This is a genomic window from Atopobium sp. BS2, from assembly GCF_000565075.1.
Taxonomy (GTDB): domain Bacteria; phylum Actinomycetota; class Coriobacteriia; order Coriobacteriales; family Atopobiaceae; genus Lancefieldella.
Genome location: NZ_JDFG01000039.1, coordinates 1 through 57,671, shown reverse-complemented (window position 1 = coordinate 57,671; position 57,671 = coordinate 1). Strand labels below are relative to the sequence as shown.

50 protein-coding genes, 3 rRNA genes, 1 other RNA gene and 1 pseudogene (1 of these 55 running past the window's edge) are annotated in these 57,671 nt (G+C 47.5%); 50 read left to right on the top strand and 5 right to left on the bottom strand.

Going from position 1 to position 57,671, the window contains the following annotated elements; genetic code table 11:
* The 3 genes in view from HMPREF1492_RS04925 to HMPREF1492_RS04915 are tightly spaced (at most 52 nt apart) and all read left to right on the top strand, a layout consistent with a single transcriptional unit that may run on beyond the window.
* Window positions 1-1,165, top strand: the 3' portion of a protein-coding gene (locus HMPREF1492_RS04925) for a GAF domain-containing sensor histidine kinase (RefSeq protein WP_035427189.1). Its footprint begins 173 nt before the window's first position; only the last 1,165 of its 1,338 coding nucleotides appear in the window; its start codon lies beyond the left edge, outside the window; it ends in the stop codon at window positions 1,163-1,165.
* Window positions 1,166-1,217: 52 nt separating this feature from the next.
* Window positions 1,218-1,931, top strand: coding sequence for a LytR/AlgR family response regulator transcription factor (locus HMPREF1492_RS04920; RefSeq protein ID WP_035431453.1), 714 nt, complete (start codon window positions 1,218-1,220; stop codon window positions 1,929-1,931).
* 52 nt (window positions 1,932-1,983) lie between these two features.
* Entirely contained in the window at window positions 1,984-2,481 is a 498-nt protein-coding gene (locus HMPREF1492_RS04915) for a metallophosphoesterase family protein (protein ID WP_035436537.1), read from the top strand.
* Here HMPREF1492_RS04915 and HMPREF1492_RS04910 read toward each other — a convergent pair.
* Both HMPREF1492_RS04910 and trxA read right to left on the bottom strand, forming a co-directional pair.
* Window positions 2,441-3,157 carry a phosphatase PAP2 family protein gene (locus HMPREF1492_RS04910; RefSeq protein ID WP_035436534.1) on the bottom strand — a complete coding sequence of 239 codons (717 nt, stop codon included), beginning with the start codon at window positions 3,155-3,157 and terminating at the stop codon, window positions 2,441-2,443. The genes HMPREF1492_RS04915 and HMPREF1492_RS04910 overlap by 41 nt on opposite strands.
* Before the next feature lie 93 nt (window positions 3,158-3,250).
* The gene (gene trxA, locus HMPREF1492_RS04905) at window positions 3,251-3,568 is read right to left on the bottom strand and encodes a thioredoxin (protein WP_012809400.1); all 318 of its coding nucleotides are present in this window, start codon (window positions 3,566-3,568) and stop codon (window positions 3,251-3,253) included.
* Window positions 3,569-3,757: 189 nt separating this feature from the next.
* On the opposite strand from trxA, the gene HMPREF1492_RS04900 reads away from it, so the two are divergent.
* From HMPREF1492_RS04900 to HMPREF1492_RS04865, 9 genes are all read left to right on the top strand, one after another.
* Window positions 3,758-4,249, top strand: coding sequence for a hypothetical protein (locus tag HMPREF1492_RS04900; protein ID WP_232215620.1), 492 nt, complete (start codon window positions 3,758-3,760; stop codon window positions 4,247-4,249).
* Between the two features lie 96 nt (window positions 4,250-4,345).
* Window positions 4,346-6,052 carry a glucose-6-phosphate isomerase gene (gene pgi, locus HMPREF1492_RS04895; protein WP_035436529.1) on the top strand — a complete coding sequence of 569 codons (1,707 nt, stop codon included), beginning with the start codon at window positions 4,346-4,348 and terminating at the stop codon, window positions 6,050-6,052.
* Between the two features lie 458 nt (window positions 6,053-6,510).
* A complete protein-coding gene (locus HMPREF1492_RS04890) occupies window positions 6,511-6,942 on the top strand; it encodes a PTS sugar transporter subunit IIA (RefSeq protein ID WP_035431464.1) in 432 nt (143 codons plus the stop codon).
* A 54-nt stretch (window positions 6,943-6,996) separates the two neighbouring features.
* Window positions 6,997-7,491 carry a PTS sugar transporter subunit IIB gene (locus HMPREF1492_RS04885; RefSeq protein ID WP_035427201.1) on the top strand — a complete coding sequence of 165 codons (495 nt, stop codon included), beginning with the start codon at window positions 6,997-6,999 and terminating at the stop codon, window positions 7,489-7,491.
* A 19-nt stretch (window positions 7,492-7,510) separates the two neighbouring features.
* Window positions 7,511-8,377: a PTS mannose/fructose/sorbose/N-acetylgalactosamine transporter subunit IIC gene (locus HMPREF1492_RS04880; RefSeq protein ID WP_035427203.1), complete on the top strand. Its 867-nt coding sequence runs from the start codon at window positions 7,511-7,513 to the stop codon at window positions 8,375-8,377.
* Window positions 8,378-8,379: 2 nt separating this feature from the next.
* The gene (locus tag HMPREF1492_RS04875) at window positions 8,380-9,198 is read left to right on the top strand and encodes a PTS system mannose/fructose/sorbose family transporter subunit IID (protein WP_035427204.1); all 819 of its coding nucleotides are present in this window, start codon (window positions 8,380-8,382) and stop codon (window positions 9,196-9,198) included.
* A 92-nt stretch (window positions 9,199-9,290) separates the two neighbouring features.
* Window positions 9,291-9,629 carry a hypothetical protein gene (locus tag HMPREF1492_RS04870; RefSeq protein ID WP_035436527.1) on the top strand — a complete coding sequence of 113 codons (339 nt, stop codon included), beginning with the start codon at window positions 9,291-9,293 and terminating at the stop codon, window positions 9,627-9,629.
* Window positions 9,630-9,685: 56 nt separating this feature from the next.
* An RNA gene (gene ffs / locus HMPREF1492_RS07425) (signal recognition particle sRNA small type) lies at window positions 9,686-9,781 on the top strand.
* A 59-nt stretch (window positions 9,782-9,840) separates the two neighbouring features.
* Window positions 9,841-10,527: a VTT domain-containing protein gene (locus HMPREF1492_RS04865; RefSeq protein ID WP_035436525.1), complete on the top strand. Its 687-nt coding sequence runs from the start codon at window positions 9,841-9,843 to the stop codon at window positions 10,525-10,527.
* Window positions 10,528-10,602: 75 nt separating this feature from the next.
* On the opposite strand, the gene HMPREF1492_RS04860 is transcribed toward HMPREF1492_RS04865, so the two are convergent.
* Window positions 10,603-12,333, bottom strand: coding sequence for a hypothetical protein (locus tag HMPREF1492_RS04860; protein ID WP_051479405.1), 1,731 nt, complete (start codon window positions 12,331-12,333; stop codon window positions 10,603-10,605).
* 214 nt (window positions 12,334-12,547) lie between these two features.
* Between HMPREF1492_RS04860 and prfA the strand changes: the two genes are divergently transcribed.
* The 7 genes from prfA (at window position 12,548) to HMPREF1492_RS04825 (ending at window position 18,571) form a co-directional block, all read left to right on the top strand.
* Complete coding sequence (gene prfA / locus HMPREF1492_RS04855) at window positions 12,548-13,615, top strand: peptide chain release factor 1 (protein WP_035436522.1); 1,068 nt, start codon at window positions 12,548-12,550, stop codon at window positions 13,613-13,615.
* Between the two features lie 12 nt (window positions 13,616-13,627).
* Window positions 13,628-14,521, top strand: coding sequence for a peptide chain release factor N(5)-glutamine methyltransferase (prmC, locus tag HMPREF1492_RS04850; RefSeq protein WP_035436519.1), 894 nt, complete (start codon window positions 13,628-13,630; stop codon window positions 14,519-14,521).
* Between the two features lie 125 nt (window positions 14,522-14,646).
* Entirely contained in the window at window positions 14,647-15,294 is a 648-nt protein-coding gene (locus tag HMPREF1492_RS04845; protein WP_035436516.1) for an L-threonylcarbamoyladenylate synthase, read from the top strand.
* 93 nt (window positions 15,295-15,387) lie between these two features.
* A complete protein-coding gene (gene rpiB, locus HMPREF1492_RS04840; RefSeq protein ID WP_035436513.1) occupies window positions 15,388-15,852 on the top strand; it encodes a ribose 5-phosphate isomerase B in 465 nt (154 codons plus the stop codon).
* A 122-nt stretch (window positions 15,853-15,974) separates the two neighbouring features.
* On the top strand, window positions 15,975-16,619 hold the full coding sequence (gene upp, locus HMPREF1492_RS04835) for a uracil phosphoribosyltransferase (RefSeq protein WP_035436510.1): 645 nt from the start codon (window positions 15,975-15,977) through the stop codon (window positions 16,617-16,619).
* Between the two features lie 271 nt (window positions 16,620-16,890).
* Complete coding sequence (locus HMPREF1492_RS04830; RefSeq protein ID WP_051479404.1) at window positions 16,891-17,637, top strand: LuxR family transcriptional regulator; 747 nt, start codon at window positions 16,891-16,893, stop codon at window positions 17,635-17,637.
* A gap of 19 nt (window positions 17,638-17,656) precedes the next feature.
* A complete protein-coding gene (locus HMPREF1492_RS04825; protein WP_035436508.1) occupies window positions 17,657-18,571 on the top strand; it encodes a response regulator in 915 nt (304 codons plus the stop codon).
* Here the strand turns inward: HMPREF1492_RS04825 and hpdA are convergent, their stop codons facing one another.
* A complete protein-coding gene (gene hpdA, locus HMPREF1492_RS04820; protein ID WP_051479403.1) occupies window positions 18,572-19,564 on the bottom strand; it encodes a 4-hydroxyphenylacetate decarboxylase activase in 993 nt (330 codons plus the stop codon).
* Between the two features lie 272 nt (window positions 19,565-19,836).
* Between hpdA and hpdB the strand changes: the two genes are divergently transcribed.
* The 24 genes and pseudogenes from hpdB to HMPREF1492_RS04705 all read left to right on the top strand — a co-directional run bounded on the left by hpdB (window position 19,837) and on the right by HMPREF1492_RS04705 (window position 50,715).
* Window positions 19,837-22,566, top strand: coding sequence for a 4-hydroxyphenylacetate decarboxylase large subunit (hpdB, locus tag HMPREF1492_RS04815; RefSeq protein WP_035436506.1), 2,730 nt, complete (start codon window positions 19,837-19,839; stop codon window positions 22,564-22,566).
* 26 nt (window positions 22,567-22,592) lie between these two features.
* Window positions 22,593-22,868, top strand: coding sequence for a 4-hydroxyphenylacetate decarboxylase small subunit (hpdC, locus tag HMPREF1492_RS04810; RefSeq protein WP_035436504.1), 276 nt, complete (start codon window positions 22,593-22,595; stop codon window positions 22,866-22,868).
* 89 nt (window positions 22,869-22,957) lie between these two features.
* The gene (locus tag HMPREF1492_RS04805; protein ID WP_035436502.1) at window positions 22,958-24,265 is read left to right on the top strand and encodes an MFS transporter; all 1,308 of its coding nucleotides are present in this window, start codon (window positions 22,958-22,960) and stop codon (window positions 24,263-24,265) included.
* A gap of 450 nt (window positions 24,266-24,715) precedes the next feature.
* A complete protein-coding gene (atpB, locus tag HMPREF1492_RS04800) occupies window positions 24,716-25,516 on the top strand; it encodes a F0F1 ATP synthase subunit A (RefSeq protein WP_035436499.1) in 801 nt (266 codons plus the stop codon).
* A 136-nt stretch (window positions 25,517-25,652) separates the two neighbouring features.
* Window positions 25,653-25,847 (top strand): ATP synthase F0 subunit C, encoded by a 195-nt coding sequence (locus HMPREF1492_RS04795; RefSeq protein ID WP_035436496.1) that lies wholly within the window; start codon window positions 25,653-25,655, stop codon window positions 25,845-25,847.
* Window positions 25,848-25,889: 42 nt separating this feature from the next.
* Window positions 25,890-26,501, top strand: coding sequence for a F0F1 ATP synthase subunit B (atpF, locus tag HMPREF1492_RS04790; RefSeq protein ID WP_035427219.1), 612 nt, complete (start codon window positions 25,890-25,892; stop codon window positions 26,499-26,501).
* A complete protein-coding gene (atpH, locus tag HMPREF1492_RS04785; protein ID WP_035427221.1) occupies window positions 26,491-26,964 on the top strand; it encodes an ATP synthase F1 subunit delta in 474 nt (157 codons plus the stop codon). The genes atpF and atpH overlap by 11 nt, the downstream gene beginning before the upstream one ends.
* Window positions 26,964-28,637, top strand: a complete 1,674-nt coding sequence (gene atpA / locus HMPREF1492_RS04780) for a F0F1 ATP synthase subunit alpha (RefSeq protein WP_035436493.1) — start codon at window positions 26,964-26,966, stop codon at window positions 28,635-28,637. The genes atpH and atpA overlap by 1 nt, the downstream gene beginning before the upstream one ends.
* A gap of 6 nt (window positions 28,638-28,643) precedes the next feature.
* On the top strand, window positions 28,644-29,561 hold the full coding sequence (gene atpG / locus HMPREF1492_RS04775) for an ATP synthase F1 subunit gamma (protein WP_035427225.1): 918 nt from the start codon (window positions 28,644-28,646) through the stop codon (window positions 29,559-29,561).
* Window positions 29,561-31,042: a F0F1 ATP synthase subunit beta gene (atpD, locus tag HMPREF1492_RS04770; protein WP_198014347.1), complete on the top strand. Its 1,482-nt coding sequence runs from the start codon at window positions 29,561-29,563 to the stop codon at window positions 31,040-31,042. The genes atpG and atpD overlap by 1 nt, the downstream gene beginning before the upstream one ends.
* A gap of 8 nt (window positions 31,043-31,050) precedes the next feature.
* Window positions 31,051-31,470, top strand: a complete 420-nt coding sequence (gene atpC, locus HMPREF1492_RS04765) for an ATP synthase F1 subunit epsilon (protein WP_035427227.1) — start codon at window positions 31,051-31,053, stop codon at window positions 31,468-31,470.
* Between the two features lie 29 nt (window positions 31,471-31,499).
* Complete coding sequence (gene murA, locus HMPREF1492_RS04760) at window positions 31,500-32,783, top strand: UDP-N-acetylglucosamine 1-carboxyvinyltransferase (protein ID WP_035427229.1); 1,284 nt, start codon at window positions 31,500-31,502, stop codon at window positions 32,781-32,783.
* Between the two features lie 3 nt (window positions 32,784-32,786).
* Window positions 32,787-34,010 carry an LCP family protein gene (locus HMPREF1492_RS04755; RefSeq protein WP_035427231.1) on the top strand — a complete coding sequence of 408 codons (1,224 nt, stop codon included), beginning with the start codon at window positions 32,787-32,789 and terminating at the stop codon, window positions 34,008-34,010.
* Window positions 34,011-34,118: 108 nt separating this feature from the next.
* Window positions 34,119-34,547 carry a metal-dependent transcriptional regulator gene (locus HMPREF1492_RS04750; protein ID WP_035427232.1) on the top strand — a complete coding sequence of 143 codons (429 nt, stop codon included), beginning with the start codon at window positions 34,119-34,121 and terminating at the stop codon, window positions 34,545-34,547.
* 136 nt (window positions 34,548-34,683) lie between these two features.
* Window positions 34,684-35,577 (top strand): UTP--glucose-1-phosphate uridylyltransferase, encoded by an 894-nt coding sequence (locus HMPREF1492_RS04745; protein WP_035436489.1) that lies wholly within the window; start codon window positions 34,684-34,686, stop codon window positions 35,575-35,577.
* Window positions 35,558-36,973: a phosphohexomutase domain-containing protein gene (locus tag HMPREF1492_RS04740; RefSeq protein ID WP_035436486.1), complete on the top strand. Its 1,416-nt coding sequence runs from the start codon at window positions 35,558-35,560 to the stop codon at window positions 36,971-36,973. The genes HMPREF1492_RS04745 and HMPREF1492_RS04740 overlap by 20 nt, the downstream gene beginning before the upstream one ends.
* Window positions 36,974-37,517: 544 nt before the next feature.
* A 16S ribosomal RNA gene (locus HMPREF1492_RS04735) occupies window positions 37,518-39,029 on the top strand.
* 241 nt (window positions 39,030-39,270) lie between these two features.
* A 23S ribosomal RNA gene (locus HMPREF1492_RS04730) occupies window positions 39,271-42,208 on the top strand.
* 114 nt (window positions 42,209-42,322) lie between these two features.
* Window positions 42,323-42,438 (top strand): 5S ribosomal RNA (gene rrf, locus HMPREF1492_RS04725).
* Together the 16S, 23S and 5S rRNA genes form the textbook arrangement of a ribosomal RNA operon.
* Before the next feature lie 809 nt (window positions 42,439-43,247).
* A complete protein-coding gene (locus HMPREF1492_RS04720; protein ID WP_198014346.1) occupies window positions 43,248-45,878 on the top strand; it encodes an AfsR/SARP family transcriptional regulator in 2,631 nt (876 codons plus the stop codon).
* Window positions 45,879-45,969: 91 nt separating this feature from the next.
* Window positions 45,970-48,513: pseudogene (secA, locus tag HMPREF1492_RS04715) on the top strand (preprotein translocase subunit SecA); the annotation flags it as partial.
* Between the two features lie 27 nt (window positions 48,514-48,540).
* Complete coding sequence (locus HMPREF1492_RS07910) at window positions 48,541-48,720, top strand: SEC-C metal-binding domain-containing protein (protein WP_396427219.1); 180 nt, start codon at window positions 48,541-48,543, stop codon at window positions 48,718-48,720.
* Window positions 48,721-48,722: 2 nt separating this feature from the next.
* Entirely contained in the window at window positions 48,723-49,832 is a 1,110-nt protein-coding gene (gene prfB, locus HMPREF1492_RS04710) for a peptide chain release factor 2 (protein ID WP_035436477.1), read from the top strand.
* A gap of 1 nt (window position 49,833) precedes the next feature.
* Entirely contained in the window at window positions 49,834-50,715 is an 882-nt protein-coding gene (locus tag HMPREF1492_RS04705) for a YitT family protein (RefSeq protein WP_035436475.1), read from the top strand.
* A 175-nt stretch (window positions 50,716-50,890) separates the two neighbouring features.
* Here the strand turns inward: HMPREF1492_RS04705 and HMPREF1492_RS04700 are convergent, their stop codons facing one another.
* Complete coding sequence (locus HMPREF1492_RS04700; RefSeq protein WP_035436473.1) at window positions 50,891-51,673, bottom strand: DeoR/GlpR family DNA-binding transcription regulator; 783 nt, start codon at window positions 51,671-51,673, stop codon at window positions 50,891-50,893.
* A gap of 380 nt (window positions 51,674-52,053) precedes the next feature.
* Between HMPREF1492_RS04700 and HMPREF1492_RS04695 the strand changes: the two genes are divergently transcribed.
* The 7 genes from HMPREF1492_RS04695 to HMPREF1492_RS04665 all read left to right on the top strand — a co-directional run bounded on the left by HMPREF1492_RS04695 (window position 52,054) and on the right by HMPREF1492_RS04665 (window position 57,299).
* Window positions 52,054-52,509, top strand: coding sequence for a PTS sugar transporter subunit IIA (locus HMPREF1492_RS04695; RefSeq protein WP_035436471.1), 456 nt, complete (start codon window positions 52,054-52,056; stop codon window positions 52,507-52,509).
* Window positions 52,509-52,808: a PTS sugar transporter subunit IIB gene (locus HMPREF1492_RS04690; RefSeq protein WP_035436468.1), complete on the top strand. Its 300-nt coding sequence runs from the start codon at window positions 52,509-52,511 to the stop codon at window positions 52,806-52,808. The genes HMPREF1492_RS04695 and HMPREF1492_RS04690 overlap by 1 nt, the downstream gene beginning before the upstream one ends.
* A gap of 180 nt (window positions 52,809-52,988) precedes the next feature.
* On the top strand, window positions 52,989-54,278 hold the full coding sequence (gene ulaA / locus HMPREF1492_RS04685; RefSeq protein WP_232215619.1) for a PTS ascorbate transporter subunit IIC: 1,290 nt from the start codon (window positions 52,989-52,991) through the stop codon (window positions 54,276-54,278).
* A gap of 99 nt (window positions 54,279-54,377) precedes the next feature.
* Window positions 54,378-54,977 (top strand): hypothetical protein, encoded by a 600-nt coding sequence (locus HMPREF1492_RS04680; RefSeq protein WP_035436463.1) that lies wholly within the window; start codon window positions 54,378-54,380, stop codon window positions 54,975-54,977.
* Window positions 54,978-55,033: 56 nt separating this feature from the next.
* The gene (locus tag HMPREF1492_RS04675; RefSeq protein WP_035436460.1) at window positions 55,034-55,642 is read left to right on the top strand and encodes an SIS domain-containing protein; all 609 of its coding nucleotides are present in this window, start codon (window positions 55,034-55,036) and stop codon (window positions 55,640-55,642) included.
* 38 nt (window positions 55,643-55,680) lie between these two features.
* Window positions 55,681-56,577: a dihydrodipicolinate synthase family protein gene (locus HMPREF1492_RS04670; RefSeq protein ID WP_035436457.1), complete on the top strand. Its 897-nt coding sequence runs from the start codon at window positions 55,681-55,683 to the stop codon at window positions 56,575-56,577.
* Between the two features lie 71 nt (window positions 56,578-56,648).
* Window positions 56,649-57,299, top strand: a complete 651-nt coding sequence (locus tag HMPREF1492_RS04665; protein ID WP_084054985.1) for a beta/alpha barrel domain-containing protein — start codon at window positions 56,649-56,651, stop codon at window positions 57,297-57,299.
* The last annotated feature ends 372 nt before the right edge of the window (window positions 57,300-57,671 follow it).

The window sequence follows — 57,671 nt, the reverse complement described above, 5'->3', positions numbered from 1 at the left end:
TGGTAATGAGCACGCCAGGTCTCAAGCAACAGAGCGAACACTTGAGGTTGCCTCTAAGACGCTCAAGACCTTACGCGGTGGATTGTCACAAGAAACAGCGCCAACCATCTGCACGTTATTGCTTTCAGAAACCTCTGCTGCTGCTATCTCTATTACTGATACAGAGTATGTATTGGGTTTTGAAGGAGACATTGCAACCACCCATATGCCTGGTTCAAAGGTAGTTGGCCCTGCCACTGAGGTTCTGGAAAGCGGCCGCATGGAGACGTTTGTCTCGGTAGATAGCCGTCAGCAGGTGCTGCAAAGACGAGGTGGCTTTGGTAATGGCGGCAGCTCTTTTGGCATTATTGTTCCGCTTATTGTTCAAGATCGCACGGTTGGCACAATTAAACTCTATTATCGTCGCGGTATTGAAATTGATCGCACGCAGCTGGCAATCGCAGAGGGTTTGGGCGAGCTTCTCTCCACACAGCTTTCCTCGTATGAGCTTGATCGCCAAGCAGAGCTAACCGCTCGGGCCGAGGTTAAGGCCTTGCAGGCACAGATTAATCCGCATTTCTTGTTCAACACGCTCAATACCATTGCATCTCTTACGCGTACAAACCCCAATAAGGCGCGAGACCTGCTTCGCGAGTTCTCTGTGTTTTATCGCCGTACGCTTGAGAGCTCTCAAGGTGCGCTCATTCCGCTTTCTCAGGAATTGACACAAACGCGCAGGTATTTGACAATTGAGAAGGCGCGTTTTGGAGAAGAACGTATTCAAGAGTCTGAGCATGTCGATGAGGGATGCGAAGATATTCAGGTACCGTCTTTTTTGATTCAGCCTATTGTCGAGAATGCCGTGAGGCACGCTATGAAAGATGAAGGCGCCCTCCATATTGACATCCACGTCACACGCGATGATGATGATATTCTTATATCTGTTGCTGATGATGGTCTTGGAATGGATGAAGAGACTGTTTCTCGCTTACTTAATGGTCAAGGTCCTACCCCGCAGGATTCTTCGGGGAGAAATAGGGGCACGGGTATTGCCATTAAGAACGTAGCTGAGCGAGTTGAGCGCTTCTACGCCGTTGGCTCTGGCATGGAAATCATGTCTAAACCAGGGCAGGGTACGTGCGTGACACTCAAGCTTGCAGGTGCGGCACTGCAGGCAACAGCATAAAATAGTATCGGTTTTTGCTTAACGCTGCGTTAGGCCGTTGGGAGTGAATGACATGCGCGCCATGATTGTTGATGACGAGGCTCCAGCCCGTTCTGAACTCAAGTTCTTGCTTGAGGAGACCGGACGTCTCGAGGAAATCATTGAAGCCACAAGTGCAAGGGATGCTGTCGAGAAACTCATGGAGTCTCGCGTTGAGGTCTTGTTCCTGGATATCTCTATGCCTAAGACAAATGGAATGCAGCTTGCAGAGGCTCTTCACAAGTTGAAGAACCCTCCTCAGATTGTGTTTGTCACTGCATATAGCGAGTACGCACTAGACGCCTTTGGCGTTAATGCCGTTGATTACCTGATGAAGCCCGTTGAGACCGAGCGCCTTGAGCAGGCCCTTGATAAGGTTGAAGAGCGTCTGCGTCCTCAGTCTCCTATGGCAACTATTGAGCGTATTCCTGTCATTAAGAGCGGCAGCAAAGTTCTTGTTCCTATTGATCAGATTCGCTTCATTGAGGCAAAAGACGATTACTCCTGCATCTACACGGAAGATGACCGTTTCTTGTCTACTATTTCTCTGCAAAAACTTGAAGAGCGCCTTGCTCCGCACGGATTCTTCCGCATTCATCGTAGCTTTATCGTGAATCTTGAGTATGTTGACGATGTTGAGGTTATCTCTGCTGGTATCCTACAGTTGACTATTCAGGGATTTGAGGAGCGTCACATTTCGGTTTCTCGCCGTCGTGTGGTTGCACTCAAGCGAGCACTGGGACTGTAGAAGCTCAAAGGGTTTCTCGCCAGAGGCTTAAAAGCGCACGTAGGAGTTTGGTATGGCACTTGTAAGGTTTGATGTAATTTCAGATACGCATGGGTATTTGTCATCTGAGTTGCTTGAAACTCTGCAGGGCGCCAACTACATTGTGCATGCAGGGGATATCACTTCAAACGCTGATTATCAGACGCTCCAGAAGATTGCTCCGGTAAAGCTCTGCCTGGGCAATAATGACTTTTGCTACAACTATGGCCCCATGGTAAAGAAAAAGATTATTTTCTTTGCGGCCGGTTTAAAGTGGCAGGTATGCCATTATCGCGAGAGGCTTGACCTGGTTAAATGCAACATTGCTATCTGTGGTCACACGCATAAGCCTTTTGTACAGCGCGACGAGTGGACCAACACGCTTGTAATGAATCCAGGAAGTCCTACGTATCCTCGCGGTCGCGAGGGCGCAACTATGGGACGCATTATTGTTGATGAAGAATCGGCCCAGGTGGTCAGCGCAGAGATTATTAGTCTGTCTTCGCTTGAGGTACTTTCTTCTTGTAAATAAGCGATGGAATCATCAGCTTGGTAAAAAGCACTAGCCATACAAGGGCAAGCGAGAAACCACCAATGACGTCGGTAGCGTAGTGCACACCCAGATAAATTCTACTGACGCCAATCATAATGATGACACCTGAGAACAGGCCACACCAAATCCAACGCTGTAGCTTGTCTTTCTCGTAATGCCAGACAAGCCAAATGAGTAGGCCATAAAAAGCCATCGAGAACATCGAGTGGCCCGACGGGAAGCTGTAGCCAGTTTCAACAACCAGTCTAAAGCCATCTGGGCGTGGACGTTGGACAATTGCCTTAAAGATAAGGTCTACAACAACAACGCCACCCAGATTAATAAAGGCAAGCCTGCCGACACTTGGCCCTGGTGCAAAAGCAGCAACCACAATAAGCATGACAATAACGGTGACGGGGCTTGCAAGTCCAGAGAACCCTTCCATAATCTCTGTGAGAAGAGGAGTCCTGAGGTGGACAACAAAAAGCCTGTAGGCAAAGTGATCAATGCCAATGACGTCGCCTTCAGAAACGTCAATCAACAGAAAAATAAAAATTGCTGATGAGACAAGCAGAATGATGGTAGAAAGGCTAGAACGCAGACGCTGTAAAAAAAGGCGCTTGCGAACTCCTGTTAAAAGTCCTGTCTTTTGAGCATCAAGGCTTTTATCGGCCATTAGTTCTCCTTGTAACAAAAAGGCGGCACGCCGATAGACGTACCGCCGCTTAGTTCAATGATAAGCCAGCGCAGCCGCGTGGCACACAAGAACTTACAGGTTAGCGTTGAGCTCAGAAACGAGGTCAGCCTTAGGAAGGTTGCCAACCATGGTGTGAACAGGCTCACCGTTCTTGAAGAGGATGAGAGTAGGGATGGAGACGATGCGGAAACGAGTTGCAAGATCTGCCTCGTCATCAACGTTTACCTTGTAAACGTCAAGCTTGTCTGCCATCTCATTGCCAACCTCCTCGACAACTGGACCAAGAGCACGGCAAGGACCGCACCAAGATGCCCAGAAATCAACAAGAACAGGCTTGTCTGCGTTTGCAAGAACAGAATCGAACTCTGCAGTAGTAAGCTGCTGTGCCATAACGAACCTCCAGTTACACACGGCCTTTAGGCCATTTAATTTCAAGCACTTAGCAAACTTATCCCCAAATTAGAAAAGTGTATACACATAACTTTATAGACTTGCTCAAATTGTGAATTACGTGCATAGTTGGCATATAAGAAAGAGGTGCGCATGCCAAGCGAAAGATCTATGCGAAAAGAAGCCTACATGGCAAAAACAACGCACGAGTTTGGAGATTTTGCTGCTCAGGGGGTGTGTATGGCAGGCAATGCTTTTGCATCGGTTTTGTTAGTAAAAGGGCAAGAAGACTTTGGAGAAGAAGAGCTTTCTGCACTTAAAGCTTCTTTAGAGCATTTAGGCTATGCACCTGAGGCATGGGCTACCTTGCTTACCACAACAAAAACAGGCGATCCCATAAATCCAGAGCTCGTTAGGCAGGCGATAAGTGCTTTTAGCCCCGACACGGTGCTCCTGGTAAATGATGCAGCAGTTGCATCAGTGCGTGAAGCATACGCAGAAGAGCTTGAACAGCTTACAACTGATGCCGAGAAGACCTTCTCGCCCCGTGTTCTTGTTCGTGTGTGTGGAATGCGCATGGTAAATCTTGATAACTTTGCCGGAGCACTCGAGGACCCTCGTCAGAAGCAGTTACGCTGGGCTGCTATTAAACAAGTTCCACCTTTGGGAGAACCTTATTAGTAACGATTTGTCGTATTTTTTACGAAAAACGACATTGTGGCGTTTCATGAGCGTTGCGAAGATTATCCTTGAGATAGTCAAAAGAAGGAGACTGGTATGGCATCACCTACAGCACCACATATTTTGCCTACTGACGCAACACAGACTAAAGCTTGGCAAGCACTTACAGAGCATTACGCCAGCTTAAAAGATACTAAGGCTACGCTGAAGAACTGGTTTGCAGAAGACCCTCAGCGTGTCCAGAATCTTACGTTTGAGCTAGATCAGTTCCATATTGATCTTTCCAAAAACCTTGCCACGCAAGAGACACTTAATCTTCTGTGTGACCTTGCTAAAGAGGTTAAGCTTGAAGAGCGTAGAGACGCTATGTATGCCGGCATGCACATCAATACTACTGAAGACCGAGCAGTTCTTCATACAGCACTTCGTCGTCCCGCATCTGAGGCTGGCACGCTTATTGTTGATGGTCAAGACGTTGTCGCTGACGTTCATCAGACGCTGAACAAGATGTATGCCTTCTGCGATCGAGTTCGCTCGGGAGAGTGGAAGGGCGTTTCTGGCAAGCCTATCAAGACGGTTGTAAGCATTGGTATTGGCGGCTCTGACCTTGGTCCTGTTATGGTCTACGAGGCCCTAAAGCCTTTTGCAGACGCTGGTATTACTGCTCGCTTTGTCTCCAACATTGACCCTGTTGACCTTGGCGAGAAAACCGAGGATCTTGATCCAGAAACAACACTCTTCGTTATTGTTTCCAAGACCTTTACTACGCTTGAGACTCTTACCAATGCCCGTTGTGCTCGCACATGGCTTTTGGAAAAGCTTGCTGAGCAGGGCGTTATTGATGGCTCTGATTCTCAGAATGCAGAGGCTATTCGCAAGCATTTTGTTGCTGTCTCCACTGCACTTGATCTGGTAGAAGACTTTGGCATTGACCCAGAGAATGCCTTTGGTTTCTGGAACTGGGTTGGCGGCCGTTATTCGGTTGATTCTGCAGTTGGTCTTGTGCTGGCTATCGTTTTTGGTCCACAGCGCTTTGCAGAATTCCTCAGTGGCTTTAATACAGTTGATGAATACTTCAAGAACACTCCATTGATGCAAAATGTTGTTGCTCTCATGGGTCTCTTAAACGTTTGGTACGTTAATTTCTTTGGCGCAGCATCTCACGCCGTTCTTCCATATAGTCAGTACCTGCATAGATTCCCTGCATATCTCCAGCAGCTCACCATGGAATCCAACGGTAAGTCTACTCGTTGGGATGGTACTACTGTTACCTCTAACACAGGTGAGATTTTCTGGGGAGAGGCTGGTACCAATGGTCAGCATGCTTTCTACCAGCTTATTCACCAGGGAACTCAGATTATTCCTGCTGATTTTATTGCGTTTGCAAATACTGCTTTTGCTACAAAAGATGCAGACCTAGACGTCCACGAGCTCTTCCTCTCCAATTTCTTTGCGCAGACTAAAGCGCTTGCTTTTGGTAAGACTGCTGATGAGGTCCGTGCTGAGGGAACACCAGAGTGGATGGTTTCTGCACGCGTCTTTGAAGGAAATAGGCCAACTACTTCTATCTTTGGAAAAGAGCTTAATCCTCGTGCTATCGGTACGCTTATTGCACTCTACGAGCACATTACCTTTGTTGAAGGTGTTGTGTGGGGCATTGATTCTTTTGATCAGTGGGGCGTAGAGCTTGGTAAACAGCTTGCAAAGCAGATTTTCCCTGCAATTCATAACGACGAAGAGTTGGCAAAACAAGACGCTTCAACTCAGTCCCTTGTTGATTTCTACCGCAGAAACAGAACATAACACGTTACATAACATAAAATTATTTTTTATTTCATGTTAAGAAGGTCATCTTGTATGGCCTTCTTTCTTACTTTTAGAAATGTATTTCGAGGAGTGCTGAGCGGACATTTCTTTATCTAATATATGTAATATTGCTACTTTTATGTTCATATATGCTTAGAATTTCTACATATTTATTTATGCTGTTAGAACACCTGTTCATCTAAAAGAAACTGAATCAATTGAATTTTTTAAATATAATTTAAAAAATAATACATCAAGAATATTAAAAATTTGCGAATGCCAATAGCGCATGTATGCCTTTGTGTTATAACGGCTAGGCAAGTGACACCTGGCTTGGAATGTAAGTTTTGATGCATAACAATTTACATAACAGGTTGGAAATTTTGTATTGGCGTAGTACGGCTGCGATACAGCCGAAGTACAGCCACAGTGGTGATGTCTGGAATGGAGCAGTAATGAAGTACCTTTTGCTCGTAAGTCATGGAACGTTTGCACCAGGTCTGCATAGCGTAATGGACATGCTGATGGGACCCAGAGAAAACATCTTGAGCTACAGCATGGAAGATGGCGTGGGCGCAGCTGAATATAGAGAGAATTTGTCAAAAATTCTTGAGCCTCTGACTGCTGACGACGAAGTTGTCGTTCTTGGCGACATCATCGGTGGTTCTCCACTTACTAATGCGCTTGATCTTCTCGCCAAAAAAGGCCTGCTTTCTCATACCGTGGCTTTTAGTGGTGCCAATCTTCCCATGGCAATTGGTGCTTTGATGGCAATCGATGATGGCCTAAGTGGTGAAGCTCTTGTGTCATCAATCCTGAACGAAGGAAAAAATGGCGTTAATCAGATCGTCTTAGCTCTTGAAGACGATGACGAGGAAGACCTTTAGTAATTACTGCAAGTACGCGTAGCTGCTTGCGTAAGAAATATGTTAGGAGAAAACATGATTTCATTTGTTCGTGTTGATGACCGCATGATTCATGGTCAGACAGTCACTCGTTGGGCCCTTGAGGTTCCTTGTGACGGAATCATTGCAGTTAATGATGCGGCTGCATCAAATCCTGTCCTTAAGTCTGCTTACAAGTCAGCAGCACCTGACAAGAAAGTATTTGTTTGGACATTTGATCACTTCAAAGAGAGCGCTCAGAAGGTTCTAGACAGCGATTCTCGTTATTTTCTTATTACTAAAAACCCAGTTGACATGAAGAAAATTCTTGTTGACTTTGGTTTTAAGCCAGGAATTAACACGGTCATTATCGGTCCTGGTAATGACCGTCCTGGTGCGGTAAAGCTGGGCAACAACCAGTCCTTTACTCAAGAAGAGGGACAGGCATTTGAGGATATAACCAAAGCTGGTTATACCGTTCAATTTGCTCTTCTTAAAGAAAAGGCAATTGGTGAGTGGCCTAAATTCCGCGAGAAGTTTGACGTAAAGTAGTATTCGGAAGGCGATTTTTATGGCAATTAATGCGTTTCAAGCTGCCCTTTTGGGTTTGTTTGCATGCCTTGCGTCACTACCTGGCATGGCTGGTACTACCGTAGGTAACTATACCCTCGGTCGTCCACTTGTTGCAGGTCTTGTCGTTGGTGTCATTCTTGGCGACGTCCAGACTGGCATTATTGTTGGTGCAGCAATCCAGTTGGTCTACATTGCACTCGTAACACCTGGCGGAACTGTTTCCGCTGACGTTCGTGCAGTTTCCTACATTGGTATTCCTCTAGCAATTCTTGCAATCAAGGCTTATGGTCTTGATCCAAGCTCTGTTGAGGCTGCATCTCAGGCAGCTGCTATTGGCGCAGCTGTTGGTACTCTTGGTACCGTCTTGTTCTACGGCACCGCTACCATGAACCTTGTATGGCAGGGTATTGGCTGGCGTGCAATGGAGAGCAAAGAGTGGGGTCGTATTAAGAAGACCATTCCAATGGTTGACTTTGTATTCCCTTGGGTTTCTCACATTCTTTTCTCGTTCATTCCAACATTCTTCATTTGCATGGCTGGCGAGAGCATGGTTGGCATCATGAAGGAATACCTTCCTATGAACGGTATCCCAATGATGACCCTCTTCACCGTTGGTACCCTTCTTCCTACCGTTGGTGTTGCAATTTTGTGCAAGCAGGTTATTACTAAGCCTCTTGATTGGGTAACTTTTGCCTTTGGCTTTATCCTTGCTGGCGCACTTGGCCTGAACCTCATTGTCTCTGCAGTCGTAGCAGTCTTCTTTGCTGTTCTTAACTATCAGCTTCAGCAGGCAAAGAATGTTCGTTTGGCTGCTGCAACATCAGGCAATGTAAGCGCAGACGATGAAGAAGAGGAGGATATTTAATCATGGCTGAAAAGAAAACCATTTCTCAGAAAGCACGCAATAAGTCTTTCTTGAGCTGGATTTACGGCAATCTTACCTGCTTCTCTCAGGAGCACATGCAGACATTTGGTTACCTTGCATCCATGCTTCCAATCGTTGACGAGCTTTACGATACTGATGACCAAAAGGTTGAGGCACTTTCTACCTATACAACCTTCTTTAATACCGAGCCACAGATTGGTTCTATGGTTGTTGGCTTGACCGCTTCTCTTGAAGAGGCTCGCGCAAACGGCGAGGCAATCGACGACGAGACCATCAATGGTCTTCGCGCTGGTCTTATGGGCCCTCTTGCTGGTCTTGGTGACTCCATTATCGTTGGTACTTTTATTCCAATTCTTCTTGGAATTGCACTTGGCCTTTCTAAGGGCGGCTCCGTTCTTGGCCCACTGTTCTATGTTGTGGTCTGGAACCTCATTATGTACTTCGGCATGAAGTTTGCTTACGACCAGGGCTATAGCCTGGGCTCTTCTGCTGTTGAGGCACTTGTTGGTCCTGAGTCCGAGGCTCTCCGTAGCTCCATTGTTATGATTGGTACTATGGTCATTGGCTCTGTTGCTGCTACATGGATTAACGTCACAACTTCTCTGAATATTGCTGGTGTTGACATTCAGACAACACTTAATGGCATCTTCCCTAAGGTATTGAACCTTCTGTTTGTATACCTTTGCTGGTGGTTGATGACTAAGAAGAAGCTCAGCCCAACGGTTGTTATGCTTATTCTTGTTGTTGTAGCACTTGTTGGCGTTGTTATTGGCGTCTTCAACCCAGGTCTGTCTTACTAATTTTTTGCGCAAAATCCTGTCTGGCGCAGAAAAGACAAACGTAATAAAGTGGCATCGTCATACGGCGATGCCACTTTTGATTGAGAGTTTTTATGAGCAAGAAAAACTATGTAGGAGCAGCTTCTCATTCACACGAGGATAACCCTTTGGTTGTCGAGGCTCGTATGCAGACAAAAGCTCTTGGAACACTAAGCGTTTATAGAAGAGCCGCTTATTCTGGCATCGCAATTGGAGCATGGCTTATATATCTCAGCGTGTACGGGAGTCTCTCTACAAGTTCTATGGCAACGGCTGTGCTCGTGGGCGGCATAGTTCTTCTCGTCATATCTGTTCCTATAGCTGGAATTTTGTATGTAGGTATCTCAAGAGGAAAAAAGAACGTCGAGAAGATCATCAAAGCAATTGAAAAAAATTCGTCAAAAAACGCATAAGCGATATTTGACTTGTGCAAAGATTACTCTAATAGGGTAGAGTATCTACAGCGCATTGAGCGGGTGCGGATGACGTGACACCTCGAACCTGGTCAGGATCGGGAGATAGCAGCCATAAGGGGTCACTTGCGGGCATCCGTTCCCACTCAATGCGCTTTTATTAGGCGTTGACTATGCTTGCCGCGACATTGGTCACGACGATTGGACTTCGATGGGTTTTGTAAACTACATCATTGAGCTGCTTAGAGATCCTCGCGCATTTATTGCTTCAATGATTGCCACTGGTCCTCTCGCTGCGTACGGCTTTGTTTTTCTGATTGTTTTTATTGAGACCGGCGTAGTCTTTTTCCCATTTTTACCAGGTGATTCTCTGCTTTTTGCAGCAGGATTTTTTGCTCACAACGGTGGTTTTAATATTGTTTTTTTGCTTGTTATTACGTGGGCTGCTGCAATTCTTGGTGATCAGATGAACTTCATGATTGGCCATTTCTTTGGTCAAAAAATTATTGCTTCTGGAAAGGTCAAGGCACTTACTCCAGAGCATCTTGAGAAGACTCAGAAGTTTCTGAATAAACACGGTCATCTTGCAATTTTCTTAGGTCGCTTCTTCCCCTTTATCCGCACGTTCGTGCCTTTTATTGCTGGTATGGGCGGTATGCACTGGCACAACTTTGGCATTTATAACATCTTGGGTGGTCTAACCTGGTCCACGATGTTTGTACTTCTCGGCTATTTCTTTGGTGGCATTCCTGTAGTTCAGGAGCACTTTGAGCTGCTGATTGTGGGTATTGTTGCCGTTTCAATTATTCCAACAGTTGTTGGCCTTATCCGTGGCCGTATGAGCAAGGGCGAGAAAAACAACGAAGAAGTCACAGATACAAACGAAGACGAGGCTTAGTAACAAGCTTTCGCACTTTTCGTAATTTGATGATAGAAATCCCGTCAGGAACGACTCGGCCTGACGGGATTATTTTTACTCTTTAGAGAGCTGATAGGTATCAGTAAAGGTAACTGTCTGACCATTTTCTGTGTAAGTGGAAATAAGCTGAGCCACAACGCTTCTGTTGGCACTATCAAAAGTGACCTTCAATTGTGGCTTTTGAGGTGTGGCGAGAGCCGCATTAGAAGCAGAATGAGCATCCAGGTTTGCATTGGTTACATCGACCGTTCCAGAAACCTGAATTTGTTCTCCGATAGTTCCTGAAGTTGCAAGAGAGACAGAAGCGTTTTTGAACTCAGTATCACCGGGATACCAACGATACGAGGTGTTGAGTGCTCCATGGTTGTGCACAACACCCCCTGCGGTTGCCGTAAGCACGAGCTGATCGCGAGAAAAACCTGCAGCCGTTACCGTCAACGTTAAAGGATTGGTTCGACCAGCATAGCAAGGGCTTCCGCTGCTTGCTTCGCAGCTGACAAAGGAACCCTTCCACGTTCCTACGAGTCCGCTGTAGTCGTACTTAAGTCCTGCCGAGGGGTTGGCTGTGTCCAACGCCCAGGTACCCGTAGAAGCATCAAAGGTAAATGAGGCGGTAATTTCGCAGGTGAGCGAACCAAAGAAGGTTGGTGAAACACCCGACATTCTTACCCAGCAGGTTTGCTGTTCACGGTCAAAGCCCGCATCAAGAACGGTGAAGGTTGCGCTAGAGAACTGCGAGCTATAAGAAATAGCTTCGTTAGGATTTTTCTCATCAAGTTTTGCTAGCACATCGCCAATAGCGTCAAGGACTTTTGTGGTGGAAACGCCCGAAGTTGCCTGGTAGGTAACAGATTGTGATTCTTCGTCACCGATAGCGTTCCAGCCCTGGGTATTTGCGTATCCAAGTTTGGTCATCTTTGTAGCAGCAATTGCATTACCTGTATAGGTAAGGCGTACGACAGAGTTGGCGTAGCCCGTCGCACCAAACTGCGCGGCATCACTTGAGATTGCCGTGGTACTTCTTGTGCGAGACACAACTTCAATGCCCGTAAGGAGTAAGGACTCATCAGCATCATATTCACCAGGAGTCCAGGCTGGTGCCTCAACGCGTGTGCGCGCATCAGCAATAACAGTATCAGTTGAAGGAACGTTGCTCACGCGAATAAAGAACACGATAACTGCAGATAAAAGAGCAAGACTTAAAAGAGCAAGAATGCCAGAAAGCAGGCTGTAGCGGCGTACAAACCTAAACAGCGCACGACGCCTGCTGCGAAGATAGCTTGAGAACGTATCAGCAACATCTTTTATAGACGTTGCGTCATCGTCAGAGGTTGCATTACTCGTGTCAGCAGCATTTTTGACAGAAGCTTCAGTAGCTTTGGCCTCTGCATGTTCGTGAGTGTTCTCTTCAAGCTCTTTGAGGCGAGCTTCTACAGCAGAAAGGTCCTGTGTCAGAGCTGCATCGTTTACGATTTTCTCCAGGTCAGTGGTGCTATCTGCGTCGTTTTCAGGAGAGCTCTCATCCGAAGCAGAGTAAGTCTCATCCTCTTCACCATCTTCGTCTAGACCAGGAAAGATAGGGCTGACAATTTCCATGATGTAGTCTTCATCAGCAGCGGCCATATCGGCAGCAATAGGGTCGGTGACCTCTTCAAGCTCGTCGGTCTTCTCGCCAGCGGTGTCAACTGCCTCAGCAGCCTGGGCATCAAGAGTCTTCTGATCAGAAGAGGTGTCCTCTGCAGCAGGTGTGTTATCTGGTTGTGAAGTTTTGTTCTTAGAAGTCATAGCGCCTCATTACCGTCTAAACCTGCTGTAATTTTCTCACAATTATGTAACTTGTGTACCCTCATCCTGTGCAGATAGGGAGGTATCGGTTTAAAAACCGCCTAGTGGTGGTACACTTCTTTAGTTGAATTCTCACCTCGCAAGCAGCTTTGCAACAGTTTGGCCGCATGTCAATGAGCCAAGCGCGCACGAGGCACTTATCTTAGGAGCAAGAATGCGTGACAAGCTAGAAAAAATCGTCGAGGCCTATGCTGAGCTTGAGCAAAAGCTTGCAGACCCAGCTGTTGTCTCTGATCCAAAAGAGTATGCTCGCGTGGCAAAAGAGCACTCTAATCAGGCAGATTTGGTTGCTCACGCCAACAAGTACATCACTGCCCTTGATGACATCGAGGCTGCAAAAGAGCTTCTCAACGCTACTTCTGATCCAGAAGAAAAAGAGATGCTGCAGGAAGACATTGCTGCTAATGAAGAGATGCTCCCTCAGCTTGAGGATGAGATCAAGGTCATGCTGATTCCAGGCGATCCAAATGACGAGAAGGACACTATCGTTGAGATTCGCGCTGGTGTTGGCGGCGATGAGGCAGCAATCTTTGCAGGCGACCTCTTCAAGATGTATGAGCGCTTTGCTGAGGCTCGTGGTTGGAAGACAGAGATCCTGTCCAGCTCTCCTTCTGAGGCTGGCGGCTTTAAGACTATTGAGTTTAAGGTCACGGGCGATAAGGTCTATTCAGTTATGAAGTATGAATCCGGCGTTCATCGTGTTCAGCGCGTTCCTAAGACTGAGTCTCAGGGCCGCATTCAGACCTCTACCGCAACCGTTGCAGTTCTCCCAGAGGCTGACGAGATTGATATTCAGATCAACCAGGAAGACCTGCGCATTGATACCTACTGCGCATCCGGCCCTGGCGGTCAGTGCGTTAACACCACCTATTCTGCAGTTCGTATTACTCACCTGCCAACAAATACCGTTGTTCAGTCTCAGGATCAGCGTTCTCAGATTCAGAACCGCGAGGTCTGTATGCAGATGCTTCGTGCCCGTCTTTATGAGATGGAGCTTGAGCGTCAGCAAGCTGAGCAGGGCGCAGAGCGTCTTTCCCAGATTGGTCATGGCGCACGTTCCGAGAAGATCCGCACGTACAACCAGCCACAGGACCGCGTAACCGACCACCGCGTTGGTTTTAACGGCACCTACAATGGCGTTCTTCTTGGCGATACGCTGCCATCCGTTATTGAGGCTCTTGCTGCAGCAGAGCGTGCCGAGAAACTCGCTCAGGCTGTTTAAGGTGCAAACTTCATGACAGATGAAGTTTGGACAATCCAGAAAATTTTGACGTGGACTACTCAGCACTTGGAAAAGAAGGGTGATGAGCATCCACGTCTTTCTGCAGAATGGCTTTTGTCTGCGGTGACAGGCCTTTCTCGCGTTCAGCTCTACACCAACTTTGACAAGCCGCTTTCTGCGGATGAGCGCGCTCGTATGCGCGAGGCAATTAAGCGCCGCGCAGACGGCGAGCCGCTTCAGTACGTGACGGGCGAGATGCCCTTTAGGCACCTGGTACTTACGTGCGAGCCAGGCGTGCTTATTCCACGACCAGAGACAGAAGTGCTGGTAGATGTTGCGCTCGAAGGCGTTGACGCGGCAACTCCAAACGCCGACGGAGAAGTGTGTGTGCTTGAGGTTGGCGTTGGAACGGGCTGCATATCGCTCTCTATTGCCACTGAGCGCCCACAGACACACGTCTACGCCACGGATCTTTCTCCTAAGGCAATTGCGCTGGCAACTCGCAACAGAGACGCCTTGGACCTCCAGGAGCGTGTAGAGCTCATTGAGTGCGACTTGGTAGAAGGCGTGCCTGCAGAGCTTGCACAGTCCTTCTCGATATTGGTATCTAATCCGCCTTACATTCCTACAAGCGTGCTTGAGCAGGAAGTTCCTGCTGAGGTCAAGGGCTTTGAGCCTGAGCTGGCGCTTGACGGGGGAGAGGACGGCCTGGACGTCTACAGGAGGTTGCTTGAGGCGGCTCCTCGTATGCTTTTGCCTGGAGGAATGCTTTGTGTTGAGCTCTACGAGGGGCACCTGGATAAGGCAGCACACCTTGCTGAGCAGCAGGGAGTGTGGGAGTCCGTTGAGGTCAAAGAAGATCTGACGCACAGGCCGCGCATTCTTGTGGCGCATCTAGCAAAGTAGCACCTCAGGCGCCTGGCGAGAAAATCTGTGCAACGCGTATCACTGCGCATCAGACAACATCGCGCCACACACAACATTGCGCAGCACATAACATCGCGCCGCACACAACAAAGAGTTGAGGGTTTATGGGAGAGTACATTAAAGTTGATCAGATGAATCCGGATGCATCTGTAGTTTCTTTAGCTGTTGAGGCAGCGCGTCGCGGCGGCGTACTTATCATGCCCACCGATTCCGTCTATGGAATTGGTGCCGCTGCAACTCCTCAAAACCCAGGTCATAAGCGTATCTTTGAGATTAAACAGCGTCCTTCAACGCAGACGCTTCCCTGGCTTGTGGGCAGTAAATTTGACCTGCAGAAGTATGCGTACATTACACATGACTGGTCAAATAAGCTGGTAGAAGCCTATTGGCCAGGAGCTCTTACGCTGGTGGTTACCGCATCAGAGAACGTTCCCGATGAATACGTCTTGCCAGATAACAGGACCATTGCGCTTCGCATGCCCAACTCGCCGCTCGTGTGCCAGATTGCTAAGCAGCTTGGATCTCCTCTGGCAACTACCAGCGCAAATACGCATGGTGCTCCTTCTGCAGTTGATGGATGTGGTCTTGAGGCAGGCCTTGTTGAGCAAGCGGATCTGACGCTTGATGGAGGTCCAGCACCCCTTGCTATTGCGTCTACTATTGTCGACTGTACAGGCGATGAGCCGCGCATTTTGCGCGAAGGCGCCATCACAACCGAGGATATTCTCGCCACTGCGGGATTTGCAAAATAGATAAAAATTCCTATCCCTTTTATGTGTTTTGGCTGCAGCTTTTGCCTGCATGCGGTACTCTCTATAGGAGTGAATTTTCTGAGGAGGATACGTATGCGTATTGCAGTTGGTTCCGATCACGCTGGCTTTATCCAGAAAGATCCAATCATTGAGCACATCAAGTCGCTTGGTCACGAGGTTTTGGACTTTGGTCCAGCAAATGACGACCGTGTTGATTACCCTGATTTTGCAGATAAGGTTGCTCGCGCAGTCGCAGCGGGCAAGGCAGATCGCGGTGTTCTGATCTGTGGCACCGGCATTGGTATTGCTATGACCGCTGATAAAGTCCCTGGTATTCGCGCAACTCCTGTTCAGACTGTTCAGTTTGCAGAGCTTGCTCGCGAGCACAATAACGCAAACGTCATTGGTCTTTCTGGCCGATTCACCGATCTTGCTGTTAACGAGGCTATTGTGGACACCTTCCTGAGCACCGAGTTTGCAGGTGGCCGCCACGCTGGACGTGTCGAGAAGATCATGCGTGAGGATGACCCTAACTTTAAGGGTGTTGACGCTGAGTAAGTAAACAGCACATAAACGGTGCTGTCTAAGCAATACATACACAAACCTGCACGGAATGTACGTCTAGGATATAGTTGCAGACATTCAAATAAAGCGCAGGTCAAGCTCTTGGAGGGAGCATTATGGCAGATTACGATGAGTCCAGACTTACGGTTGTTGACCACCCACTAGTTCAGCACAAGCTTCACATTCTTCGTGACAAGACAACCACCACTAAGCAGTTCCGTGAGCTTGTCAACGAGCTTGCAATTCTTGAGAGCTATGAGGCCATGCGCGACTTCCCACTTGAGGACGTCGAGGTAGAGACTCCTCTTGAGACCATGACTGCTAAGCGTATTGCTGGTAAGAAGGTTGCTATTATTCCAATTCTTCGTGCTGGCCTTGGTATGGTTGACGGCATTCTTGAGCTGGTTCCATCTGCTCGCGTTGGCCATGTTGGTATGTACCGTGATCCAGAGACCCATCTTCCTCACCAGTATTACTGCAAGTTCCCTGCAGACATTGAGAACCGTACCTGCCTGGTTGTTGACCCAATGCTAGCAACCGGCGGCTCTCTAACTGCTGCTATTCAGTTCCTGCGTGAGGCTGGCGTCAAGGATATTCGTTGCTTGACCATTGTTTCTTGCCCTGAGGGCGTCAAGGCAACTCTGGACTTTGACCCAGATGTACGCCTCTATACGTGCACCGTTGACCGTCAGCTGAGCCCAAATGCTTACATTCTCCCAGGCCTTGGCGACGCGGGCGACCGTATTTACGGCACTAAGTAATCGATTCGATTTAATTTGTTGGACAGAACTCACGTTTACCTATCGGTAAGCGTGAGTTCTTTTATTGAGAAGATTCTGTAATTTTTATATTTATACAGGTAGATTAGATATATCTGACTGTGGCTAAAACACTTTAGTCAATCACCGATTTTTAATTGTGTAATTCTAGTAACAATTAGATAATATATAAAAATTAAATAAAATTTTAAATTCGATAGCTTGTTTCTCGTGCTAATGGAGATACATCAAATCCTTTGGGGAGGGTGACAATATGACTCCTAATGTGCCGCGCATAGTCCAACCATCTCAGTGGCTTGAGATGGTTGGTATGGGGACCCTTCAGGATTATCAAGATTGCTTTTCTCGTGAGATGGATATTCCAATCCACCTACTCGATAGAAATGGAAAATCACTTTTAATACCGTCAAAGAAATTATTTTTTTGCGACTTTGTTGAGATGAGTAGTCATCATAAATGTAGTGGTGTAAACAGAATAGATGTCAAGGAAGTTGCCAGCTGGTTTGATAAAACTCACAGCTTTGAACCATTAGTAAAGTGCTGTGATTATGGTATTGCAAGCTTTCTAGCCCCGATTTATTTCAATGGCGAATTGATCGCGTTTTGGCATTGTTCTGGATTTACATTTGATGATTCTCCGCATTCTAAACAACTAAATCTAAAATTTGATTTACCTATTCTGAGTCATGAAGATTTTTCAAGAGCTATTAATAGCCTGACAATCGTCTGCCGACTACTGGACATCCATTTTGAATGCGGTGTGATTTCAGAAGAGCCTATGGGACCCAAGTGTAATCCAATATCAGATTTATTAACTCAACGAGAAAATGAAGTTGCAACACTAGTGTGCTCGGGAATGTCAAATGCACAAATTGCAAACAGGCTGTTTGTAAGTGAAAAGACAGTAAAAACCCATCTAAGTAATATCTTTTCGAAGTTGGGTTTGAAAAATCGAGTTCAACTTATTTGCGAATTCGCTCCTGCAGCACTAGATTCATAGTAAAAATAGGGGTTCTGTAATGTATAGACCACGAGTTCTGTTTGTGTGTACGGACGAAGAAATCAGAGAAAGCTTTAAACAAGAGCTTATTTCATTCGGTTACGAAACTATTCTTTGTTATCGAGGAGAAGAAGCGCTAAGAATTATTGACGATCAAGTTGTGGACGTATTGATTTTTTCTGTCGAACTTCAGGATATGAATGGATTTGAGGCTTGTCGTTTAGTTCGTCAGAAATTTGATTTCCTTGCTTGTCCTGTTGTTATTCATGGACCACAAGATTCTGATCAATTAAGACTTGCAGCATTTAGAGCTGGCGCGAATATTTTTATGTTTGCACCAATAAAGTTCGATAGGCTTCATTACGTTCTTTCGCTTCTCGTTAATGGCCGCCGCAGGTACAAGAGGAGTCTCCCTGCGGAGGAATTTTTAAGAATAGTCGATAGAGAATACTGTGCAGGAAAAGAAATAGAAGATTGCATTACTACTGATACTGGCAGCATCAGCAAATCGGATATTTTACGTTGGACAAATGTTCTTGCAAAGGAAAGCGGTCTTTCTAAAGAACAGCAATCAATTGCGCATGAAATGATTAATTACACACTTGATTTACTTACAACATACGGTTCTATAAAAAATGTCCTTACATACCTTAATGAGTTATGGGCTGGGACTAGTATTTGGTTTGAATTTAAAAAATTGTTTGAATTTAGCACTGGAAACTTACGTCTTGATACTGTGGACGTTCATACAACGGACGGCATAACGGGCCTCGTCCTACTATTGTGCGTTAATTTGTTATCAGGAAAAACTCCAGCAGAAGCAATTTCTTCACTCTATGAGATTGAAGAAATTAATGTCGATGAAGTTGAGGTCCTCAATCGAGTTATATCTGCAGATTCGTTTATGAATCAAATTTTTAATCAGCTTGAGTAACTAAAATGGGGTATCGCTTCCGACATAACATTTGATTTTTTTATCAGTTAGGACTTTTTTGAGCTTTGCTAGAGTATGCGAAGATGTGGGCTGAGTGTTCTTGAACTTATAATCTAGGCCTAGCTCTTCCCACTTGGAAACACCTAGGCGATGGAACGGTAAGATATTGAACTCATCTAGACCAATGTCGTTCATGAAGTCAGCAACTTTGGCAAAATTTTCTTCAGAATCATTAAAACTTGGAATAATAGGAGCTCTTAAGATAAGTCGCGTTTTGCTTCCTGAATTCGCAAAAGCACGAATGTTATTAAGAATACGCTCGTTCCCAATCCCTGTGTATGCTTTATGGAGCTCAGAATCCATACACTTTAAATCATTAAAAGCAAAATCCATGTAACGCATTATCCTCAAATACACAGCAGTGTCAGCAAGAGCTTCTGTTTCGATAGCTTTATGGATATACAATTCCTCACAACATTTAAGAACAGATTCAAGAAATTCAGGTTGAAACATAGGGTCACCTCCAGAAAAAGTTACGCCTCCTTTTCCTGACCAGTAGTGACGGTCTCTTTCGAGAATATACATAATCTCGCTAACGGTGTACTCTTTCGAAATATTAACGAGTGCATCGTTTAAGCAAGCATTAACACATTCTAGTGATTGGCAGTTGTGGCACAGTTGCCAATCAAAAATCATCGGATGATTTTTATCTTGAGAATTGTTGCGCACCGCTCCATAAGGACAAGCTTGGATGCATCGGACGCAGGCTTTATCTTTGGAATTGATACATTTCGATCCGAAAAAAAGCTTTCCTTGTTGATTGAGAAAACTTTCAGGATTACAGCACCATGCACAGCGTAAAGGGCATCCGGACATAAAAATGAGAGTCCTACATCCTGGACCGTCATGGACGCTAAATGATTGAATATCAAAAATGCGACCCTTTAGTTCGCTGCAGCCCTGATTTAAGGGGGCAGAAAGACTTCTTCTCATTAGAACCTCCCCGGAAACCCTTTTGACTATCAGTAGAATTATCGAAATAAATTTATATAAATATGTACAGCTAGAGTCCTATTTAGATGCTTATTTTGAAGTTAGGAGCTAAGACTTTTGTACTAGGAAGTTCTGTAGTCTGATTTTTGTAAAGAAAGATACAACTTTTTATTAGGAATTTCGCCTGATGTAAATCAAGACCTCTTCTTTAAAAATCATTTTAACGGCAGGCTAAAGGGGCTTGCCAAGAATGTTTTAAGGGAGGCTTGGAGATGGCAACACTTCAACCGATGAAGCTGAGCGAGGTTCTTGCTGAGCGCGGTCTTTCCCTTGAGAGCCACGCAAACGGAGAAGCACCAGCTGAAATCACCGATCGAGAGATCAAGAGGGAGCCAACCCCACGAGCTAACTACCTCCGCGATATCTACTTCGACACACTCTCTTCGCTGGACATCCAGGAGTCCTATTGGTACTCCCGTGCAGCTATGGAGCATGAGGGCGAAGTTCCTATCATGCGTCGTGGTTATGCTCTAAAAAGCGTATTTGAACATTTGGATACGCCAATTTGGCCACACGAGCAGCTTGTTGGAGCAAAGGCAGGATTTTACCGCGGTTCTGCTCCACTGCCATGGCTGACAGAGAGCTTCTTTATGGATAAGGATTCTGACCTGTATAAGGCTGCCCTAGATACAGGCGCAGAGTCCAGCGCAGAGGTCTCTCATTTTGGCGCGGGTGGAGGAAATGTAACAAAGAGCTTTGGAAATGTTGTTTCTGTCGGCGGAAAGTACGGAGTTCGTCTTGAAAACGTACCAGCGATGCATCGTCTCGCATATGCATGGGCAGGCAAGTCTGTAGAGGACGTCGCCCGCAAATATGAGCAGATGGTACCTGAGTACAAAATTAAAGAAAACATCATGAAGTCTGTCGTCAGTAATTTTGACTCCGGCTTTACCATTCCTCAGGGACGCGAAGTTATGAATTACTACTTCGTCCTGGAGCATGGCTTTGATGAACTAATTGAGATTTGCAAAAAACGTGCAGGTGAAGTAGCTGGCGAGCCTGGCGGCGACGGAATCTCTGGCATGGATAGGCTGTATTACTACACCTCCATGGGTCTTTTGGTTCAAGGTCTTTCAAAGTGGTTCGAAAATTATGGCCGCGAAGCTGATCGATTAATTTCTATCACAAATGATGAGAATGAAATCGTGGAACTTGCGGAGATTTCTGAGCGTCTTCATCGCTTGGCTCACGAGAAGCCTAAGACATTTAAGGATGCTTTCCAGACTATTTATCTCCTGCATCTAGCTGAACTCAACGAAGATGCAATGTCAGGTCTTTCACCAGGACGCATTGGTCAAGTTCTCTATCCTTATTTCGAGCAGGATATTGAGAATGGAACCATTACTGAGAAAGAAGTTGAGGAGTGGCAAGAGCTTTATCGTGTCAAGATGACCTGCATTGATGCATTTGCATGCACAGGTGTTGTTGGTGGCGTTCTATCTGGCAATACATTTAATAATGTTTGTATTGGTGGCGTAGATCGCGATGGTAAATCTGCCGCTAATCGTCTTGAAATGATTATGCTTGATGCTGGCATTAATTGCCAGACCACTCAGCCAACGCTCTCTTTGCTCTATGATGAGTCTGCTCCAGAAGAATTCATTATGAAATGCATGGAGTGCGTAAAGACAGGTGCTGGTTATCCTGCAATCATGAACAACCGTATTGCAATGGAGTTTTTAATTAATCAGTACGGTCATGAAGGCATGACGGTTCAGGAAGCACGTGCTTGGTCAGTTGGTGGTTGCCTTGAAACTTCTCCTGGCACATGGATGCCTCTGCATCTCAATGGAAAACTACACTGGATTCCTGGCGGATCTGCTCAGCCTACGTCTGTTGGTATTCACTTCATTAACAATCCTAAGATTCTTGAGCTTGTTTTGAATAATGGCTTTGATAAGCGTACGGGACTGCAGGTCTTCCCACCGCACGACAAGTCTTTTGAAACATTTGAGGAACTTGATGGACAGTTTAAGGCCTATTACCAGAAGGCTTGCGAAGTATTGAACAAGTGCATGAATATTCAGCATGATGTATGGCGCAAGTTCACCCCATCTATGGTTAACTCACTTCTCAAACCAAATTGTCTTGAAAAGGGTCTTGGTATTGCTCAAAAGGGCTATCGTTACAACTCCACATTTAATATTGAGTGCTGTGGAACCTGTAACCAAATTAACTCTATGGCAGCAATTAAAAAGCTGGTATACGAAGACAAGAAATATACGCTTGACCAGCTTAAGGACGCTCTTGACAATAACTTTGGATATAAGACTTCAAAGGAAGTCGGTTCTGAATCTCTGAAGGATCAAGAGAAGCGTGCTGACGATGACGGACGTTATGATGAGATCCACGCAGATTGCCTAAGGGCGCCAAAATATGGAAATGATGATCCATATGTTGACCAAATGCTCTATGACTGGGAGCAGTGGTTCTGCAATGACTTGCCAGCAACAATAGAGAATCTATATGGTGAGCCATATTATGTCTGCCAGATGTCTGTTTCCACGCATGGTCCAGAGGGTGCTGTTACTGCTGCAACAGCAGATGGTCGACTCCAAGGAACTACGTTCGCAGACGCTTCAATGTCCGCCTATCCAGGCACTGATACTCATGGACAGTATGCGCTCTTTGAGTCTGCAACTGGTTGGGATCACTCAATGTCTCAGAACAGTCAGATGAATCTTAAACTTCACCCAAGTGCTGCAAGAGGTATTGAGGGATCTAGAAAGCTGATGGACCTCACCAGGGCATATATGCGTAAAGGTGGCTTCCACATCCAATACAACATTATTGACTCCCGAGTTCTTAAAAAGGCACAAGCCAATCCAGAGAACTATCGCACGCTTCTTATTCGTGTGGCAGGCTTTACGCAGTATTGGGTGGAAATTGGTAAGCCAATCCAGGATGAGGTTATTGCTCGTACAGAGTATGAATCCATCTAACTTCGAGTGCTTGAAAGGAGACTCTAATGTGCAAGTATCGTGACTGCGATTTTTATATTCCCATCGATGTTGTTAAGGGCATCGACCATGCTCATGGTGACGTTGTTGTAATGGGCGATGATGAGATTGATGATGCCGAATTTGTACCAGCCCACAAGTGCAAGTTTTGCTCACACTATCAGGCATCTGAAAAAAATATGGGAATTTGTAGCGGTTTTGAAACTGAGTATTGGGCGTTTGCCGAGAATGGAGCTTGCAATTGCGAGGCATTCGAAATGGCAGCAGAGGCCATTAAGGCTTAAACCATACTAACCATCCTTCTCAGGAAGGCGCCTCGGATTCTCGGGGATACCGAGGCGCCTTATTAATTGCAAATGATTGGGGGCATCTTATGAAAGATGCTAAGTCGACCTCTCGAAAGGTAGTATTAGCAGCCTTCCTTGCTTGCTTCTGTTTATTTGGTTTCCGCTCGACCTTTTCAATTCTTCAGGTCCCTATGGGAAAAGACCTAGGATGGACTGGATCTCAGTTGTCTATGGGATACTCTCTTATGATGATGGTTTATGCGGTAACTGCCTTTTTTGCAGGCAAGATTGTTGATAAAAGTGGCTGCCGTCCTGTTTATTTTGCCGGAGCCGTGTTTTGTTGCCTTGGAATGGTGGCCACTTCGTTTATTAATGACATTTATATTTATTTCTTTACTTATGGCGTGTTTGCTGGAATTGGTACAGGCATGTTGTGGGTATCTTCGACAACATCATGTCGTAAATGGTTTATAGGTGATCGATACTCAACCGCATGGGGAATTGCCTTCGCCGGCGCTCCTATCTCGCAAGTATTACTAACCTTATTCATGAAGCCATTCCTTGCTCAAAACGCATCAGCTTGGCGTACTGTTATGTTGATTATGGGCTTTGTATTTTTGGCGCTGCTTTCAGTTTCCGCGCTTGTAGCTCAGCGTAATCCAGGTGACCTTGGATTGGAGCCATTTGGTCAGCTCCCACAAAAGAAGGAAGGAAAAGCCCATGACTTCACAGTTGCAGAGGCATTTCGTACCAGAGCGATGTGGTGTGATATTTTAGCCTTCCTTTTTGCCATGCTTGGAGAATTCCTGATTTGGTCCCAAATTGTTAAGTACTGGACCGTAAATCTGAGCATGGATTTAGGAACTGCCTCCAATATGTATATCATTATTGGAGTATGTGGAATATTTACCATGCCTCTACTAGGTAAGGTTGCCGATCGACTTGTTAAGTCAAAAGGAAATGAGCCGGAGGCAAGACGACTTGTTCTTATTGCCGGGCCAATTGTAGGCGCAATTGGTTGTGTTCTTCTCTTGATGATGAAGGCGGATCAATTATGGCTGGGCGCAATTTGCTGTGTTCTATTTGCTTGTTACTGGGCAGTTGAGCCAGGTGGTTGTGCTGGCTATGCTGGCGCAGTTTTTGGAAATAAATATTTCGGCAAAGTTTGGGGATTTGCAACGCTAATTGTTATGTTTGTAGGTCCAGCAACTGGATCTTTTATGGGTGGTTTTTTGGCCGATATGACAGGCAACTACACCGCGTCAGTAATCTTTGCTCTTTGCGGATTTATCCTTTCTGCAGTCATGGCCCTACTACTTCCGAAGGAAGTTAAAGCTCCCGTTGTAAGCGAAGAGGCTCAACTTGAGTTTTATAAAGCATCGGTAGCGATTTAGGGTTAAGTTAGACCCCTTCCCGCACGCGCAAGAGATAAATAATTTCTTGCGCGTGTTTGTTTATTGATTGGGGCTGAATATAAATAACTAAAAGAAACTACTTAAGTAAGCATATCAAGACACATTTCTCTTGCTGTATAAATACTTACTGAGAAAAGCGACGTAACAGCAGTTTATTAGTGTTATAGTTGAATGAATCAATAACGGCAGCTAACACGAAATGTGTCAGTAATGTGAGAGTTTGAGCATAAGTCAATTATTTGATTTTGTAATCGTGACTATGCATTCATTTAGTGCTAGTATCGCCGTTCGTCGCAAATATGCACGCCGAGTGGTAGATAATACACTCCAAGTGGCATATTCTTGGCATCTTACGTTGCGTTTCAAGTATGCTGAGCAGTGACGGGCAATCTGAAATGGTTGCAGATTGTATGGGGAGGTTGAGACAGAGTGGATGTTCTTGCGCAGTTGCCAGCAGAGATGGCCGAGCTGCTCGAAAGTTTTTTGCCACACGCATTGGTTGGTAACACCACCTTTGGTTTCACGAACTACATTTTCTATTTCTTAATCGCTGCTGTGATTTTTCTGATTGTCTGCTTTAGGTTTAAGAAGAAGCAGGCAGAGAGCATTGCTCCTCAGGGACGCTTTGTTAATGGTGTTGAGTATCTGATTGAGTACATCAGAGATGACGTCTGCAAAGCTTCTCTTGGAGAAACGTGGCGCACACACTTCCCATTCTTGATTACCATGTTTATGTTTATTCTGATCAACAACATCATTGGCCTTATTCCTGGCGCACACCCAGGTACTGGCACCATTGGTGTCACCGCCGCTCTTGGTCTTTGCTCCCTTGGATACTTTATGTATGTAGGTGCAAAAAAGATGGGTGTTATTGGCTACATCTTGAGTCTTGCACCAAAGGGCGTTAATCCTGTTATCGCAGCAGTTATCTGGGTTATTGAGGTCTTCTCAACATTCCTTCGTCTGGTTACTCTGGCTGTCCGTCTGTTCTGCAACATGTATGCAGGTCACATCGTCATGGGTACGTTTGCAATTCTTGCATCTATGTACTTTATGCCAGCGATTGAGAACTTCTCCGCATCAACAGCCGCCCAGGCAGGATTTTCGATTTTCTGGATCTTGCTGTTGATTATCATTTACTTGGTAGAAACTATTGTTGCTTTCATTCAGGCATACGTTTTTACCCTACTCTCTACTGTCTACATCCAGCTGGTAGAGTCTGAGCACTAAGCAAAACGCTTAGTTGGTGGCATTGCCACACTGGTGCCAAACGGCACAAAAGATGAAGTCATCTGAGCCCACGCTCAGTTGATGATAGGTATGTATATTGGTCGCCTTGAGAGGGGCGAGCGAAAAAGGAGGAATCGTGGGTATTTTCGGATATGCTCTTTGCGTTATGGGAGCAGCAATTTGTATTAGCTTCGTAGCAACGAGTGCCGCTAACAACATGGCTCGTCAGCCTGAGGTTCAGGGTCGTCTCTTCACAGTCTTTATTCTTGGCTGCGCATTCATCGAGGCACTTACCCTGATTGGCTTCGTTGTTACCTTGATGGTTAAGTAAATTACTGTTTGTAACAGCGAAAACGCTACGTTGGAGGAATGCATGAATACGATTTGTAAGGGAGTTAAAAAAGCCAGCACAGTAGGCGCAACTGCTGCTCTACTTGTGGCAATGGCTCCCTCAGTCGCACTTGCTGAAGAGGGTGCAAGTGGTGCCGATATTCTTCTTCCAAAGCCCGCTGAGTTTGTTCCTGCTCTGATTGCGTTTCTGATCATCTTTGCTGTTGTAGCAAAGTTTGTATGGCCTTCCGTTCTACGTATGCTTGACAAGCGTCAAGAGAAGATCCAAGGCGATCTGGACGCTGCAGCAAAGGCTCGCGAGGAAGCCAACAAGGATCGTGAAATCGCAGCAGCTGGTATCGACGCAGCTAAGCAGCAAGCAGACGAGATTGTTTCTGCTGCTAAGCGTGAGGGCGAAGAAGAGCGTGCTCGTATTATCGAGCAGGCAAAGGCAGAAGCTGTCGAGATTATTACTAAGGGTAAGGGCGTTGTAGAGTCTGAGCGTCGTCACGCCATGGCTGAGCTTTCTGATTCCGTTGTTGATCTTGCCGTCGATATTGCCGGAAAGATTATTGGCAACGAGCTTTCAGTAGAGCAGCAGCGTGCTCTTGCCGAAAAGTACCTTGCGGAAGTAGGTACTCCAGATGAGCACTAATAAAGACGATCAAGACAGAAAAGTAGAGGGCTATACCAGGGCACTCCTGGAGGCTGGCCGCGCAGAGGGTCGTGCAACTGCAGACCTTGTACAGGTGCAGCACGCAAAGAAGTTCTCTCCAGAAGTTCTTGAGACTCTTGGTGCTATGCAGGCGAGTGAGGATGTCAACCTTATCAATGATGTTGCCGCTACGTTCCAGGAGCTTCTTGAAGAAGAAGACAAGACACTTACAGTAACGGTAACTACTACAATGCCTCTTGATGATGAGTTACGTGCAAAGGTCACCGAGAAGCTCGAGAAGAACTTCAATACTCAGGTGTATCTTATTGAGCGTGTTAATCCCAAGATTTTGGGCGGCATTGTAGTTGAGGCACGTGATCATCGTTATGATGCATCGGTAAAGACACAGCTCACTCACATTAAGAGTAGGCTCTCTTCAGATCACGTTGAAAGTGAATTGTAATGACTGATAAGACCACTATACAGGAAGGAACGCTGAGCTCAGATGCCGTCATGGCACAGCTTAGAGAGCGCCTTTCTAAGGTCAATTCAACTGTATCCCAGCAAGAGGTATCTGCTGTTATTGAGGTAGCAGACGGTATTGCTCGTGTTGCTGGTCTACGCAGCGCTATGGCAGGCGAGTTGCTGGAGTTCACTAGCTCCGTTACGGGCCACAGCGTATTCGGTCTTGCTCAGAACCTTGATGAAACTTCAGTCGGCGCTGTTTTGTTCGGCGAAGTTTCTGAGATTAAGGAAGGCGACGAGTGCCGTACAACCGGCCGCGTCATGGATATTCCAGCTGGTTTTGACATGCTTGGTCGTGTTGTTAACCCACTGGGCCAGCCTATTGATGGACTTGGCGCTATCCACGCTACACATCGTCGCCCTATTGAGTTCAAGGCTCCTGGCATCATGCAGCGCCAGCCTGTTTGCGAGCCAGTTCAGACTGGACTTCTGGCAATTGACGCTATGGTTCCTGTCGGCCGTGGTCAGCGTGAGTTGATCATTGGTGACCGTAAGACCGGTAAGACCGCTATCGCAATTGACGCAATCGTAAACCAGAAGAACACCGATATGGTTTGTATCTATGTCGCCATCGGTCAGAAGGCGTCTACAGTTGCAAACATCCGCGAGTCTCTTTCCCGCCATGGTGTTCTTGACAAGACCGTCATTGTTGCAGCTACCGCAGCCGATTCTGCTCCAATGCAGTACATTGCCCCTATGGCAGGCGCTGCTATTGGTGAGTTCTTTATGTATAACGATAAGGACGGCAAGCCTGCTGACAAAGACCATCCAGGCGGACACGTTCTTGTTGTTTACGATGACCTCTCTAAGCAGGCAGTTGCATACCGTCAGATGTCACTGACGCTTCATCGTCCACCAGGACGTGAGGCATATCCTGGTGATATTTTCTACCTGCACTCACGCTTGCTGGAGCGTGCATGTAAGCTCTCCGATGAAAACGGAGCAGGTTCTCTTACCGCACTTCCAATTATTGAGACGCAGGAAGGCGACGTTTCTGCATACATTCCTACAAACGTCATTTCCATTACAGACGGCCAGATTTATCTGCAGTCTAATCTCTTCTTCCAGGGCCAGCGCCCAGCAGTCGACGTAGGTATTTCTGTATCCCGCGTTGGTGGCGACGCTCAGGTCAAGGCAATGAAGCAGGTTGCAGGTACACTTCGTCTGGACCTTGCAAGTTATCGTGAGAAGCAGGCATTCTCGCAGTTCGGATCCAACTTGGATGCAACTACGCAGTACCAGCTCAACCACGGTGCTCATATGATGGAGCTTCTCAAGCAGCCACGTTATTCAGCTCTGGACGTAGTAGACCAGATTTGCGCAATTTACGCTGCAAAAGAGAACTTCATTGATGACGTTGATCTTGAGAACGTTGCTCTCTTCCGTGATGGCCTTGCTCAGTACATGAGTGAGTATCACCCACAGCTCCGCAACTCTCTGCGCAACGGAAAGATTTCTGATGAGCAGGCAGAGCGCTTGAGTGATCACATTAAGCACTTCAAGGCTAAGTTCTTGGAAGAGCATCCAAACAAGGTTGTGGATGAGGCAGAAGCTAATTCAGACACACCAGGCTCTTTTGACGCAGTAACCCAGGGTTCATTGCAGGAGTAATTATCAATGGCGAACCTTCACGAAATATCGAGGCGTATGAGCTCCATCAGGAGCACCATGCAGATTACGCGCACGATGTCGATGATTTCGACAGCGCGTGTCCGCAAGGCACTTGATAGGGCCGAGGCTGCTTCGCCATATAAGGAAGCTATTACCCTTATGCTTGCAAATGTAGCAGGCGCTGGCTTTAATCCTAAGAAACAGCCTCTTCTTGCTACACATAAAGTCGAGAAGAACGTGCTGTTCTTAGTCATCGCATCTGACCGTGGCCTTGCAGGCGGATTTAACATCCTGCCTCAACGCGAGGTTGAGCATGAGATGGCACGTCTTAAGGCTAAGGGTGTGTCGTCCGAGATAATTACTTGCGGACGCAAGCCAACTGAGTACTTTACGTATAGAAATATCAAGCCCACCATGTCTTATGTAGGCATTTCCTCTGAGCCTACAGCAGACCAGGCTGATCGTATTGCCTCCTATATCATGGATGGCTATATCAAGGGTAAGATTGATCGTGTCGTAATCAAGTACTGGCATGCAAAGAACCGTGTTGACCAAGAGCAGGTTACAGAGCAACTTCTTCCTATTTCGCGCGATAAACTCACGATTCCTAATAAACCACGTACCGAAGAAGCCCTCTCACAGGTGAAGACGTATAACAAGAGTGAATATCAATTCTCGCCATCTGCTTCTCAGGTACTTGATTCGTTGATGCCCGCTTATATCAAGACGGTCATCTTCCACGCACTTCTTGATTCTGCTGCAGCCGAGCATGGTGCACGCCGTCGTGCAATGCAGTCTGCAACTGATAATGCTGAGAACGTCTTAGGCGCTCTTAGCCGTACGTACAATCGCGAACGCCAGGGCGCAATTACCACTGAGCTCAATGAGATTATCGGTGGTGCTGCAGCATTGGAGGATATGTAATGTCAGATATGCAAGTAGAGACTTCTTCCTTTGAGGAAGCTATTCTCAACAAGCGCAATCAGCACGTTGACGATGGCGTAATCGTTCGCGTAGTTGGACCAGTTGTCGACGTTAAGTTCGACGGACCTGTTCCAAGCATCTATACCGCACTGACGGTAGAGGATGACACGCCTGTTGGTCACGTCAGCACCGTTCTTGAGGTTGAGTCTCAGCTTCCCGGTGGTGTTGTTCGTACCGTCGCTATGTCGTCAACCGATGGTCTTCAGCGTAACCTTCGCGTTAAGGACACCGGCAAGCCAATGATGATGCCAGTAGGCAAATCTACGCTGGGCCGCGTCTGGAACGTTATGGGTCAGCCAGTTGATGGTGGAGAAATTCCTGAAGACGTTGAGTATTATCCAATTCACCACCCAGCACCTCTCTTCGAAGAGCTCACTACTGAGACAGAGATTTTTGAGACAGGCATCAAGGCAATCGATCTTCTCGAGCCTTATGTTCGAGGCGGAAAGACTGGCCTCTTTGGTGGCGCTGGCGTTGGTAAGACCGTTCTGATTCAGGAGCTTATTAACAACCTGGCTCAGCAGCACGGTGGTACATCCGTATTCACCGGCGTTGGAGAGCGTACTCGTGAGGGTACCGACCTCTTCCTCGAGATGACTGAGTCTGGCGTTATTAACAAGACCTGCCTCGTCTATGGTCAGATGAACGAGCCACCAGGAGCTCGTATGCGTGTTGCTCTTGCAGGTCTTACTACTGCAGAGTACTTCCGTGATCAGGGCCAGGATGTTCTGTTGTTCATCGACAACATCTTCCGCTTCTCTCAGGCAGGTTCTGAGGTTTCCGCACTTCTCGGCCGTATGCCTTCCGCAGTTGGTTACCAGCCAACCCTGGCTACAGAGATGGGCGAGCTTCAGGAGCGTATTACTTCCACCAAGGAAGGCTCTATTACTTCCGTACAGGCAGTTTACGTCCCTGCAGACGACCTTACTGACCCTGCTCCTGCTACAACCTTTACGCACTTGGATGCAACTACCGTTCTTTCTCGTGCTATTACCGAGCTTGGTATTTACCCAGCAGTTGATCCTCTGGCTAGCTCCAGTTCTGCTCTTGATCCGTCCATTGTTGGTGAAGAGCACTACCGTGTTGCTATGGCAGTTCAGGAGACTCTGCAGGAGTACTCCGACCTTCAGGACATCATTGCAATCCTGGGTATGGACGAGCTTTCTGAGGAGCAGCAGCAAACTGTTGCTCGCGCCCGTAAGATTCAGCAGTTCCTCTCTCAGTCATTCCACGTTGCCGAGAAGTTCACCGGTAACCCTGGTACGTACTGCACCGTTGAGGAGACTGTCCGCTCGTTTGCAGAGATTATTGACGGTAAGTGCGATGACCTTCCTGAGCAGGCATTCCGTTTTGCAGGCACCATCGAAGATGTTCGCGAGCGCGCTGCAAAGATGTCCGCTTCGGATAGCTCACAGAACTAGGATTTCTCATGGCTGAGTTGACTTGTCAGTTTGTCAGACCAGATAAGCTCCTTTACGAAGGAACCGTTGAAAGTCTGATTCTTGCTTCAGCAGATGGAGAGTATGGTGTGTGGCCAGGCCACGCACCAGAAATCATTGCGCTTGGCGATGGTGTTGTAAGACTGCACATGCCTCATCCAGAGAATGAAGAATCTATGACCAAGATAGTGATTTCTGGTGGATACGCAGAAATCGATCCAACAGGAGTCATTATCTTGGCAGATCATGCTCGTCGCGTTGATGACATTGATGCAGATGTTGTGCGCGAGACAAGAGATGACGTCATTGACCAGATGCTTTCTCTTCCAGAAGACGATAATCGTCGTGCCTACTACGAAAAAAAGATAGACTGGTGTAATCTACTTCTGAAGCAAGTGGTTGAGGAGTAAAATTCTCTCACTGTCGTTTTCGGAGGTTTATGGACGTCATAAAAGTAGTAGGTGGCCGTTCTGTCACAGGAGAGGTCACTGTAGAGGGTGCAAAAAACTCCGCCCTTAAATTGATGGCTGCAACCATCATGGCTCCTGGTGTTACTACGCTCACTAACGTTCCTAATATTGCAGACGTTCACGTCATGGGCAAGGTGCTCAAGACGTTAGGCGCTCGCATTGAAGTCGTTGGTCTTCACGAGCTCAAAATTGATACCACAGATATTACAAGCTGGGAGACTCCTTACAGTCTTGTCGCACAGATGCGTGCATCAACTGCTGTTTTGGGTCCCCTTATTTCTCGTTTTGGCAAGGCTGTTGTGGCGATGCCAGGCGGTTGTAATATCGGTGCTCGCAAAATTGACATGCACATCCTGGGCCTCGAGGCTTTGGGTGTTGAATTTAAGGTTGAGCACGGCAATATTCACGCAAGCGCTCCTCACGGCATAACTGGCGAGACCGTTTCTCTGGCCTTTGCTTCCGTTGGTGCAACAGAGAACCTGATGATGGCATCAGTTTTTGCCAAGGGTGTAACGGTCATTGATAACGCAGCTCGTGAGCCAGAAATTGTTGACCTCGCTACTATGCTCAACAAAATGGGCGCTAACATTCAGGGTGCTGGATCTCCTGTTATTGAGATTCACGGCGTCACAGAGCTGCATCCTGTTGAGCATGAAGTCGTTGGCGACCGCATTGAGGCTGGTACCTTCTTGGCTATTGGTGCGCTTACTGGTGAGCCTATTACTGTTCACGGTTTTGAGCCAAATCACCTTGGTCTGGTACTTAAAAAGTACGAGCAGATGGGCATTACCATCGAGACTGGAGATAGGTGGGCAAGGGCTTCTCGTCAGCAAGATCTTAAAGCTATCGATATCCAGACGCTGCCATTCCCGGGTTTCCCAACAGACATGCAGGCACAGACCATGACGCTGCTTGCTCTGGCTAAGGGCACCTGCATTATCACGGAAAACGTCTTTGAGAATCGCTTTATGTTGGCGTCTGAGCTTTCTCGCATGGGAGCCGATATTACCATTGAGGGCCATCACGCTATTGTTCGCGGCGTCTCCGGCTTTGAGGGGGCGCAGGTCAAGTCACCAGATCTTCGTGGTGGTGCTGCGCTTGTTATGGCTGGTCTTGTGGCCGAGGGAGAAACAATCGTTTCTGCCATTCATCACATTGACCGCGGTTACGAAGGATTTGTCGAGAAACTCGTCACGCTGGGAGCAGATGCTCAGCGCACTACCATTCCAGACGACGACTTTATCGAAGGATAGTTTGTGTCAACTAAACCAAAGCATGCAAAACTGCTCGACAACGGGGCCGCACAGGGCGCTTCGGCTGACACTGCACAAAATACTGCTACGGGAAGTACCCAAGGTACTGCACCAAGCGCTGCAGCCAATACGTCGCAGAACGCTGCGGTTAGTAACTCTCCTTTTAGTCGCACGCAGGCAGAGGGCTACCACAAGCGTCGTAAGCGTGTCTTCAGAAAGCAGATGGTAGTCAGGTCGCTTCTGGGCGTTCTTGCTGCTGTTTTTGTTGCCGCTGTGGTGGGCGCAGGTATCTGGTATGCAAGCGTTCAGGCGCAGCTCAATAACTCACAGGTCATTACTGCTGAGCTTCGTCAGACGCTTCAGGAGCCTTCTGCACCAAGCGACCCCTATTATATGCTGCTTCTAGGAACCGACGGTCGACCTGGCGAGACTGAATATCGTGCGGATTCCATTATTTTGGCGCGTGTTGACCCTATCCATAAGCGTGTGACTATGCTCTCTATTCCACGAGATACCCGTGTCTTGTGGAAGGGTTCTTACATGAAGATTAACGCCGTCCACTACTATGACGGCGCAAATGGCATGGTACAAGCTGTAAATGAACTGTGCGGCGTACATATTGCCCACTATGCAGAGGTCAACTTTGATGGTCTCGCAGGCATTACAGATGCTCTTGGTGGCGTAACCGTAAACGTTGAGCAGTACATGCGTGACACAGAGAACTTCAGCGACGTTGTTGAACTGTACCCTGGCGTTCAGAAACTGAACGGTGCTCAAGCACTCTTCTTTACTCGTGTTCGCTACGCTTTTGCAGACAGCGATTACACCCGCATGCGCCATCAGAGAACCTTCATCAAGGCTATGATTGCTCAGATTCTGAACACAGGAGACCCTGTAGCCATTGCAAATACTGTCAATTCAACAGCAAGCATGGTTATTACCGATCTATCTGTCTCAGACATTATTTCTTTGGGCACTCAGATGATTGGCATGAACACTGACAAGGATATCTATACGGCATACGTACCATCCGAGGGAACAGAAATTGATGGCCAGTCGTATGTTATTGCAGATAAAGATGCACTTGCAAAGATGATGAAAGTAATTGATGCAGGAGACGATCCATCTAGTTTAAACGGACAAACAGATGCCGAGGCAAATGCTGAGGCTGCCGAGAAAAGTTCAGAAGAGTCCTCAGAATCTTCAAACAGCTCTTCTCGCCAGTAAAACTAAGCGCCGTTTTTGGGTATCATTCAAGTGTTAGAAATAGTTTCGTTGCGTAGCGCAACTGATTTTGCATAAAAAAGACTGTCAATCAGTCGTCGGAGGAGAGTTATGGCCAACGATAACGTACAAAACGACCACACACTGACAAAAGCCGGCGAGGACTATCTCGAGGCAATTTATCGAATTGCACTTGAGCAGCCGGATGACGATAAGAGCGTCCGCTCTGTTGATATTGCCGAAAGCCTCGATGTTTCCAAGGCAAGCGTCAACAAGGCACTGTCCCAGCTTAAAGAGCAGGACATGGTTGAGCAGAGCCGTTATGGTCGTGTCACGCTGACCAAAGAAGGCGAGGCAAATGCCCGTACCACTTGGCGTGCTCACCGTGCGCTTCGCACCTTCCTTGAGGAGGACTTGGGCGTAGACACAGAGACCGCAGACGCAGAGGCTTGCCTTATGGAGCACTCGCTTTCTGTAGACACGCTGGCCAAGCTCATTGAATTCCTTGAGAAGCGCGGAATTGAGATTCCAAGCAAGTAATGTAACCTGGCGCTTATGCAAACTGGTACGTATAAAGGCGCCTGTCATTTGAGTTTATCGGCGGCAAAACCGCCATTCTAAAAAGCGCACGTTAGGTGTGCAGAGCCAACAGGGCTCATAGGTGAAAGGTAAACACATGAAGGCAATTATCCCAGCAGCAGGTCTAGGTACGCGTTTTCTACCTGCAACAAAGGTAACCCCTAAAGAGCTGTTGCCTGTTTTGGATAAGCCCGTCATTCAGTACGTAGTAGAAGAGGCTCTTGAGCCAGAAGAGGTCGATGAGGTAATCATCATCAATTCTCGCGAGAAGCCACAGATTGAAACCTACTTTGCTGAAGACCAGAAGTTTGAAGCAGACCTTTCTTCTCGTGGAAAGCAAGACCTTGCCGAGAAGATCCATGCAGCTTCTGCGCTTCCTGTTTCCTTTACCTATCAGGACAATCCGCGTGGCCTTGGCCATGCCGTGCTTTGCGCTGCAGACGGTGTAGGTGACCAGCCATTCTTTGTACTTCTCGGCGATTACTTTGTTCCAGACCGTCAGATGTGCATCCGCATGGCAGAGATTTCCAAGCAGCACAATGGCGCTTCCGTCATTGCAGTTGCTCCAGTTCCTGCAGATCAGGTGAATCGCTACGGTATTATCGCAGGTGAGTGCATCTCTTCTCCTTCAGATAACTCTGAGGGCGAGGGTGCTATTTGGAAGGTAACAGGCCTTGTCGAGAAGCCTCGTCCAGAGGACGCACCTTCTCACCTGTTTATCGTTGGTCGTTACCTGCTTTCTCCAAAGATTATGGAGCTCCTGGCAACTCAGGGTCCTGGTGCCGGCAACGAGATTCAGCTGACAGATGCAATGGAGCGCCTGCTTGCTGAGGAAGAGATGTATGCGCTGGTAATCGACGCGGAAGAGGGCTGCGATACCGGTACTCCTGCAGCTTGGGCAGCAACTAATGCTCGTATGGCACTCTCTGATCAGAGCTCTGCAGCAGCATTTAAAGAGGCGCTCGGCAGCTATGCCAACCGCATTGGATAAAAGACCCGACATACTCCGCTTTGGCAGCGATGGCTGGCAAGCCCGCTATGATAAAGGCTTTACCAGGGATAATGTAGTTAGACTTGCAGAGGCCCTTGGTACCGTCTGGTCAGAGGAGCTGCCTGGCGGTATTGTGTTTGTCGGTTTTGACACACGCTTTGAAGCAGATTCGTCTGCTCTTGAAGCCGCTGCAACATTGGCTTCCTTTGGTTTAGACGTGCGTGTGTCCGAGACTTTTTGCCCCACTCCATCTGTTTGTTGGGCCTGTGCACATCATAATAATGTAGCTGGTGGCCTCATCATTTCTGCAACTGAGCTTTCCTGCGAATATTGCGGCATGATTATTCGCGCTGCTAATGGAGGTCCAGTTTCTCGCGATTTTCTCCAGCGCGTGGAATCCGCAACGCCGCTTGAGCCAACAGATCAGCGTGGGACTTTTACCACAACAGATATTGTGACGCCTTATAAAAGTGCGCTGCTTAATCAGATTAATGTGTCTGTTATTAAGGAGCTGCGCCCGAGCGTGGTAGTTGATCCTATGTATGGTGCGGCAACAGGCCTGCTTGCTGACGTACTTTCCGCAGCTGGATGTGTTGTACACCAGATGCACCAAGGTCCTGTCAGGGATTTTGGTGGCATTCACCCACAACCAGCGGACCCTTGGGCTGATGAGTGCTCTTCGATGGTGGTAAGCCGCCATGCACAGCTGGGCCTTTTGCTTGATTGTGACGGAGACCGCGCTGCTGCCGTAGATGAAACCGGCCGACTTCTTAGTCCACACGAGCTTATTCCGCTTATCACACGCCATCTTGTACAAAATAGAAAGCAAACCGGCCGCGTTATTTCTACACTGACCTGTTCGGCAACGGTATCCAGGCAGGCAGCTCATCTTGGACTAGAGTCTGCAAGCGTGCCTGTTGGATTTGCTCGACTTTATTCAGAGATTGAGCAAGGAGACGTCCTTCTCGCCGCAGAGGAATACGGCGGAATCTGTATTCCAAGTCATCTTTTGGAGCGAGATGGCCTGCTTGTGGCCCTGCTTGTCGTGGAAATGCTAGCGTATACCCATAAATCGCTTGCACAGCTTGTCTCTGAGGATGAGGCTGAACTGGGTCGCATGTGTTATAGCAGGCGAGGAGTGCGACTTGATGCTGCAGCCACTCAGGCGTTCAGAAACATCCTTCCAGGCCTCAATCCAGAAAACGTTGCAGGTAAAGTTCCTGTTTCGGTAAGCCATGCCGATGGCCTTAAGCTTCAGTTTAAAGACGATTCTTGGGTGCTCATTCGTCCTTCTCGTATGGATGCGCTGGTACGCGTGTATTCTGAGGCTGCTAACGAGACACTTCGCGATCAACTTCTTGATGCTGCTTGCCAGATTGTCAAAGACGAGATTTAGCCCAAACAAAGCGTGTCGAGAAGACCGTTTAAATGGCAGCGTAAAAGACACCGCAAAAGGCAGCGTAAAAACGCGCAAGAAGACAACGTCAAAATCGCGTAAAGCTCGCACAAAGATAATGTCAAAAAAGCGTAAAAACTAACGCAAAATGACAACACTATATATAGTTGAAAAATAAAGTGTTACTACTAGACGACAAAGGGAATTTAGTGCCCAATATACGCATTAGTTCACTAAAGACTACGAATTGTGTAGAAATTGTGGAGGAATTAAGAAGATACAAAATCATCTTCACAAACGAGTCGTAAGTGCGTATAGTTATTCCCCGCGCCGCGCACCACGCAATGTGAAATCGCAGCGCAGCGAACCTTGAAAACCGGATACTGCGATCGAAAGATCAGCAAAGACAGACAAGCGAAATTCGAATTTGAACATTTTGTTCAATAGTCAATTCATAATTTCAGCGAATCCGAGATCAGCGGGATTTTAGAGACGTGGATTCAACTCAACTTTAAATTGTACTGACTTTTAGTCAGTTTAATTTTGAATGGAGAGTTCGATCCTGGCTCAGGATGAACGCTGGCGGCGCGCCTAACACATGCAAGTCGAACGATTAAAGCACCTTCGGGTGTGTATAAAGTGGCGAACGGCTGAGTAACACGTGGGCAACCTGCCCCTCTCATTGGGATAGCCACGGGAAACCGTGGATAATACCGAATACTTCGAGACTTCCGCATGGAAGACTCGAGAAAGCTCCGGCGGAGAGGGATGGGCCCGCGGCCTGTTAGCTTGTTGGTGGGGTAACGGCCTACCAAGGCAATGATGGGTAGCTGGGTTGAGAGACCGACCAGCCAGATTGGGACTGAGACACGGCCCAGACTCCTACGGGAGGCAGCAGTGGGGAATCTTGCACAATGGGCGAAAGCCTGATGCAGCGACGCCGCGTGCGGGATGAAGGCCTTCGGGTTGTAAACCGCTTTCAGCAGGGACGAGGCGAAAGTGACGGTACCTGCAGAAGAAGCCCCGGCTAACTACGTGCCAGCAGCCGCGGTAATACGTAGGGGGCAAGCGTTATCCGGATTCATTGGGCGTAAAGCGCTCGTAGGCGGTCTGTTAGGTCGGGAGTTAAATCCGGGGGCTCAACCCCCGTTCGCTCCCGATACCGGCAGACTTGAGTTTGGTAGGGGAAGGTGGAATTCCTAGTGTAGCGGTGGAATGCGCAGATATTAGGAAGAACACCAGTGGCGAAGGCGGCCTTCTGGGCCATAACTGACGCTGAGGAGCGAAAGCTAGGGGAGCAAACAGGATTAGATACCCTGGTAGTCCTAGCCGTAAACGATGGACACTAGGTGTGGGGGAATATTTCTTCCGTGCCGCAGCTAACGCATTAAGTGTCCCGCCTGGGGAGTACGGCCGCAAGGCTAAAACTCAAAGGAATTGACGGGGGCCCGCACAAGCAGCGGAGCATGTGGTTTAATTCGAAGCAACGCGAAGAACCTTACCAGGGCTTGACATTTAGGTGAAGCGGCGGAAACGTCGTGGCCGAAAGGAGCCTAAACAGGTGGTGCATGGCTGTCGTCAGCTCGTGTCGTGAGATGTTAGGTTAAGTCCTGCAACGAGCGCAACCCTCGTCGTATGTTGCCAGCGGTTAGGCCGGGCACCCATACGAGACCGCCGGCGTCAAGCCGGAGGAAGGTGGGGACGACGTCAAGTCATCATGCCCCTTATGTCCTGGGCTACACACGTGCTACAATGGCCGGCACAATGGGCTGCCAACCCGCGAGGGTGAGCGAATCCCTAAAGCCGGTCCCAGTTCGGATTGGAGGCTGCAACCCGCCTCCATGAAGTCGGAGTTGCTAGTAATCGCGGATCAGCACGCCGCGGTGAATGCGTTCCCGGGCCTTGTACACACCGCCCGTCACACCACCCGAGTCGATTGCACCCGAAGTCGTCGGCCTAACCTTTTAGGAGGGAGACGCCGAAGGTGTGGTTGGTAAGGGGGGTGAAGTCGTAACAAGGTAGCCGTACCGGAAGGTGCGGCTGGATCACCTCCTTTCTAGGGAGATACCCTCTTTAGAAGAGATAACACTAACTTTTTTGACGAGTAGTTCCCGTCTTTCCCGTTGATGTCTTTGTTGCACGAAAGTGCGCAGTATTCGGTCTCGAGGGTTCGCCCTCGCGTACCTTGAGAGCTGCATAGTGTGACAAACAAAAATTCGATTTTCTTCAAGAAGATCGCATCTGATCGCATTTGATAAGTAATTATCAAAGTGCAAAAAGTATGTTCAAACCATCGAAAAGAAGATGGTAAGGGCAAACGGTGGATGCCTTGGCACAAGAAGCCGATGAAGGACGTGATAAGCTGCGATAAGCCACGGTAAGGAGCACATATCCTGTGACCCGTGGATTTCCGAATGGGTAAACCCACCAAGAGTCATTTCTTGGTACTTCCTGCTGAATATATAGGCAGGATAGAGGTAACCGGGGGAACTGAAACATCTAAGTACCCCGAGGAAGAGAAATCAAACGAGATTCCCCTAGTAGTGGCGAGCGAACGGGGATATAGGACAAACCGTCAGTTGCGCAAGCGCTGGCGGGGTTGTAGGACCATTCATTGTGGAGTTACAAAACTTCGTGGAAGCAGAATAGCTTGGAAAAGCTGGCGAGACAGGGTAAAAGCCCCGTACGCGAATCTGCGAAGACTCCCGAGTGGCACCTGAGTACTGCCGGACACGTGAAACCCGGTGGGAACCTGGGGGGTCCACCCTCCAATCCTAAATACTCTCTTGTGACCGATAGTGAACCAGTACCGTGAGGGAAAGGTGAAAAGCACCCCTAGCGGGGAGTGAAATAGTACCTGAAACCGTTTGCCTACAAGCAGTCGGAGCAGACTTTTGTCTGTGACGGCGTGCCTTTTGTAGAATGAGCCAGCGAGTTACGGCATGTGGCAAGGTTAAGCTAAAAAGCGAGCCGCAGCGAAAGCGAGTCTGAATAGGGCGAGTGAGTCGCATACCGTAGACGCGAAGCCAGGTGAGCTATCCATGAGCAGGCTGAAGCGGGGGTAAGACCCCGTGGAGGGCCGAACCCACTTAGGTTGAAAACTGAGGGGATGACTTGTGGATAGGAGTGAAAGGCCTATCAAACCTGGAGATATCTCGTTCTCTCCGAAATAGCTTTAGGGCTAGCCTCGGATGTTTACCAATGGGGGTAGAGCACTGAATAGTTGCGGGGGCTTCACCGCCTACCAAGATTAATCAAACTCCGAATACCATTGGTCTAGAATCCGGGAGTCAGAATATGTGGGCTAAGCTGTGTATTCGAAAGGGAAACAGCCCAGACCGCCCGCTAAGGTCCCAAAATCAATGCTAAGTGGCAAAGGATGTGCGTTTGCTCAGACAACCAGGATGTTGGCTTAGAAGCAGCCATTCATTTAAAGAGTGCGTAATAGCTCACTGGTCGAGTGGACATGCGCCGACAATATACGGGGCTAAGCATTGTACCGAAGCGGCGGATCAGTACTTTGTACTGGTGGTAGGAGAGCTTTCTGTACGGGTTGAAGCAGTTGGATAACCAACTGTGGACTGTCCAGAAGTGAGAATGCTGGCATGAGTAACGAGAGACATGTAAAAAACATGTCCGCCGTAAACCCAAGGTTTCCTGGGCAAGGCTAATCCTCCCAGGGTTAGGCGGGAGCTAAGGCAAGGCCGGAAGGCGTAGTCGATGCACAACAGGTAGAAATTCCTGTCCCTCCAAAAGAGCGTTATCACCAATGGGGTGACGGAGCAGGGTAGCTAGGCGGGGTTCTGGACGTCCCCGTGATGGCACGTAGGCTGAGAAGTAGTGAAATGCGCTTCTCGTGATGGCTGAGGTGTCGGACGAAGCAATTGAGTGAAGCTAGTAAGCCCATACTTCCAAGAAAAACCTCTAGGGAGCTCTGAGGAGCCCGTACCGCAAACCGACACAGGTGGGTGGGTAGAGCATACCAAGGCGATCGGGAGAACTATGGTTAAGGAACTCGGCAAAATTGCCCCGTAACTTCGGGAGAAGGGGTGCCGGTTTCGGTGAAGGGATTTACTCCCCGAGCTAAGATCGGTCACAGTAAATAGGTCCAAGCGACTGTTTATCAAAAACACAGGACTCTGCTGAAGTCGTAAGACGACGTATAGGGTCTGACGCCTGCCCGGTGCCGGAAGGTCACGAGGAGTTGTTAGCATTAGCGAAGCAGCGAATCTAAGCCCCGGTAAACGGCGGCCGTAACTATAACGGTCCTAAGGTAGCGAAATTCCTTGTCGGGTAAGTTCCGACCTGCACGAAAGGCGTAACGATTTGGACGCTGTCTCAACCATAGACCCGGTGAAATTGCACTAGTCGTGAAGATGCGACTTACCCGCAGAAGGACGGAAAGACCCCGTGAACCTTTACTGCAGCTTGACATTGGCTGCCGGTTCGTCGTGTAGAGGATAGGTGGGAGACTTTGAACCAGGGACGCCAGTCTCTGGGGAGTCACCCTTGGAATACCACCCTCGACGTTCTGGCATCCTAACTTGCGACCGTTATCCGGCGTGAGGACCGTGTCAGGTGGGTAGTTTGACTGGGGCGGTCGCCTCCTAAAATGTAACGGAGGCGCACGTAAGGTCTGCTCAGGATGGTCGGCAACCATCCTTTTGAGTGCAAGAGCATAAGCAGGCTTGACTGCGAGGCCTACAAGCCGAGCAGATGGGAAACCAGGTTCTAGTGATCCGGCGGCTCAGAGTGGTATGGCCGTCGCTCAACGGACAAAAGGTACTCCGGGGATAACAGGCTGATCTTCCCCAAGAGTCCACATCGACGGGAAGGTTTGGCACCTCGATGTCGGCTCATCGCATCCTGGGGCTGGAGCAGGTCCCAAGGGTATGGCTGTTCGCCATTTAAAGCGGTACGCGAGCTGGGTTCAGAACGTCGTGAGACAGTTCGGTCCCTATCCTCTGTGGGCGTAGGAAAATTGAGGGAGGCTGCCCCTAGTACGAGAGGACCGGGGTGGACGGACCTCCGGTGTACGGGTTGTTAACCAATAGCATTGCCCGGTAGCTGAGTCCGGTCGGGATAACCGCTGAAAGCATCTAAGCGGGAAGCCCATCCCAAGATGAGTTTTCCTTTCGGTAAGACCCCTTGTAGACTACGAGGTTGATAGGATGCAGATGTAAGTGCTGTAAGGCATTCAGTCGAGCATTACTAATCGGTCGAGCTCTTCTTTTCTTCAATATATTTTGAACTGATGCGTGATTTTTGAAGCCTTTGAATTTAACGTCACACTGTGCGGCCCTCAGGGCACGTGAGAAAACCCTCATGAGACAAGAATACCCCTTGTTGGTCAGCGACCATGGCAGGGGAGGCACACCTGGTCCCATTCCGAACCCAGAAGTTAAGCCCCCGAGCGCCGATGGTACTGCGGAGTAAGTCCGTGGGAGAGCAGGACGTCGCTGACCAACAAGGGGCATTTTTATGTCGAGAGGATCTCACTTTTGTGGGGTCCTCTTTTTTTGGTAAAACATATTCGAAAACAGCATAAAAATTTTTACTAAAAATCCATATTTATTACGTATTATATATTTATTGTGTATCACAATATTTACATAATTTTCTTAATTAAATACCGTTCACGGAAGATAATTTTTACCATTTGATGTTATCTAATTTCAACATTTGTGCATTTCTGTGTACATTTTGGCACTAATCTGTCTTGAATCTGACCATATTTCACCTACCGTTCACCTAAACCTTCTCACTTTCTGACAAATTTAGCTTGATTATTTATCGCACACCAAGTTTTGAGATGAAAAATGTTAGAGCGCTTGTAGCGCTTGAGTATTTGAATAGTAAGGAGAGCTTTATGGAGTCGGAAAACAGAGAAGAAGTTGGAACAGAGTCGCTGCTAGGCGGGTCTTCTCGCCATGTGATGGGGGACTATAGCAGGATTGTTCCACCGCAACACTTCTTTAGAACAATGGAAAAGACGAAGAGGCCACTTGCGCTTTGCGCGGAACCCTGCATGGGCAAGACCATGTTTCTGAGAGAGCTGGCAGACTATGCACAGTCGAACGGGTGGAATGTGTATGAGATTTCTCTTTCCAGCCTTTCGGCTCAAGAGGCAACCCAGATTCTTACTAAGAAAAGTACTTCTATCTGCAATGCAAAGAATTCAAAGGTACTTAAAAGGCTCGTTCTTATCGACGACTTTCCTCCGTCTGACGAGTATTTTGTTGCTCGTCAGGTTAAATCTATCGCACGACTTCGCATGGCTGGCTGTCTTGTTGCGTTTTCCTTATTTCCTGAAGCGCGTCAGTTAATTGATGAAGTTCCGAGCGTATATGTTCTGGGAAAGAATGAGCTTCTTACCTTTATGCCTGGCATTGATAATTCAGAACAATCCATTTTGAATAGTATGAGATTGACACGTGGCATTCCAACGCTTGTGTATTCTTTGCCGGTCACGTTCTGTGAGCGTGGTGATGCTGACGTTCCTATTACGTATCTAACTAGTCTGGCTTGTGTTGTATCGTATATGCTCAGGAGCACTCTTGGCATTGAGGAACTTAGGCTTAGATTAGGCATGATGTTACTTGGCGTTGGTTCGTTTGATGATTTGAGCCGTATATGCGGACAAGCCGATCTTGAGTATTTGGCCAAGATAGAACAAGATGCGCCTTTCTTTGGCGTACATGTAGAGACTAGGCGTTTCTCGTGCCTTCATACTACAAGATTTGATGTGTTGAACTTTAATAAACAGGAGCTTGTCGCTCTAGTGGGCAAACATGAAAAACTCGTTTTGAAAGCTATAACCCTGCTCATTGATAGGGAAGATTTTTCTAAGGCTGCATTTGTGAGCTCGTTGATTAGAGAAGAGATTACCTGGGAAATTGTGCTTTCTCATGCAACGGAGTTTGTTGATGCTGGATATATTGAGCTGGTAGATAATGCGCTTACCGCCACACATTCTGACTGTACGCTAGAAAACTCAAGTAAAAAAGCCGCAAAAAGAATGGTGGACGCTCTGTCTAATACCAAAGGTCTAATGAACGGTAAAGATGCTGGTAAAACCCTTGAGAACCTTACCTCATTTAATGGTTTTCTCAAGCAGACAGCTTACATAACATTGCTAAAGCTGCTTCTACAAAAACCGCTGCCTGCCTTGAAAGAGGATCTTGAGTTAAGCCCGCTGGAAAAGAAAGTTGCACTCCATAAACGTGCGATTGATTTGGCTGTCCAGGGAAATTTTAAATACGCCCTTCAACTGCTACTTCTTGAGCAACAGCATGAAAAGAGCTCCTCTATAACCTCGTCAATTCAAACAGTTGATGTTGAATTGCTTTACGCATTGCTGGGTGTATATCAAAAGGACTTTGATGCACGCAGCTCCAAAGCGCTCTCCTTTTTACAAGAGGGTGAGGCTGGAGGCTTAAAGGGGTCTGTAGGATTACTTAAATGTGTTCGCCATCTTTTTGAAAAGAGCTCTTCTGTGGGTGATTTATACGACACCGAGCAGCTTATCAGTCAAGCAGAACGGCAGGGTAATCGTATGATTCAAGTACCCGCACTTCTTATTGGAGCGCTTCTCAGTCTCAGAAGTAGGGCATATCCCAAAGCTCAGCTCCAGGCGAGAAGGGCGATGCTGTTGAGTAGGGAATGGGACTCAATATATGTAACGCAGGTTGGAAAGATTCTCGAAGATATTGCTGGATTTTTCTTGGGCGTTATTCCCACAGAGAAAAGTCTTGAAGCAATTACCCATCCATCTCTAAAAGCAGTATGTAGAACAATACATAAAGCTCTCTTTAAAAGTGTAAAAGGACACTCTCCTGTCTGGCTGGATGAGGTTGAGTATGGAGTTCCTGAAAATGCCATGTGGCTTATGAGGGCACTTTTGTCTGACGAGTCTGAATTTCAGCAGTGTCTAGAACAAGAAATGCCAGAAGAATGGCTGCATTATTTACGCTCAAATGAGGGTAAGCGAGATGTAACAAAATGGAGAGCATTTCGGCAAGTAACAGGGGATTCTCGGACTGAAAACTCTGTGGTTAAGAGTTCGCGCGTAGAGAAGAAACAGAATGCTCACCCTGGGGTGTACATCGCTCTTCTCGGCAGATTCAGTTTGTCGGTTCAAGGAGAGGAGATTGCTGGCAGAAAAATTGCTTATCGCTCGGCAAAGGCGCTGCTTGTATATTTGGCGCTTGCCCACAATCACATGAGCTTTAGGTCGCAGATTGCTCAGCAGATTTGGCCAGAGGCTGATCAAGCACATTGGCAAGAGCGTCTGTATCAAGCTACTCGGGTTATTCGCAAAGAGGTACAGGAAATCAAGAAAGGCTGTGAGCCTTTGGAAGCATCCCGGATTGAAAGAACGCTTGGTTTTAATCCCCAGCAGGTAACCGTAGACATTGATATTTTTACGCGATTAGCAAAGAGCGTTGCATCATCGAACAGCGATGAAGACATAGTGCATCTGGCTAAGCAGGCGGAAGAGCTGTACCAAGGGGATTTGTATCTTCCTGAGGATGAGTGCTTTAGGTTTGCAGATCCCATCCGTACTGCCTTGAGAGATCAATACATAGAAACCATGGTGACAGCTTCAGCAGCCGCTTTGAGAATTACTCACTATACGCTCGCAGTGCACTTTGCAGAGCTTGCCTACCTTGTTGATGATATGCGAGAAGACACGCTTATGGCACTTATCCAGGCGCTCAGAAAATGCGGTCGAGCACAGGATGCACAACAGTACTATGACTTGTACGTGCAGAAATACGTTACGAAGCGTAGAAAAATGCCTTCCAAACAGCTTAGGATGATTGCAGGCGCAGAAAAGGGAAAAGAATCAATAGAAACCAGTGGTGGAGAAATAACGAAATTGGGATTTTACGACGCCATGTAGTGTGATTCAAGCAGTTAGACAGGGTATGATATATAAGTTGAATACTGTGTCTATCAACCGAAGATAGATGCCCGACGTCAAGGAAAAAGCTATGCCTAATTTCCTCTCTAAGATTCTGTCCTTTGGTGCTGATAAGGACCTCAAAGCATATAAGCGTATTGTCGAGAAGATCAATGCGCTTGAGCCAACAATGCAGGAAATGAGCGATGAAGAGCTTCAGGCTCAGACCGAGAAGTTTAAGGCTCGTTATGCCGAAGGAGAAAGTCTAGACGATCTTCTCCCAGAGGCTTTTGCGACGGTACGTGAGGCGTCAGTAAGAACTATTGGTCAGCGTCACTTTGATGTCCAGCTCATTGGTGGTATCGCGCTGCATAAGGGCACTATCGCAGAGATGAAGACCGGTGAAGGTAAGACGCTTGTCTCCACTCTTGCTGGTTACCTTAACGCACTGAGCGGCGAAGGCGTTCACATCGTTACGGTCAATGACTACCTGGCTAAACGAGACAGTGAGTGGATGGGCACCATCTACAAGTTCTTGGGCATCAGTGTTGGCCTTCTGCAGAACGGCATGCGACTGAGCCTTAAAAAGCCTGCATATGAGGCAGATATTACCTACGGCACAAACTCAGAGTTTGGTTTTGACTACTTGCGCGACAACATGGTTACTCGCCCAGAGATGCGTGTTCAGCGTGGACACCACTACGCCATCGTCGACGAGGTTGACTCCATCCTTATCGATGAGGCTCGTACCCCTCTGATTATTTCTGGTGCTGGCACTAAATCCGCAGGTACCTATAAGGATTTTGCAAAGGCAGTTCGTGGATTAACTCCAGATGTTGACTTTGAGATGGATGAGGCAAAGCACACCATTGCAACAACAGAGATTGGTCTCGAGAAGGTCGAGCGCGCTCTCAACATTGACGATATCTACAACGATGAGACTGGCCAGCTAGTCAATCACCTTCAGCAGGCGCTGAAGGCTGAGTATATGTTCCATCGTGACCAGCAGTACGTTGTCATTGATGGCGAAGTAAAGATTGTTGATGAATTTACTGGTCGTATCATGGAAGGCCGTCGTTATTCTGAAGGTCTTCACCAGGCAATTGAGGCAAAAGAGAACGTTCAGGTACGTGAAGAAAACCAGACTTTGGCAACTATCACCCTCCAGAACTACTTCCTCATGTACGACAAGCTCTCCGGTATGACCGGTACCGCAATGACCGAGGATGCAGAGTTCCGTGAGGTTTATCACGTTCCTGTTCAGGTTATTCCACCTAATCGCCCTGTGAAGCGTGAAGACCTCGATGACCTGGTCTACCGCACTATTGACGCTAAGTTCGAGGCTGTTGTTAAAGATGTTGAAGAGCGCCATCAGAATGGTCAGCCAGTACTTGTTGGTACCGTTTCCATTGACAACTCCGAGCGTATTTCTCGCATTCTGTCTAAGCGTGGCATTAAGCATAACGTTTTGAACGCTAAATTCCACGAGCGTGAGGCACAGATTATTGCTCAGGCTGGTCGTGAGGGTGCAGTTACTATTGCAACCAACATGGCAGGTCGTGGTACCGATATTCTTTTGGGTGGCAACCCAGATGTCATGGCTGAAGATATCCTTCGTAACCAGGGAATTGAGCCAGCTGAGGCTACTCAGGAGCAAAAAGAAGCTGCGCGCAAAGAAGCAAAGGAAATCTGCGCTACTGAGCGTGAGGCAGTAACCGCTGCGGGTGGTTTGTGCGTTATTGGTACCGAGCGTCATGAGAGCCGTCGTATTGACAATCAGCTTCGTGGTCGTTCTGGTCGTCAGGGAGACCCTGGTCAGACCCAGTTCTACCTTTCTCTTGAAGATGATTTGATGCGCCGCTTTGGTGGAGATCGCATGGATGGCGTTGCAGCAATGATGCAGCGCTATGAGCTTCCAGACGATATGCCAATTAAGGCAAAGATTGTTACCAAGCTTGTCGAGGGCGCCCAGCGCAAGGTTGAGGAAGTCAACTTTGCAATGCGTAAGAACGTCCTTGATTACGACGATGTTATGAACAAACAGCGTCAGGTCATTTACGCAGAGAGAAACAAGATTCTTGACGGCAAGGATCTTATGGAGCTCATCGAGACAGTCACTGCTTCTACTACTCAGCGCATTTGCGAGGAGTTCTGCTACGGAGATGCTGACGAGTGGGATTTTGAGGGTCTTGAGAAGTGGCTCACTGAACTTACTGGTAAGACTGATCTTCCAGAGTTTACCGAGGACACCAAGTTTGAGCAGCTTGAAGAAGATGTCACCGCATTTGTCCAAAAGACCTTTGACGAGAAGACCCAGAAGCTTGGTGAAGAAGTTATGCGTGAGCTTGCTGCTCAGGTAATGCTTCGCGTCATTGATACTCGTTGGATGGCATACCTCCAGGAGATGGATTACCTAAAGACCGGTATTGGTCTTCGTGGTTTTGGTCAGCGCGATCCTCTGGTTGAGTATAAGACCGAGGCATACGAGGCATTTACGCTGCTGGTAAACACCATGTACGAGGACTTCCTCCGCACTATTCTTCGCCTTGAGTTGGTTAATCGTCCACGTCAGAATACTGAGGCAGAGGCCTTCCAGAATGCTCACTATTCTGGTGGAGAAGAGACCGACGGCGATCAAAAGGCACTTAAGCAAGGCAAGAGCATGCTTAAGAATGCCGCAGCTATTGGAAAGAGTCCACAGGGAACCGGCGCTAGCCAGTCTTCTGTATCAACCTACCGTAAGTCTGACGATCCAAATCCTTACGTCAACGTCGGTCGTAATGACCCTTGCCCATGTGGAAGTGGCAAAAAGTTTAAGAACTGCCACGGCCGAAATAGGTAAGAATGGCTGATACAGAGGTTGTTTCGCTCCAAGCTTTAGCGGAGCGTCTCTCTGAGGTAGAAGGATATCTTCACCTCATTGAGAAGCGTCAGCAAATTTCAGAACTTGAGGCAGAAAGTGCTCGTCCCAATTTTTGGGACGACGCTGAAGCTGCGCAAAAAATAATGACTCAACTAGCATCACTTCGCGATGATGTTGCTGGTATTGATAGAGCTAAAGAGAAACTCGGTGATGCTGAGGCCGCTTTTGAGCTTGGAACAGAGCTTGGAGACCAAGCATCACTCGACGAATCTCAAGCGCTTGCGACATCTCTTGAAAAAGACTTGTCGGAGCTTGAGCTTTCAAGCTGGTTTACTGATGAACTTGATCATGGTGATGCAATTGTTACTATTAAGCCTGGTCAGGGTGGTCTTGAGTCTCAAGACTGGTGCGAGATGCTTTTTCGCATGTATCTCAAATATTGCGATCGTCGTGGTTGGAAAGTTGATATCAACGACGCTCCTGTTGCAGAGGTTATTGGTCTTGACCGCGCAACCTTTACGGTAAGTGGAAAAAATGCTTATGGCATGCTTCGTGCAGAACAGGGCGTGCATCGCCTGGTAAGAATTTCTCCTACTGACGATAAGAAACGCAGACAGACGTCATTTGCTGGTGTAGAAGTTTTACCTGTCCTTCCTGAAGATATTGAAGTTGATATTGATCCTAATGACCTGCGTATTGATGTTTACCATGCATCTGGTCCAGGAGGTCAGGGAGTTAACACTACAGACTCGGCAGTTCGTATTACACATATTCCAACAGGAACGGTAGTAACCTGCCAAAACGAACGCAGCCAGCTTCAGAACAAAGCTGCAGCGATGAATATCTTGCGTAGTCGTTTGTATGAGATTGAAAAGGAGAAACGCGAAGCTGAGCTGGATGAGCTTCGCGGTCCAAAGAGAGAAATCTCGTTTGGCAATCAAATTAGGAGTTATGTTCTTTATCCTTATCAGCTCATTAAGGACTTAAGAACAGGTGCAGAAACAGGAAACGTAGAGTCCGTTCTTTCAGACGGCGATCTTGATCAGTTCATCATTGCGTACCATCGCTGGGTTGTTGGCGGAAAGGATTAGTGTGCAAAAATCTACTTGGCAAAAGACCTTTAAAGATTCGTTCTTTATCGTCCTTGGCTGTGCAATTTTTGCAGTTGGCCTTGATGTATTTGAAGTTCCTAACGGACTTGCGGCTGGTGGTATTACTGGTTTTGCAACGATTATTAGAGCTGTTGCATTGCCTTTTGGTTTTGATTTGCCTGTTGGCATGCAAACAATCGCTATGAATATCATTTTGATGGCTTTTGTTGCAAAAAGCGGCAACAAAAAATACTTGCTCAAGAGCGTTGTAGGCTTCTTAATTTCCAGCATTTTTGTCGATTTATTTGCACCTTTTTTACCAGCTCTTGGCGCCAATGATCTTATGCTTGCTGCTTTGTGGGGCAGTATTATCTGTGGTTTTGGTCTTGGCCTTGTATTTAGAGCGGGTGGAAATACCGGTGGTACAGACATCATTGCTCAGGCGGTTTCCAAGCGCTTTGGTATTCCATCAGGCACTGCAATCATTATTGTAGACATTCTCATTATTATTGCGGCTATTCCGGTCTTCTCGTTAGAAAACGGTCTGTATTCTACCTTGGCAATCTTTGTCACAGGAAAAATGATTGACTTTGTCATCGACGGACCAAGATCTGAGCGCTGCGTTTACATTATTTCCTCTGAGCACGATGCAATCGCTCACGAGATTCTCTATAACCTTAATCGTGGCTGTACGGAGCTTCAGGCGCGCGGACTGTGGAGTGGTGCGCACAAGCCTGTTTTGATGTGCGTTCTTGGTCGTACGGAGGTTGTTCAGCTGAAAGTTATCGTTTCCGAGATTGACTCCGATGCACTGGTATTTGTTTCAGAGGTCCACGAGGCAATCGGCGAAGGCTTTAAGTCATTTGAGGCTTTGGAAAGCTAATCGCTGCTAATCGTTGTTTGGTCAGCAAGCTGCTCGACAGATGGTCCTGTGGAACTTCGGTGGGTGCATGTAGGTGGATGCGATTAAACACAATTGCACGTAAAATTTTGCGATGTAAAAAGGCGACCTGTAAAAGGTCGCCTTCTGTGTTCGCTTAAATAATAAAACGCAAGTCTTACTTAGCAGGAAGAATAGAAGGAGTGACGCAGACAACATCCTTAAGTCCTGCGGCTTTGAGCTCTTTGATCTGCTCGTCAGTTGCACCTGTATCAGTAATGAGCAGGTCAATGTCTTCTGCAGAACCAAACTGGAAGTTGGAAGTAGTGCCCAGCTTAGAAGAATCAGCAACAACATAGTGCTTTCTAGAGCGCTTGAGCATCTGAGCGTTAATTGCTGGCTCAGGGGATGTTGCAGAAGTAAGACCAAATTCTCCCGAGAAACCCGTGCAGCCCAAGAAGCATTTAGCAGCAGTAATGTGCTGGATGCACTCAAGAGCGGTATCACCAGTCATGGAAGCGCGTGGAGGACGGATGTCACCACCAGTAAGGATGATAGAAAGATCGTGGATGTTCTCAAGCAACAGCGCCTTGCCGTTGTTAGTAACAACAGTTACGTCGTGAGCATCAATCCACTCAAGCATCTCAAGAGCAACGGAGCTGGTGTTGATGAAGATGCAATCACCATCCTCAACGTAGCGAGCGGCCTCGCGGGCAATTGCTTTGTTAGAGCGAATCTGCCTTGAGCCAGAAGGACGACCATAAGGATTAAGCAGGGTAGCAATACCATACTGACGAGTCAGGATGCCGCGCTTCTCAAGAAAATCCAGGTCACGTCTGATAGTCAAAGAAGAAACTTCAAAATGATCAGCAAGCTCTAAAACACTTGCCTGTCCTTCTTTTTCTAGCAGCTCAGTAATTGCCTCGCGACGCGAATCTACGTAAGCCTTACTCCTTTTCATAAATACCCTCCCTTTATGAGCAACATTTTTTCTTTGAATGTTCATTCATCAATAAAATAGAACATCAGAAGAAGCATATCAAGATATTTCGGAAAATAATAGTGTGAATATATATGAATGTTTTAGATTATAAAAAATTTAACATATAAATTTTACATGGGATAATAGAAGGCGCTTCAATTACGTTCATAAAAACATGAACATTTGTATAGCTACATGAACAAAAGATGCGCTGAAAAAATATGAACAACTTTGATTACTGTTTGAGTAAAATTGATTGAAGTTAAGAACGTTTCGTGGCATATTATCAAGTTATTAAGACTTGTCATGAGGCGGCTTTGAGCCAATGTGTCTCATAAAGAGAAAGGCAAGGTAGTGCTGTGTTAAGTGATCTCCTTACCGAAGACCTGGTGCAGCTCAATGTTGTAGCTTCTAATTGGGAAGATGCAATTAGAAAATCTGCACAACCACTCGTTGATATCAAAAAAGTAACTGAGGGCTATGTTGATGACATCATTAAAGGTGTCAACGAACTCGGCCCTTATATTGTTATTACCGAGCATGTTGCTCTTCCTCACGCACGTCCTGAGTCCGGCGCACTTGAGCCTGCAGTAGGCATTACCGTGCTTAAGGATTCCGTTGAGTTTGGCAGCAAAGATAACGATCCAGTTAAGTTTCTTTTCCCACTTGCAGCAAAAGATAGTGAAGGCCACCTTAGTGCCCTTCAGTCTCTTGTTGAATTGCTGAGCGATCCAGATTTCTTTGCTCAGCTTGAAAAAGCTCAGTCACCAAAAGATGTTGTGGACCTTGTCCACGCAAAGGAAGGTAGGTTGTAATGGCTGATAAGAAGTTCCACGCACTGGTTTGCTGCCGTGCGGGTATGGGTTCTTCCATGATGCTCAAGATCAAGATTGACCAGGTCATCAAAGAGAATGATCTTCCAATCGAGACTGAGCACGGTAATCTGGATTCCCTGATTGGTTTCAATGGCGATTTTGTCATCACCATGCCTGACCTCACCGATGAGCTCAACGCTGACGATCGCGTTCCTTCTGCAGTTGGTATTACCAACATTGTTGACAAGGCAGAGATGAAGGAAAAGCTCACCGCTTGGCTCGCAGAGCACAACGCATAAGCTCCCCTTTGTATCTTTTTGGCGGGAGCTTCTCGTCTTACGCAATATGAGTTGCCTTTGGCGAGAAGCTCTCGCCAAACCTTTGACAAGAGGTACTTGTCACTTGATTTAGAGAACTTATCTGAGTAGGTTCGTCGGTTTTTTTGCTGAAAGGGATTACGCATACTCAATGCAATTCTCATGCAGCTCAGAGATACAGCCGTCATCATGGGCATTATTGCTCTTGTCGGCCTCTTGCTGCAGAAGAAGTCCGCTGTGGACGTCTTCTCCGGAACTGTGAAGACCATTATTGGCTTCATGATCTTCAACATTGGTTCTAGCGCTATGTCCGCTCAGGTCAACATCTTCAGCGACATGTTTAGTCGTGCATTCGCTGTTAAGGGCGTTGTAACCCAGGTTGAGGTCGCAACTGCTCTTGCACTGAATACCTATGGTACTGAGGTTGCTCTTGTAATGGTCCTTGGCTTCATCATGAACCTTGTGTTTGCCAAGATTACCCCATTCAAGTCCGTCTTCTTGACTGGTCAGCACTTCCTGTACTTCTCCTGCGTACTCGCACTGGTCTTCATTGCTCTTGGTCTCCCAATGTGGGTCACCATTGTTCTTGGTGGTGTCATCCTCGGCTTCTGCGGTGCTGCGCTACCTTCGTTGTGCCAGCCATTCGTAAACAAGCTTGTTGGTGGAGATTCCATCGCAATCGGCCACTTCAACTGCATCGGTTATGCATTCTCCGGTTACGTTGGAAAGCTCTTTGCTAAGAAGAACGAGGAGGAGGGCGAGAAGGAAGCTAAGGAGCTTCCAGAGTTCTTCAAGCTCTTCAAGGACTTTGTCTTCTCCGTTGCTCTCTTCATGATTGTTCTGTTCTACGTTGTTACTATTGCATGCCTTGTCACCGGTCACTTTGGCGACACCCTTGCAAACAACAAGCCATTCACCAGCTACTTTGGTAACGATATGTGGTGGATTTGGCCATTCCTTGCTGGTCTTCAGTTTGCTGCTGGTATGTCCGTTCTTGTTTACGGCGTCCGTCAGTTCATTGCTGAGATTACCGCTGCATTTGTCGGCATCTCCGAGAAGCTCATTCCAGATGCACGTCCTGCAGTCGACTGCCCTGCAATCTTCCCATTTGCACCAAACGCTGTCATCATCGGCTTCATTGGCTCCTTCCTTGGCGGCCTTGTTGCAATGGCACTTATGGTTGCATTCCACAGCCCAACCATCATGATTCCTGCAGCAGGTATCTGCTTCTTCTCTGGTGGTACTTGCGGCGTTTGTGGTTACGCTTACGGTGGATGGCGCGGTGCTCTTCTTGGCTCCTTCCTGGTTGGTATCTTCCTGACCGCTGGTCCTCTGATTCTCTATCCTGCATTTGCTCAGCTGGGAATTGCAGAGGCATCCTTCCCTAACGTTGACTACAACATCGTTGGTTCTATCATCTACGGCATCGGCTCACTCTTTGGTCTTGCCTAAGCCTAGATTTCTGTAGTACCTACTCAGCTCTACGGTTTCTTAGGGCGCTCGTGGAAAGCCCGCGGGCGCCCTTTTAAAAGCTTCACAACAAGGAAAAACATGGCAGACGAGAAGAACAGCAAAAGTGTTACTGAGTCAGTGCTTGGCGATATGTTTGGCCTCAGCGTTGACAAACAGCCTGCTCCAGAGCTTCCCAAAGATCAGTTAGTTCTAGAAGTTCTTGAAGATAGAACACGTTTGATGGTTCAGGGAATTCTGTACTTGCTCCTGGCGTTTGCTGCTCTTGCTCTGACATTTTTCTTTTGGGTTTACGCCAATGTAAGTGGCAATATTTTGGGTCTTGTTGGTGTTATTGCAGGACTCACCATTACGTGGTTTGCATCACGAGCCATGGGAAAACGCTTTAGTCGTTTTGCCAGCGGCATTCATGTTATTGATTTTGGACAGAAAAACGTATGTATCTTTGCAAAATCCGACAAGAGAAAAGCACTTGTCGTTCCTTATACCAAGATTAAAAGCTACAAACTCATCCGACAGGGCAAGGCGCTCCGCCTGCTTCTTGAAGGCGCTTGGGTAAGCCATCCTTCCGGATTTGAATTTGTAGACATCAACCGTCCTTTTATGGCCTCCACTCTTGATGAAATTCAGGGGCAGATTGAGCAGCTTATGGCTCAACACAAGGTCAAAGAGACGCGTTAATTCATTGCGTAGTAAGTGTCTTTGAGCTTGGACTCACAGACAGATAAGGAGTTGTAATGGCAACTGAAAAAGAGCAGGTTCAGGAGTTTCTCTCCATTGTGGAAAAGTCGCTCCATCAGTATGTAGAGAGCATCGATTTTGACGCACTCTCCGCAGCTAAAAAGCTTATTTTAGACGCAGAGGCAAAGGGCGGCCGCCTGCACGTAACCGGTATTGGTAAGCCAGGTCACGTTTCTGGTTATGCTGCATCGCTCTTCTCGTCAACCGGAACTCCAACGTATGAGCTTCACGGCACCGAGTGCGTTCACGGATCTGCTGGTCAGACTCGTCCTGGTGACGTCGTTATTGCTATTTCCAACTCTGGCGAGACTGGCGAGCTCAAGGCTACGGTAACCTGCCTTAAGAACGTTGGCGTGCACATTATTGCGCTGACCGGTAATCCAAACTCTTGGCTGGCAAACGAAGCAGAGGTTGCTCTCATTGCAGGTGTTGAGCAGGAGGGCGATTCCATGAACAAGCCTCCACGCGCTTCTATCTTGGCAGAGATTATGGAGCTCCAGTGCCTCTCTATCCTGCTTCAAAACGAGTACGGCCTTAATCCAGAGCAGTACGTTAAGTGGCATCCCGGTGGAGCTCTTGGCGCGTCCATTCGCGAGGGCAAATAACCCCAGGTAAACACTGTAAAGTATACAGAGGAGTTTGCATGTCAACATTTAAGGGCGTTATTGTCCCTATGGTTACGCCGTTTAACCGTGACGAAGAGCAGTCTATCAACTACGAAGCCGCTGAGCAGCTTCTGGAAAAGCTCATCTCCGAGGGCGCTGACGGCATCTTTACGTTTGGCTCCAACGGTGAGTTCCACGTTTGTAACCCTGACGAGAAGATCAAGTTCTCCAAGTTTATTATCGAAAAAACCGCCGGTCGTCTTCCTGTTTACGTAGGAACCGGCGCATGCTCAACAAAAGAGGCTCTCTACATGAGCTGTGAAGCAGAGGCAATTGGTGCCGATGCACTTTCCGTTATCAACCCTTACTTCCTGGGCATTTCTGACCAGCAGCTGGTTGAGTACTTCAAGACAGTTGCCGCAAGCGTCAAGATTCCTGTCCTTCTGTACAACATTCCTAAGGGAACCGGTAAAAACATCTCTAAAGAGGCTGTTGAGCAGCTGGTAACCATTGAAAACATCAAGGGTATTAAGGACAGCTCCGGCAACATTGATAACCTCAAGGATTACCTGGACGCCGCAGCTGGTCACGACGTTGACGTACTTGTAGGCTCTGACGGAAAGATTTCTGAGGCTCACGCCCTTGGAGCTCAGGGTACTATTGCGGGTACTGCAAACCTTATCACCAAGGTTGTTGTTGACCTTTGGAAGGCTCTTGAGGCAGGAAATGCAGAGGAGGCAGCTCGCCTCCAGGCAGAGATTGAGCCAATCCGCGACATCCTGCACCTTGGAAGTACACCTCAGACCCTCAAGCGCTCTCTTGAGCTTGCTGGATATCCTGTTGGTCCTGCTCGTTTCCCTGTTACAGAGGTTGCAGAGGGTGTTGACGAGAAGATCTATGCAATGCTTGGCCATTACGGAATTGCTCATAACTAAGTATCAAAACGACGGGTTTCTCGCCAGCTCAAGAGGGTAGAGCGAGATACGTTTACAAGGAGATGTTGTATATGAAGATGCAGAAAGCTGCTGTTTCTCAGGCACTGGTTGATACCTGTGCGTTTGCAGTTGTTCGCGTCCCAACGGTTGAGCGTGGTATTGAAATTGCTGAGGGCCTTGCAGAAGGCGGTGTTCACGCAATGGAGATCAGCTACACCCTGCCAAATGCCGGCGAGGTTATTGCTGCAATTAGAGAGCGTCTTGGTGACAAGATGATTGTTGGTGCAGGCACTGTTATGGAGCCAACAACTGCTCGTCTTGCTATTATGGCTGGCGCACAGTTCATTGTTGCTAACTGCGGCTCTGATGAGGTTGCTCGTATGTGCAACCTGTATCAGATTCCTTATGCACCTGGTTGCACCACAATGACCGAGGCAAACCACAGTCTTGAGATGGGCGCTGCCTTTATTAAGTGCTTCCCAATCTCTAACGTCTATGGCCCTGAGCTGGTTAACCTCTTTAAGACTCCAACTCCTTGGATGCCTCTGATGGCTTCTGGCGGCATTAATCTTGACAACCTTGCTGAGTGGCTTGAGCGTGGCGTTGATTGCTGCGGCATGGGAAGCCTGCTTACTAAGGGTTCAAAAGAGGAGATTGCCGCTAACGCAGCTAAGGTGCGTGCCATCATTGATGAGACACGTGCAAAGATGCAGAGTGCATAAGTAACGCTTTTTTTGCGATTGTCAGACCGCCTTTTCTGAAATGAACTGCCTTCCATTTCTTGGACACGAGAAATGGAAGGCAGTTCAAAACACACCTAAGTCGGATAATCTGTTAAAAAGACGTATACATGACGCAGAAAATACCCCAATCATGCAGATTATCGTCATTAGGTGTGTAAAATGCCCGCAATTGAGCAGAATATCTGACTTAGGTGTGTTCCGTAGATACAGAATTTATCGATAGTTAAATTTCTTATATTTCTTTATTCATGTTTAAGCATATTAGATGAAGTTTATGCATAGAAATGTATATCAAGCGGTGCAACCACCTAGCTGCCTGGCTATCTTGATTAGGAACATGTCGATTCTTCA

Coding starts and splice junctions, on each gene's coding strand:
- HMPREF1492_RS04825 (WP_035436508.1), top strand. CDS start 17,657: ATGTATAGACCACGAGTTCTGTTTGTGTGTACGGACGAAGAAATCAGA.
- murA (WP_035427229.1), top strand. CDS start 31,500: ATGGACGTCATAAAAGTAGTAGGTGGCCGTTCTGTCACAGGAGAGGTC.
- prmC (WP_035436519.1), top strand. CDS start 13,628: ATGACAGATGAAGTTTGGACAATCCAGAAAATTTTGACGTGGACTACT.
- HMPREF1492_RS04745 (WP_035436489.1), top strand. CDS start 34,684: ATGAAGGCAATTATCCCAGCAGCAGGTCTAGGTACGCGTTTTCTACCT.
- HMPREF1492_RS04900 (WP_232215620.1), top strand. CDS start 3,758: ATGGCAAAAACAACGCACGAGTTTGGAGATTTTGCTGCTCAGGGGGTG.
- atpD (WP_198014347.1), top strand. CDS start 29,561: ATGTCAGATATGCAAGTAGAGACTTCTTCCTTTGAGGAAGCTATTCTC.
- HMPREF1492_RS04700 (WP_035436473.1), bottom strand. CDS start 51,673: ATGAAAAGGAGTAAGGCTTACGTAGATTCGCGTCGCGAGGCAATTACT.
- HMPREF1492_RS04665 (WP_084054985.1), top strand. CDS start 56,649: ATGAAGATGCAGAAAGCTGCTGTTTCTCAGGCACTGGTTGATACCTGT.
- HMPREF1492_RS04690 (WP_035436468.1), top strand. CDS start 52,509: ATGGCTGATAAGAAGTTCCACGCACTGGTTTGCTGCCGTGCGGGTATG.
- HMPREF1492_RS04740 (WP_035436486.1), top strand. CDS start 35,558: ATGCCAACCGCATTGGATAAAAGACCCGACATACTCCGCTTTGGCAGC.
- HMPREF1492_RS04890 (WP_035431464.1), top strand. CDS start 6,511: ATGAAGTACCTTTTGCTCGTAAGTCATGGAACGTTTGCACCAGGTCTG.
- rpiB (WP_035436513.1), top strand. CDS start 15,388: ATGCGTATTGCAGTTGGTTCCGATCACGCTGGCTTTATCCAGAAAGAT.
- prfB (WP_035436477.1), top strand. CDS start 48,723: ATGGCTGATACAGAGGTTGTTTCGCTCCAAGCTTTAGCGGAGCGTCTC.
- atpC (WP_035427227.1), top strand. CDS start 31,051: ATGGCTGAGTTGACTTGTCAGTTTGTCAGACCAGATAAGCTCCTTTAC.
- HMPREF1492_RS04920 (WP_035431453.1), top strand. CDS start 1,218: ATGCGCGCCATGATTGTTGATGACGAGGCTCCAGCCCGTTCTGAACTC.
- atpG (WP_035427225.1), top strand. CDS start 28,644: ATGGCGAACCTTCACGAAATATCGAGGCGTATGAGCTCCATCAGGAGC.
- HMPREF1492_RS04870 (WP_035436527.1), top strand. CDS start 9,291: ATGAGCAAGAAAAACTATGTAGGAGCAGCTTCTCATTCACACGAGGAT.
- HMPREF1492_RS04865 (WP_035436525.1), top strand. CDS start 9,841: ATGGGTTTTGTAAACTACATCATTGAGCTGCTTAGAGATCCTCGCGCA.
- HMPREF1492_RS04680 (WP_035436463.1), top strand. CDS start 54,378: ATGGCAGACGAGAAGAACAGCAAAAGTGTTACTGAGTCAGTGCTTGGC.
- HMPREF1492_RS04845 (WP_035436516.1), top strand. CDS start 14,647: ATGGGAGAGTACATTAAAGTTGATCAGATGAATCCGGATGCATCTGTA.
- HMPREF1492_RS04675 (WP_035436460.1), top strand. CDS start 55,034: ATGGCAACTGAAAAAGAGCAGGTTCAGGAGTTTCTCTCCATTGTGGAA.
- HMPREF1492_RS04915 (WP_035436537.1), top strand. CDS start 1,984: ATGGCACTTGTAAGGTTTGATGTAATTTCAGATACGCATGGGTATTTG.
- HMPREF1492_RS07910 (WP_396427219.1), top strand. CDS start 48,541: ATGCTTAAGAATGCCGCAGCTATTGGAAAGAGTCCACAGGGAACCGGC.
- HMPREF1492_RS04885 (WP_035427201.1), top strand. CDS start 6,997: ATGATTTCATTTGTTCGTGTTGATGACCGCATGATTCATGGTCAGACA.
- atpH (WP_035427221.1), top strand. CDS start 26,491: ATGAGCACTAATAAAGACGATCAAGACAGAAAAGTAGAGGGCTATACC.
- ulaA (WP_232215619.1), top strand. CDS start 52,989: ATGCAGCTCAGAGATACAGCCGTCATCATGGGCATTATTGCTCTTGTC.
- pgi (WP_035436529.1), top strand. CDS start 4,346: ATGGCATCACCTACAGCACCACATATTTTGCCTACTGACGCAACACAG.
- HMPREF1492_RS04875 (WP_035427204.1), top strand. CDS start 8,380: ATGGCTGAAAAGAAAACCATTTCTCAGAAAGCACGCAATAAGTCTTTC.
- upp (WP_035436510.1), top strand. CDS start 15,975: ATGGCAGATTACGATGAGTCCAGACTTACGGTTGTTGACCACCCACTA.
- atpA (WP_035436493.1), top strand. CDS start 26,964: ATGACTGATAAGACCACTATACAGGAAGGAACGCTGAGCTCAGATGCC.
- hpdB (WP_035436506.1), top strand. CDS start 19,837: ATGGCAACACTTCAACCGATGAAGCTGAGCGAGGTTCTTGCTGAGCGC.
- HMPREF1492_RS04880 (WP_035427203.1), top strand. CDS start 7,511: ATGGCAATTAATGCGTTTCAAGCTGCCCTTTTGGGTTTGTTTGCATGC.
- HMPREF1492_RS04750 (WP_035427232.1), top strand. CDS start 34,119: ATGGCCAACGATAACGTACAAAACGACCACACACTGACAAAAGCCGGC.
- HMPREF1492_RS04830 (WP_051479404.1), top strand. CDS start 16,891: ATGACTCCTAATGTGCCGCGCATAGTCCAACCATCTCAGTGGCTTGAG.
- hpdA (WP_051479403.1), bottom strand. CDS start 19,564: ATGAGAAGAAGTCTTTCTGCCCCCTTAAATCAGGGCTGCAGCGAACTA.
- hpdC (WP_035436504.1), top strand. CDS start 22,593: ATGTGCAAGTATCGTGACTGCGATTTTTATATTCCCATCGATGTTGTT.
- HMPREF1492_RS04720 (WP_198014346.1), top strand. CDS start 43,248: ATGGCTGGCTGTCTTGTTGCGTTTTCCTTATTTCCTGAAGCGCGTCAG.
- atpF (WP_035427219.1), top strand. CDS start 25,890: ATGAATACGATTTGTAAGGGAGTTAAAAAAGCCAGCACAGTAGGCGCA.
- HMPREF1492_RS04805 (WP_035436502.1), top strand. CDS start 22,958: ATGAAAGATGCTAAGTCGACCTCTCGAAAGGTAGTATTAGCAGCCTTC.
- HMPREF1492_RS04860 (WP_051479405.1), bottom strand. CDS start 12,333: ATGACTTCTAAGAACAAAACTTCACAACCAGATAACACACCTGCTGCA.
- trxA (WP_012809400.1), bottom strand. CDS start 3,568: ATGGCACAGCAGCTTACTACTGCAGAGTTCGATTCTGTTCTTGCAAAC.
- HMPREF1492_RS04670 (WP_035436457.1), top strand. CDS start 55,681: ATGTCAACATTTAAGGGCGTTATTGTCCCTATGGTTACGCCGTTTAAC.
- prfA (WP_035436522.1), top strand. CDS start 12,548: ATGCGTGACAAGCTAGAAAAAATCGTCGAGGCCTATGCTGAGCTTGAG.
- HMPREF1492_RS04910 (WP_035436534.1), bottom strand. CDS start 3,157: ATGGCCGATAAAAGCCTTGATGCTCAAAAGACAGGACTTTTAACAGGA.